The organism is Buttiauxella sp. WJP83, assembly GCF_027594725.1.
Classification (GTDB): Bacteria; Pseudomonadota; Gammaproteobacteria; order Enterobacterales; family Enterobacteriaceae; genus Buttiauxella; species Buttiauxella selenatireducens.
Window position 1 is genome coordinate 1,843,870 of the sequence record NZ_CP110080.1, and the last position, 57,671, is coordinate 1,901,540.

General features: G+C 50.5%; 45 protein-coding genes and 1 pseudogene (2 of these 46 only partly in view). 38 read left to right on the forward strand and 8 right to left on the reverse strand.

Going from position 1 to position 57,671, the window contains the following annotated elements:
* From araH to otsA, 3 genes are all read left to right on the forward strand, one after another.
* A protein-coding gene (gene araH / locus OH773_RS08550) for an L-arabinose ABC transporter permease AraH (protein ID WP_270144829.1) crosses the window boundary here: on the forward strand, positions 1–45 show its final stretch. The gene continues 960 nt to the left of window position 1, outside the view; 45 of the gene's 1,005 nt are visible here — the last part of the coding sequence; its start codon lies off the left edge, out of view; it ends in the stop codon at positions 43–45.
* A 767-nt stretch (positions 46–812) separates the two neighbouring features.
* The gene (gene otsB, locus OH773_RS08555) at positions 813–1,616 is read left to right on the forward strand and encodes a trehalose-phosphatase (protein ID WP_270144831.1); all 804 of its coding nucleotides are present in this window, start codon (positions 813–815) and stop codon (positions 1,614–1,616) included.
* On the forward strand, positions 1,591–3,015 hold the full coding sequence (otsA, locus tag OH773_RS08560; RefSeq protein WP_270144833.1) for an alpha,alpha-trehalose-phosphate synthase: 1,425 nt from the start codon (positions 1,591–1,593) through the stop codon (positions 3,013–3,015). The genes otsB and otsA overlap by 26 nt, the downstream gene beginning before the upstream one ends.
* A gap of 201 nt (positions 3,016–3,216) precedes the next feature.
* Here otsA and uspC read toward each other — a convergent pair whose 3' ends face one another.
* Positions 3,217–3,636, reverse strand: a complete 420-nt coding sequence (uspC, locus tag OH773_RS08565; RefSeq protein WP_270144835.1) for a universal stress protein UspC — start codon at positions 3,634–3,636, stop codon at positions 3,217–3,219.
* An 801-nt stretch (positions 3,637–4,437) separates the two neighbouring features.
* Here uspC and flhD point away from each other — a divergent pair.
* The 10 genes and pseudogenes from flhD to OH773_RS08615 all read left to right on the forward strand — a co-directional run bounded on the left by flhD (position 4,438) and on the right by OH773_RS08615 (position 14,215).
* Entirely contained in the window at positions 4,438–4,788 is a 351-nt protein-coding gene (flhD, locus tag OH773_RS08570; RefSeq protein ID WP_183269614.1) for a flagellar transcriptional regulator FlhD, read from the forward strand.
* A 4-nt stretch (positions 4,789–4,792) separates the two neighbouring features.
* Positions 4,793–5,371, forward strand: coding sequence for a flagellar transcriptional regulator FlhC (gene flhC, locus OH773_RS08575; protein WP_183269613.1), 579 nt, complete (start codon positions 4,793–4,795; stop codon positions 5,369–5,371).
* A gap of 128 nt (positions 5,372–5,499) precedes the next feature.
* Positions 5,500–6,393, forward strand: coding sequence for a flagellar motor stator protein MotA (motA, locus tag OH773_RS08580; protein WP_183269612.1), 894 nt, complete (start codon positions 5,500–5,502; stop codon positions 6,391–6,393).
* The gene (gene motB / locus OH773_RS08585) at positions 6,390–7,319 is read left to right on the forward strand and encodes a flagellar motor protein MotB (protein ID WP_183269611.1); all 930 of its coding nucleotides are present in this window, start codon (positions 6,390–6,392) and stop codon (positions 7,317–7,319) included. Before motA ends, motB begins: the two co-directional genes overlap by 4 nt.
* A 10-nt stretch (positions 7,320–7,329) precedes the next feature.
* Positions 7,330–9,306, forward strand: a complete 1,977-nt coding sequence (gene cheA / locus OH773_RS08590; protein WP_270145759.1) for a chemotaxis protein CheA — start codon at positions 7,330–7,332, stop codon at positions 9,304–9,306.
* 28 nt (positions 9,307–9,334) lie between these two features.
* A complete protein-coding gene (gene cheW / locus OH773_RS08595; RefSeq protein ID WP_183269610.1) occupies positions 9,335–9,835 on the forward strand; it encodes a chemotaxis protein CheW in 501 nt (166 codons plus the stop codon).
* 311 nt (positions 9,836–10,146) lie between these two features.
* Positions 10,147–12,333 (forward strand): annotated as a pseudogene (locus OH773_RS08600) (type VI secretion system Vgr family protein); the annotation flags it as partial.
* A gap of 270 nt (positions 12,334–12,603) precedes the next feature.
* Positions 12,604–13,605, forward strand: coding sequence for an S-type pyocin domain-containing protein (locus tag OH773_RS08605; RefSeq protein ID WP_270145761.1), 1,002 nt, complete (start codon positions 12,604–12,606; stop codon positions 13,603–13,605).
* Entirely contained in the window at positions 13,602–13,868 is a 267-nt protein-coding gene (locus tag OH773_RS08610) for a bacteriocin immunity protein (RefSeq protein ID WP_270144840.1), read from the forward strand. The genes OH773_RS08605 and OH773_RS08610 overlap by 4 nt, the downstream gene beginning before the upstream one ends.
* Positions 13,869–13,951: 83 nt before the next feature.
* Positions 13,952–14,215: a bacteriocin immunity protein gene (locus OH773_RS08615; RefSeq protein ID WP_270144842.1), complete on the forward strand. Its 264-nt coding sequence runs from the start codon at positions 13,952–13,954 to the stop codon at positions 14,213–14,215.
* Positions 14,216–14,327: 112 nt separating this feature from the next.
* Here the strand turns inward: OH773_RS08615 and OH773_RS08620 are convergent, their stop codons facing one another.
* Positions 14,328–15,590, reverse strand: coding sequence for a dicarboxylate/amino acid:cation symporter (locus tag OH773_RS08620; protein ID WP_183269609.1), 1,263 nt, complete (start codon positions 15,588–15,590; stop codon positions 14,328–14,330).
* Positions 15,591–16,124: 534 nt separating this feature from the next.
* Between OH773_RS08620 and OH773_RS08625 the strand changes: the two genes are divergently transcribed.
* From OH773_RS08625 to cheZ, 11 genes are all read left to right on the forward strand, one after another.
* Positions 16,125–16,694 (forward strand): Csu type fimbrial protein, encoded by a 570-nt coding sequence (locus tag OH773_RS08625; protein WP_270144845.1) that lies wholly within the window; start codon positions 16,125–16,127, stop codon positions 16,692–16,694.
* A gap of 89 nt (positions 16,695–16,783) precedes the next feature.
* On the forward strand, positions 16,784–17,254 hold the full coding sequence (locus OH773_RS08630) for a Csu type fimbrial protein (RefSeq protein ID WP_270145763.1): 471 nt from the start codon (positions 16,784–16,786) through the stop codon (positions 17,252–17,254).
* A gap of 18 nt (positions 17,255–17,272) precedes the next feature.
* A complete protein-coding gene (locus OH773_RS08635; protein ID WP_270145765.1) occupies positions 17,273–18,022 on the forward strand; it encodes a fimbrial biogenesis chaperone in 750 nt (249 codons plus the stop codon).
* The gene (locus OH773_RS08640; protein ID WP_270144848.1) at positions 17,998–20,391 is read left to right on the forward strand and encodes a fimbria/pilus outer membrane usher protein; all 2,394 of its coding nucleotides are present in this window, start codon (positions 17,998–18,000) and stop codon (positions 20,389–20,391) included. Before OH773_RS08635 ends, OH773_RS08640 begins: the two co-directional genes overlap by 25 nt.
* A complete protein-coding gene (locus tag OH773_RS08645; protein ID WP_442865660.1) occupies positions 20,388–21,365 on the forward strand; it encodes a Csu type fimbrial protein in 978 nt (325 codons plus the stop codon). Before OH773_RS08640 ends, OH773_RS08645 begins: the two co-directional genes overlap by 4 nt.
* A gap of 191 nt (positions 21,366–21,556) precedes the next feature.
* Entirely contained in the window at positions 21,557–23,218 is a 1,662-nt protein-coding gene (tar, locus tag OH773_RS08650) for a methyl-accepting chemotaxis protein II (protein WP_270144850.1), read from the forward strand.
* Between the two features lie 42 nt (positions 23,219–23,260).
* Positions 23,261–24,865, forward strand: coding sequence for a methyl-accepting chemotaxis protein (locus tag OH773_RS08655; RefSeq protein ID WP_270144853.1), 1,605 nt, complete (start codon positions 23,261–23,263; stop codon positions 24,863–24,865).
* 19 nt (positions 24,866–24,884) lie between these two features.
* The gene (gene cheR / locus OH773_RS08660) at positions 24,885–25,751 is read left to right on the forward strand and encodes a protein-glutamate O-methyltransferase CheR (protein ID WP_270144855.1); all 867 of its coding nucleotides are present in this window, start codon (positions 24,885–24,887) and stop codon (positions 25,749–25,751) included.
* Complete coding sequence (locus tag OH773_RS08665) at positions 25,748–26,797, forward strand: protein-glutamate methylesterase/protein-glutamine glutaminase (protein ID WP_270144857.1); 1,050 nt, start codon at positions 25,748–25,750, stop codon at positions 26,795–26,797. The genes cheR and OH773_RS08665 overlap by 4 nt, the downstream gene beginning before the upstream one ends.
* 154 nt (positions 26,798–26,951) lie before the next feature.
* Positions 26,952–27,341 (forward strand): chemotaxis response regulator CheY, encoded by a 390-nt coding sequence (cheY, locus tag OH773_RS08670; RefSeq protein ID WP_270144859.1) that lies wholly within the window; start codon positions 26,952–26,954, stop codon positions 27,339–27,341.
* A gap of 10 nt (positions 27,342–27,351) precedes the next feature.
* A complete protein-coding gene (gene cheZ, locus OH773_RS08675) occupies positions 27,352–27,996 on the forward strand; it encodes a protein phosphatase CheZ (RefSeq protein WP_270144862.1) in 645 nt (214 codons plus the stop codon).
* A 67-nt stretch (positions 27,997–28,063) separates the two neighbouring features.
* On the opposite strand, the gene OH773_RS08680 is transcribed toward cheZ, so the two are convergent.
* Positions 28,064–28,897, reverse strand: a complete 834-nt coding sequence (locus tag OH773_RS08680) for a LysR family transcriptional regulator (RefSeq protein WP_270144864.1) — start codon at positions 28,895–28,897, stop codon at positions 28,064–28,066.
* A gap of 631 nt (positions 28,898–29,528) precedes the next feature.
* Here OH773_RS08680 and OH773_RS08685 point away from each other — a divergent pair.
* The 6 genes from OH773_RS08685 to flhE all read left to right on the forward strand — a co-directional run bounded on the left by OH773_RS08685 (position 29,529) and on the right by flhE (position 41,586).
* Positions 29,529–29,918 (forward strand): hypothetical protein, encoded by a 390-nt coding sequence (locus tag OH773_RS08685; RefSeq protein ID WP_183269599.1) that lies wholly within the window; start codon positions 29,529–29,531, stop codon positions 29,916–29,918.
* A gap of 205 nt (positions 29,919–30,123) precedes the next feature.
* The gene (locus tag OH773_RS08690; protein ID WP_270144867.1) at positions 30,124–37,200 is read left to right on the forward strand and encodes an autotransporter outer membrane beta-barrel domain-containing protein; all 7,077 of its coding nucleotides are present in this window, start codon (positions 30,124–30,126) and stop codon (positions 37,198–37,200) included.
* Between the two features lie 55 nt (positions 37,201–37,255).
* The gene (locus OH773_RS08695) at positions 37,256–37,828 is read left to right on the forward strand and encodes a helix-turn-helix transcriptional regulator (protein ID WP_270144869.1); all 573 of its coding nucleotides are present in this window, start codon (positions 37,256–37,258) and stop codon (positions 37,826–37,828) included.
* 140 nt (positions 37,829–37,968) lie between these two features.
* Positions 37,969–39,120, forward strand: a complete 1,152-nt coding sequence (flhB, locus tag OH773_RS08700) for a flagellar biosynthesis protein FlhB (RefSeq protein ID WP_183269596.1) — start codon at positions 37,969–37,971, stop codon at positions 39,118–39,120.
* Complete coding sequence (gene flhA, locus OH773_RS08705) at positions 39,113–41,194, forward strand: flagellar biosynthesis protein FlhA (RefSeq protein ID WP_270144873.1); 2,082 nt, start codon at positions 39,113–39,115, stop codon at positions 41,192–41,194. Before flhB ends, flhA begins: the two co-directional genes overlap by 8 nt.
* Complete coding sequence (flhE, locus tag OH773_RS08710) at positions 41,194–41,586, forward strand: flagellar protein FlhE (RefSeq protein ID WP_270144875.1); 393 nt, start codon at positions 41,194–41,196, stop codon at positions 41,584–41,586. Before flhA ends, flhE begins: the two co-directional genes overlap by 1 nt.
* Positions 41,587–41,661: 75 nt before the next feature.
* Here the strand turns inward: flhE and OH773_RS08715 are convergent, their stop codons facing one another.
* The 3 genes from OH773_RS08715 to OH773_RS08725 are packed head-to-tail and all read right to left on the reverse strand — an operon-like array spanning position 41,662 to position 45,703.
* The gene (locus tag OH773_RS08715; RefSeq protein WP_270144877.1) at positions 41,662–43,773 is read right to left on the reverse strand and encodes a DUF4034 domain-containing protein; all 2,112 of its coding nucleotides are present in this window, start codon (positions 43,771–43,773) and stop codon (positions 41,662–41,664) included.
* 11 nt (positions 43,774–43,784) lie between these two features.
* Positions 43,785–44,507: a DUF1266 domain-containing protein gene (locus OH773_RS08720; protein ID WP_442865661.1), complete on the reverse strand. Its 723-nt coding sequence runs from the start codon at positions 44,505–44,507 to the stop codon at positions 43,785–43,787.
* Complete coding sequence (locus OH773_RS08725; protein WP_270145769.1) at positions 44,504–45,703, reverse strand: PcfJ domain-containing protein; 1,200 nt, start codon at positions 45,701–45,703, stop codon at positions 44,504–44,506. Before OH773_RS08725 ends, OH773_RS08720 begins: the two co-directional genes overlap by 4 nt.
* Before the next feature lie 447 nt (positions 45,704–46,150).
* Between OH773_RS08725 and OH773_RS08730 the strand changes: the two genes are divergently transcribed.
* From OH773_RS08730 to lpxA, 3 genes are all read left to right on the forward strand, one after another.
* Positions 46,151–47,740: an MFS transporter gene (locus OH773_RS08730; RefSeq protein WP_270144879.1), complete on the forward strand. Its 1,590-nt coding sequence runs from the start codon at positions 46,151–46,153 to the stop codon at positions 47,738–47,740.
* Positions 47,740–48,879, forward strand: coding sequence for a beta-galactosidase BglB (gene bglB / locus OH773_RS08735; RefSeq protein ID WP_270144881.1), 1,140 nt, complete (start codon positions 47,740–47,742; stop codon positions 48,877–48,879). The genes OH773_RS08730 and bglB overlap by 1 nt, the downstream gene beginning before the upstream one ends.
* A gap of 294 nt (positions 48,880–49,173) precedes the next feature.
* Positions 49,174–49,965 (forward strand): acyl-ACP--UDP-N-acetylglucosamine O-acyltransferase, encoded by a 792-nt coding sequence (gene lpxA / locus OH773_RS08740; RefSeq protein ID WP_270144883.1) that lies wholly within the window; start codon positions 49,174–49,176, stop codon positions 49,963–49,965.
* Positions 49,966–50,039: 74 nt separating this feature from the next.
* On the opposite strand, the gene argS is transcribed toward lpxA, so the two are convergent.
* A complete protein-coding gene (gene argS, locus OH773_RS08745; protein WP_270144885.1) occupies positions 50,040–51,773 on the reverse strand; it encodes an arginine--tRNA ligase in 1,734 nt (577 codons plus the stop codon).
* A 249-nt stretch (positions 51,774–52,022) separates the two neighbouring features.
* Here argS and OH773_RS08750 point away from each other — a divergent pair, with 249 nt between their 5' ends.
* The gene (locus tag OH773_RS08750; RefSeq protein ID WP_270144887.1) at positions 52,023–52,595 is read left to right on the forward strand and encodes a VOC family protein; all 573 of its coding nucleotides are present in this window, start codon (positions 52,023–52,025) and stop codon (positions 52,593–52,595) included.
* An 18-nt stretch (positions 52,596–52,613) separates the two neighbouring features.
* Here the strand turns inward: OH773_RS08750 and OH773_RS08755 are convergent, their stop codons facing one another.
* Positions 52,614–53,762, reverse strand: coding sequence for a MalY/PatB family protein (locus tag OH773_RS08755; RefSeq protein WP_270144890.1), 1,149 nt, complete (start codon positions 53,760–53,762; stop codon positions 52,614–52,616).
* Between the two features lie 89 nt (positions 53,763–53,851).
* Between OH773_RS08755 and cutC the strand changes: the two genes are divergently transcribed.
* The 4 genes from cutC to OH773_RS08775 form a co-directional block, all read left to right on the forward strand.
* On the forward strand, positions 53,852–54,601 hold the full coding sequence (gene cutC, locus OH773_RS08760; RefSeq protein ID WP_270144892.1) for a copper homeostasis protein CutC: 750 nt from the start codon (positions 53,852–53,854) through the stop codon (positions 54,599–54,601).
* 386 nt (positions 54,602–54,987) lie between these two features.
* Entirely contained in the window at positions 54,988–56,127 is a 1,140-nt protein-coding gene (locus OH773_RS08765) for a D-alanyl-lipoteichoic acid biosynthesis protein DltD (protein ID WP_270145771.1), read from the forward strand.
* A 127-nt stretch (positions 56,128–56,254) separates the two neighbouring features.
* Entirely contained in the window at positions 56,255–57,376 is a 1,122-nt protein-coding gene (locus OH773_RS08770) for an MBOAT family O-acyltransferase (protein ID WP_270144894.1), read from the forward strand.
* Positions 57,373–57,671, forward strand: the start of a protein-coding gene (locus OH773_RS08775) for an AMP-binding protein (protein ID WP_270144896.1). It continues 1,138 nt past the right edge of the window; the window shows 299 of its 1,437 coding nt (coding positions 1–299); its start codon is at positions 57,373–57,375; its stop codon lies beyond the right edge, outside the window. The genes OH773_RS08770 and OH773_RS08775 overlap by 4 nt, the downstream gene beginning before the upstream one ends.

A 57,671-nucleotide genomic window follows, 5' to 3' on the forward strand; every position in this document is an offset into this window, starting at 1 on the left:
GTTATTTTTGACCGTTACAAGCAGAAAGCGAAACGGAGTGTATAAGCGTGCTCGCTCATTGCTTGTCAGGGTGAGATCTGTAAGTTTGCTGTTTTTCCGTTCACCCGGACGGCTGACTATCTCTTTAACCGTTGCTAACGGTGAACGTGCCAGGTGGCTCACGCCAGCCCCCTGGCAACCCCGGCGCCCGGTCTTTAAATTGCCGCTTCGCGGTAAACACCGTTTTTTACCCAACATTCGCGGTCGTTCGCGATTCGTTCCCGACGATCGCTCTCTTTCGCCGCTCCCGGCGGCTCAACCCCGACTGAAGGGTAAAAATCGGCGCGATTTAAGCCGGGTCCAAAGTCAACGTCAAAACCTAAGGTCAAATGCCAAATCGGTTTTGACCTTATTCCAGGTATAAATTGCCCCTGCGTTCCCCATTAGTCAGGGGGGCGTGGTCGGGAACCACGCCAGTGAGCGATCGCCGGGAGCGAGTCGCGAACGACCCTGAACGTTGGGGATAAGCTGGGGTTTACCGCGAAGCGGCAATTTAAAACCGGGCGCCGAGGTCGCCAGGAGGGTGGCGTAACCCTCCTGGCACGTTCACCGTTCACAACGGTTGCAGGGATAATCCAACGCGCGGGTGAACGGAAGGCCTGCAAAGCTTGCAGATTTCACCCTGACAGGTCATACCTTCGCCACTGGCGACATCCCCCCGATTATTCCTGGAAAATTGCGACCCCCGTCACCCTGTCTATACTTACATGGCTAATCATCATCACTCGTTACCGTTACGGTGGCGAGATTAACTGTGTAAGGAGGAGCCGCTGGTGGCTGATGTATCTTCTGTACCACCTCTACTTTCAGGAAACCTTGCCTTTTTCTTTGACCTCGATGGCACGCTTGCAGAAATCAAACCGCACCCGGATCAAGTCACCATTCCGGCCGCAGTGCGTACGTTGCTGCAAAAAATCTCGATGATGAACGATGGGGCACTGGCATTGATTTCAGGGCGCTCAATGGCTGAGCTCGATAAACTCGCGACGCCATTTCACTTCCCGCTTGCGGGAGTGCATGGCGCTGAGCGCCGTGACATCAATGATAAAACCCACGTTGTGACCCTGCCTGAGCCTGTTGTGTCTGCACTCCAGCAACAATTAACTGAAGCGCTATTGCAGTTTCCGGGTACGGATTTAGAAGCCAAGGGCATGGCCTTTGCGCTCCATTATCGCCATGCACCCGAGGCGGCAGATGCAATCTTACAATTGGCACAGTCGATGACGTTGCGCTATCCCGAACTGGCGCTGCAGCCGGGGAAATGTGTTGTGGAATTGAAACCGTTGGGAATCGATAAAGGTGCCGCGATCCGTGCCTTTATGCAGGAAGCGCCCTTTGCGGGTAAAACCCCAGTCTTTATAGGGGACGACCTCACGGATGAGGCGGGGTTTAAACAGGTCAATGCGCTGGGCGGGTTGACCATTAAAGTCGGTAGTGGTGAAACCATTGCCCACTATCGACTGGCAAATGTTCGCATGGTTTATCACTGGCTTGGAAAATTAACGCATCACATAGAACAACAAAAGTCAGCCATTTCACGGGGAGAAGATTATGAGTCGCTTAGTGGTAGTCTCTAATCGCATTGCACCACCGGATGATAAAAAAACCAGTGCCGGTGGCCTGGCGGTGGGCATTTTAGGCGCCTTAAAAACGGCGGGTGGATTATGGTTTGGCTGGAGCGGCGAGGTGGGTGACCCCGACGCTGCTTTAAAAAAGACCAAACGCGGCAACATAACCTGGGCATCCTTTAATCTCAGTCAGGAAGATTACGAAAGCTATTATCTGCAATTCTCTAATGCCGTACTTTGGCCTGCGTTTCACTACCGTTTGGACCTGGTCGATTTCCAGCGTGAAGCCTGGGAAGGCTATCGCCGGGTCAACACCTTGTTAGCCAGCAAGTTACAACCACTCCTGGAACAGGATGACATCCTGTGGGTGCATGACTACCACTTGCTGCCTTTTGCTGCGGAATGCCGTAAACAGGGGCTCGATCATCGTATCGGTTTCTTCTTACATATCCCGTTCCCCACGCCTGAAATTTTCAACGCGCTGCCGCCCCATGAAGAGCTTATCGAGGCGCTGTGTGAATACGATTTGCTGGGCTTCCAGACGGAAAACGACAGGCAGGCTTTCCTCGATTGTGTCGCCTCTCAAACGCGCCTCGACCATCAGGGTAAAAACCAATATCAGGCGTTCGGCAACACGTTTTGTGCCGAGGTTTACCCAATAGGTATTGAGCCGCAAGAGATCAAAAAGAATGCTCAAGGGCCGTTACCCCCGAAGCTTGCGCAACTCAAAGCCGAACTGGGCAGCATCAAAAATATCTTCTCGGTGGAGCGACTGGATTATTCCAAAGGGTTGCCAGAACGCTTCCTCGCCTTTGAAGCACTGCTGGAAAACTTCCCGCAGCATCACGGTAAAATTCGTTATACGCAAATCGCACCGACCTCGCGTGGCGATGTGCAAGCCTATCAGGATATTCGTCACCAGCTGGAAACCGAAGCGGGGCGCATCAATGGTAAATACGGCCAGTTGGGTTGGACGCCGCTGTACTATTTAAATCAGCACTTTGACCGCAAACTGGTGATGAAAGTGTTCCGTCACGCTGATGTCGGTTTAGTCACACCGCTGCGCGATGGGATGAATCTGGTGGCGAAAGAGTATGTGGCCGCGCAAGATCCGGCAAATCCAGGTGTACTGGTGTTGTCAAAATTTGCCGGTGCGGCGCATGAATTGTCGTCGGCACTTATCGTTAACCCCTACGACCGTGATGAAGTCGCGGCTGCACTGGATAGGGCGTTAACGATGCCGCTTGCCGAGCGTATTTCACGTCATAGCGAAATGATGGCGGTGATTGAGAAGAACGATATTCATCACTGGCAAAAGAGGTTTATTGGGGATTTAAAGCAGGCGGCGCCACGCAGTGATAAGTCTCATTTGGACAAAAAGGTGGCGACGTTTCCTAAGCTGGCCTGAGCCGTTTTTACTCACGTAAGCCGAGCCCAGGAGAATGTATCAGGGAAGCTACTTTAAGCTCCCTTGATACATTCGTTTATCGCGTGCAGAGGTCTTTGCTCCAGAAATCGAAATATCCGCACAATGTGAAATAGTAATGTGTGTCTAATTTTTTCTTATACATTGCGCTAAAAGAGCATGACTTATCTTAAATCGCCCTTATCACAGCGGGACCAACAGTACATCCACCTTGCTTGACTCCACCACAGCCTTCGCGGAGCAAATTATCTTGCTGAAAAAGGTTTGATTGTGGTTGCCACAAATCACTAAATCCACTGAACCCTTATTACAAATTGCCATTATGTGCTCACTTAATTCGCCCGTAGCAATAACGGTTTGTGCAATAGGGTATTGAGCTTTCTCGATTAATTCATCAATAAAAATTTGTGTCTCTTCAAGCATTAATTCCCGAAGGTCTTCCAGCATTGGCGCGGCGAATTGATTATAGAGCTCGGGCTCTGAAGCGAGCGTAATCAGTGTGATTTGCCCATCAACAGGTTGAGCTATTGATACTGCCCGGGCGACCAATAAATGACTTTCCGGGCTGATGGCGACAGCAACCAGTATATGTTTGTAACTCATTACAATCTCCTGTTGCCTGATAACCAGACGGTTAACATTTTCCTACATCAAACGACGTTGCTTCGCAAGGATAGTAACCATAGAAAATGTGAGCTTGCTCATGAAAAAAGATTAACAACGTTAATGTAAAAGAGTTGTAATCAAAATGTGATGCATCAATTGGTCATTTATCCATCAAACTTTCGTACTGTTTTTTGTGCATTTATGTCTGACTCGCTTTCTATGCGGATTTATTCGTTTTCATCGACAAAACATCGCATTACAAGGTGTTGTGTACTGTAGATGATGATAATGTCAGGATTTTTGTTGGTGAATGGGAAAATGCGATATAAATCACATGGCTAAGACAAGGTCAGGACGCGTTATGAAGAGTAAGTCATTAGATTGTTAGCCAGAAGATAACCAAATACCAGATTATCGTAACGGATATTCCCAATCTGCTCGTAAAACGCTCAATTGAAAAGTCTTTCTGATGTTTTAGGATGATGCATAAAGTAAATATATGTGATCTGCGTCACATAAACTTGAAAATTCGTCGGCACCCGCATTGTATGTCTAAAAGGCTACGAGTAGAGTTTGCGCGGAATTAGGAAAAATCTTAATTTCTTACAAAAAATTTACGCTCAGATAAAACGCACTTACAAGGACGTCTCCACCGCATTTTGTATCGGTGGTTTCAGTGCGTGTTATCGGTTAAATAATGAGCTTTTTTGGTAGGTTTAATTTTAACCGGGATTTCCCGGCGACTCACGGGGTGCGGTAAAGCCGCATGTATAAAAGTAAGTTTTTCAGGATGACAAAATGCATACATCCGAGTTGTTAAAACATATCTACGATATTAATTTGTCGTATTTACTTCTTGCGCAGCGCCTTATTAACGGCGACAAACCCTCCGCAATGTTTCGTTTGGGCGTAACAGAAGAAATGGCAAATACCCTTAGCGAATTAACCTTGCCACAAATGGTGAAATTAGCGGAAACCAATCAACTGATTTGTCAGTTCCGTTTTAGTGATAACCAAACCATCACTCGTTTAACACAAGACTCACGTGTGGATGATTTACAGCAAATTCACACCGGCATTTTGTTATCCACCCGCTTATTAAATGAGGTGTCCCCGATAGACGAGGCATCTCGCAAAAAAAGGGCGTAACAAAATGAGCGAGAAAAGTATTGTTCAGGAAGCCCGCGACATACAACTGGCGATGGAATTAATCACGCTAGGCGCTCGATTGCAGATGCTTGAGAGCGAAACACAATTAAGCCGTGGCAGACTAATCAAACTTTATAAAGAGCTCCGTGGCAGTCCTCCGCCGAAAGGTATGCTGCCTTTTTCTACCGACTGGTTTATGACCTGGGAGCAAAATATCCATGCTTCCATGTTTTGTAACACCTGGCAGTTTTTGTTACGCACCGGATTATGCTCCGGCGTTGACGCGGTCATTAAAGCTTACCGCCTGTATCTCGAACAGTGCCCGGCACAAGAAGGTGGCCCGCTATTAGCACTGACTCGCGCCTGGACACTGGTGCGTTTTGTTGAAAGCCATATGCTTGAATTGAGCAGCTGCAACTGCTGCGGGGGTAACTTTATTACCCATGCACATCAACCCGCAGGTAGCTTTGCTTGCAGTTTGTGCCAGCCTCCATCGAGAGCCGTAAAAAGACGTAAACTTTCTACGAATACTGCCGATATTATTCCACAACTGCTGGATGAACAGGTCAAACAGGCCGTTTAACAGTTCGGTGTGGATAAACACTCCAGCAGCGATAAGCCATTATCGCTGCTTTTTTTTGCCCAGCACCCGGCTGTTATCACCTCTGATTTGTGATTCCTCGTCACATTTAACAGCAGAAGGATGTACTCGTGCTGATTGTAATAGGTTATCTGGTCGTTATTGCGACAGTATTCGGCGGCTATATGATGACCGGGGGTCATCTTGGCGCTCTCTATCAACCAGCTGAATTTATCATCATTGGTGGAGCAGGGGTGGGGGCCTTTATCGTGGGGAATAACGGTAAAGCGATCAAAGCGACGTTAAAAGCGTTGCCATTACTTTTCCGCCGCTCGAAATACACCAAAAGCATGTATATGGATCTCATGGCGCTGCTTTATCGCCTGATGGCAAAATCACGCCAGCAGGGAATGTTCTCGCTGGAACGCGATATTGAAAACCCGAAAGAGAGTGAAATATTTGCCAGCTACCCGCGCATTTTAGCTGACGCACTGATGCTGGATTTTATTATTGATTACCTGCGTCTGATCATCAGCGGGAATATGAATTCATTTGAAATTGAAGCGCTGATGGATGAAGAAATTGAAACCCACGAAAGTGAGGCGGAAATACCCGCGAATAGCCTGGCAATAATGGGTGACTCACTCCCGGCATTCGGTATTGTGGCGGCAGTTATGGGGGTGGTTCACGCCCTGGCTTCTGCGGACCGTCCTGCGGGCGAGCTGGGTTCGTTGATTGCACACGCGATGGTGGGAACCTTTTTGGGTATTTTGCTGGCATACGGTTTTATTTCGCCGCTGGCGACCGTGTTACGTCAAAAAAGCGCCGAAACCACCAAAATGATGCAGTGCGTGAAAGTCACATTACTCTCAAGTCTTAACGGTTACGCGCCGCCTATTGCCGTCGAATTTGGTCGTAAAACACTCTATTCCAGTGAGCGTCCTTCGTTCATTGAACTTGAAGAACATGTGCGTGCTGTTCGTTCGCCGAATGCGCAAGCCCGTGCCACGGAAGAAGAAGTATGAAACACAACGCGCGCCCCATTGTTGTCGTAAAACGACGCAAGCACAAAGGCCACGGCGGCGGCGCGCACGGTTCATGGAAGATTGCCTACGCAGACTTCATGACGGCGATGATGGCCTTTTTTCTGGTGATGTGGCTGATTTCAATCTCCAGCCCTAAAGAACTGGCACAAATTGCCGACTATTTCCGTACGCCACTTTCGGCGGCTATTACCGGTGGACAGCGTATTTCTGATAGCCAAAGCCCGATTCCTGGCGGAGGGGATGACGTAACCCAACAACAGGGCGAAGTGAAAAGACAGCCCAATATTGAAGAACTTAGAAAACGGATGGAAACCAGCCGCCTCAAGCGACTGGGAGACAAACTGGATCAACTGATTGACGCCGACCCTAAGTTGCGCGCACTGCGCCCGCACCTGCAGATAGATCTGGTTCAAGAGGGATTGCGGATACAAATTATCGACAGCCAAAACCGTCCGATGTTTAAGAACGGCAGCGCTGAAGTTGAGCCTTACATGCGCGATATTTTGCGCAGTATCGCGCCATTACTGAATGAGTTTCCTAACAGAATAAGTTTGTCGGGTCACACGGATGATTTGCCCTATGCAATGGGCGAGCGTGGTTATAGCAACTGGGAATTATCAGCTGACCGGGCAAACGCTTCGCGGCGCGAACTGATGTCAGGCGGACTTATTGACGGCAAAGTCTTACGCGTCGTGGGCATGGCATCCACTATGCGCCTGACCAACCGCGGGCCTGACGATGCGATCAACCGACGCATTAGTTTGCTGGTACTGAATAAACAAGCTGAAGAGGCCATCGTGCACGAAAACGCAGAAAGCGATAATCAGCCACTAAGCATTCTCCAACAACCTGCAGCCGTGGAACCGGCGCAGAACACATTACCGCCACAATCCGGTACGAGGTGATAGCGTGAGTATGGATATCAGCGATTTTTACCAGACATTTTTTGACGAGGCCGACGAGTTACTGGCTGATATGGAGCAACATCTGCTGAACCTGGTCCCTGAAGCGCCAGATTCAGAACAGCTGAATGCCATATTTCGTGCTGCTCACTCGATCAAAGGAGGGGCGGGGACGTTCGGCTTCTCCATTTTGCAGGAAACCACGCACCTCATGGAAAACCTGCTTGACGAGGCGCGGCGCGGTGAGATGCAACTCAACACCGATATCATCAACCTGTTTTTGGAAACCAAAGATATTATGCAGGAACAGCTGGACGCTTATAAAAATTCCCAGGAACCGGATGCTGAGAGTTTCGATTATATCTGCAAAGCGTTACGCCAACTGGCTCTGGAAGCCAAAGGTGAAGCACCTGCGCCGGCCACAAAATTAACGGTTGTTGAGAAAGAAACCGTTGATGTGTTGCCTGCCAGTGACGGCCATTTACGCATTGCCATTACCGGTCTGAAAGCCAGCGAACGCAATTTGTTGCTGGAGGAGCTATCCAACCTCGGCACGGTAAGCGATGTCGAACAGGGTGAGGGTTCCGTCACCGCCACGTTAGAAACCACCGTCAGTGCCGATGACATCAGCGCGGTGCTCTGTTTTGTTATCGAACCTGAACAAATCGAGTTTCTGCCATTACCAATAACTCGCCCAGCCGCAGACGTTGAAATCGTAACCGTTCCCGTTGCCGTCAACACGCCGCCGGTAGTGGCTGCACCTGCGAGAGCCGAAAAAGAAAACAAACCGGCACGTGTTAGCGAATCGAGCAGCATCCGTGTCGCTGTTGAAAAGGTCGATCAGCTCATTAACCTGGTGGGCGAACTGGTAATCACGCAGTCGATGTTAGCCCAACGTTCCAACGAACTTGACCCGGTTGAACACGGCGAACTGATTACCAGCATGGGTCAGTTACAACGTAACGCCCGTGATTTACAAGAATCGGTCATGTCTATCCGTATGATGCCAATGGAATATGTCTTCAGCCGCTTCCCGCGTCTGGTGCGTGATCTGGCTGGAAAACTGGGTAAACAGGTCGAACTGACGTTGCAGGGTAGCTCTACTGAGCTGGATAAAAGTTTAATCGAACGCATTATCGATCCGCTGACTCACCTGGTGCGTAACAGCCTCGATCACGGTATCGAATCTCCGGAAAAACGCCTCGCTGCGGGTAAATCGGCAGTGGGTAATTTGATTCTTTCGGCAGAGCACCAGGGCGGGAACATCTGCATTGAAGTGTCCGACGATGGCGCAGGCCTGAACCGTGAACGTATTCTTGCTAAAGCACTGTCGCAAGGCATGGCCGTTCACGAAAACATGTCAGACGACGAAGTGGGCATGTTGATTTTTGCCCCTGGATTCTCGACCGCCGAGCAGGTCACTGACGTGTCCGGACGCGGCGTGGGCATGGACGTGGTGAAGCGTAACATCCAGGAAATGGGTGGCCATGTCGAAATCAAATCTCAGGCCAATGTCGGTACCACTATCCGCATTATGCTGCCGCTAACACTCGCCATTCTTGATGGGATGTCGGTTAAAGTCAGCGACGAAGTCTTTATTCTGCCGCTCAACGCGGTGATGGAGTCGTTGCAGCCGAAGGAAGATGACTTACATCCTCTTGCGGGGGGCGAGCGCGTGCTGGAAGTGCGTGGCGAATACTTGCCGCTGGTTGAGCTGTGGAAAGTCTTTGATGTTGCCGGGGCTAAAACGGAAGCGACGCAAGGCATTGTGGTGATTTTGCAGAGTGCCGGGCGACGTTACGCGCTGCTGGTTGATCAACTGATTGGTCAGCATCAAGTGGTGGTGAAAAACCTCGAAAGCAACTATCGCAAAGTGCCGGGTATTTCGGCCGCTACCATCCTCGGTGATGGCAGCGTGGCGCTGATTGTCGATGTTTCAGCGCTGCAAGGTTTGAATCGTGAACAACGTATGGCCGGCCACGCCGCCTAGTCCTCCGGATTTGAGAAAGGATAAGTAAATGACTGGATTAACCAATGTGACAAAAATGACCGGGGAAACGGTAGGGCAAGAGTTCCTTGTTTTCACCCTCGGTGACGAAGAATACGGTATCGACATTTTAAAAGTGCAGGAAATCCGCGGGTACGATCAAGTCACCCGTATTGCCAACACGCCTGCGTTTATCAAAGGGGTGACTAACCTGCGCGGTGTGATTGTACCCATCCTCGACCTGCGGATTAAGTTTGCGCAAGATGGTGTCGAATATAACGATAACACGGTGGTTATCGTGTTGAACTTCGGCCAACGTGTGGTGGGTATTGTGGTGGATGGCGTGTCTGATGTGTTGTCTTTGACCGCTGAACAAATCCGCCCGGCACCCGAATTTGCCGTGACGCTGTCGACTGAATACCTGACCGGCCTCGGCGCACTGGGCGACCGCATGCTGATTTTGGTAAATATCGAGAAGTTGCTCAATAGCGAAGAGATGGCGCTGATTGATGATGTAAGCCGCGTAGCCTAAAAAGCCTGATCCAGTTTAAGCCCCGGTCATTATTCTTTATGGCCGGGGTTTTTATTTCGTCATTCCTCAAATCCATTTCTCTTTTACCGCACTAGTTAAGATCTCATTTATGTAGTGAATTTGAATGCCTTTCTTATAAATTTCCTTTATTAATCAATTGATTAATAGGTGGTGATTTATAGCTTTTTCTGATTATTTCCTCGCAACGTTGACCCCTGTCACAGAACCCAACCCTGAAACGGCTTATTTCTCTTCCCCGCATTTGTGTTGCTTTTCATTTCATCCGTTTTCACTGCAACAAGGATCGTTTTATGTCACTCAATGGATTACGTTTCACCCTTGAGGTCGACGGCCTGTCGCCCGAGAGCTTAGCGGTTGTGAACTTTAGTCTGGCCCAGCATTATTCTCTGCCGTTTGTCCTGGAGGTTGATGTTGCCAGCGACGTTTTCCGGCTGACTGCCCAGAGAGTGCTGGAGAAGAACGCCACTCTGACCATCTGGCAGGGCGATACGCCTCAACGTTATGTCACGGGTGTAATCACCACCTTCGGGATGAAAGAAAACACCGGCTGGCAGATGTTGTATCGCTTCACGATTCACCCGCCACTGTGGCGTTGCGATCTGCGCCAGAACTTTCGTATTTTCCAGCAGCAGGATATCCAGACCATATCGGCCACACTACTGAATGAGAATGGTGTGACAGCATGGACGCCCCTCTTCTGGGAAGACCATCCGGCGCGGGAATTCTGCGTGCAGTATGGCGAAAGCGACCTGGCATTTTTGTCACGCCTGTGGGCCGAAGAAGGCATTTTCTTTTACGATAAATGCTCTGTGGATGGTCCAGGTCAGACCCTCATTGTATGTGACGACGCCTTCGGGCTTTGTGCCGCCGGTGACCTGCCATTTAACCCGAACACCCGCGAAGTCACCGATGAATGCGTCAGCGTATTTCGTTATGAAGCCTGCATCCGCCCCTCATCGGTATTGAGCCGGGACTACACCTTTAAAATCCCCGACTGGCCGGGTCTCTATGACCACGATGCCAGACATCTCAACGGCCAGCGCTCGCAATATAAAATCTTTAATTATCCGGGGCGTTATAAAGACGAGCAGCACGGCAAAGATTTTACCCGCTACCGGATGGAAGGCCTGCGTAACGATGCTGAAAAAGCCAGCGGTGCGGCCAATTCGCCAAAACTGTGGCCCGGCGTGTGCTTTACGCTGACCAGACATCCGCAGGAAAACATGAACCGCAAATGGCAGGTGGTGCGCAGTCTGCTCAGGGGAGAACAACCGCAGGCGCTGCATGGTAGCCAGCGTCGTGGAACCACACTCAGCAACCAGTTTGAAGTGATACCCGCCGACCGTACCTGGCGCTCTACGCCCCTGCCGAAGCCAAAAGTGGACGGCCCACAGAGCGCGGTGGTCACTGGCCCGCCAGGAGAAGAAATCTTCTGCGACGAATACGGACGTATCCGCGTCAAATTCATCTGGGATCGTTATCACGGCACCACCGAAGACAGCTCCTGCTGGATACGCGTCTCCCAGGCGTGGGCGGGCACCGGATTTGGCAACCTCGCCATTCCCCGCGTCGGCCAGGAAGTGATTGTTGATTTTCTCCATGGTGACCCGGACCAGCCGATTGTGATGGGGCGGGCCTATCACGAAGACAACCGCTCGCCGGGAGATTTGCCGGGCACCAAATTCCAGATGACGATACGGTCGAAAACCTACAAGGGCAGCGGGTTTAACGAACTGAAATTCGATGATGCGACCGGCAAAGAGCAGGTCTATATCCATGTGCAGAAAAACATGGATACGGAAGTACTGAACAATCGTACTACCGATGTGAAGGTTGACCACAGTGAAACCATCGGCAACAACCAGAAGATCACCGTGGGGCTGGGGCAGACAGTGATAGTCGGTAAAGAAAATGCGGGCGGCCATGACCAGAAAATAACAGTGGCCCACGACCGCAACATCACGGTACGCAACGACCAGACCGTGAAAGTGACCCACGACCGCATGGTCAGCATTAGTCACGACGACGGGCTGTACGTGGCGAATGAGCGGAAAGTGACCGTGGAGGGCAATCAGCACCATAAAACGACCGGTAATCACGCCAGTCTGGTGGAAGGGAAACACAGCCTTGAGGTAAAAGGCGACCAGGCTCAGAAAGTCAGCGGTGCGCTGGGCATTAAAGTTAACGGCGCTATCGTGCTGGAAAGCCGCAGTCAGATCAGCCTGAAAGTGGGCGCGTCGTTTCTGGTGATCCATGCAGGTGGTGTGGACATCATGGGGCCGGTGATCAATCTCAATGGGGGCGGCAGTCCGGGGACGCCGGTGCAAACACTGAAGCCTTCGGTGCTGACAGCCCTGACGGATGATGATGACTCAGTTAGGGATAATGGAAACTCAGATAACGGAGATTCTGGGGGTAATGGTGGCGGAGGTGATGGCTCAAATGAGGATGAAGCTGATACAGATGAACCAACAGTGACACCTGTTTTTGCCAAATCCTGCCTTAAGGAAAAAGGCTGCACGGATGCAGGAACGACAATTGAACCTGCTGAAAACTTCGGTGAAATGGCGTTGTTTTCGCAAAATGAAGAGTGCTGCGGTTACGTACATAGTCATAACGAAGAAGAGCCTGAACAACACGCACAGTCTGCGCGGCGCGGATCAGGTTCATCTTCTTATGCCCAGGCGGGAGTGGCGGCGACAGCGGGTGCATCTCGTGCAATGGCAAGTGAAGCTGCAGTTGGTGTGATGACCCGAGTCGGTGGCAGCACTGCGGTGGAGGGTGTACTGGCGGCGAATCCACTCATTCTCTGGGCGGGTGTGCTGTATTCCGCGCTTTATGTTGGGGCTGCGGGCGAGGGCAGCGATAAAGTACCAGGGCGCGATGAATACTGGTATGAAGAAGAACTTCGGAGTAAAGCCGCTAGTGGTGCAAAAGCCACTACGCGGGTGCGCTTCTTCTGGCAGCCGGACATTCACGGGAAAATGCAGGTTTACGGTGTGCATACCGGAGAAGGTACGCAGTACGAAGGTGTACGCGTGGCTAATATGGTATGGAGCACCGAAACCCAACGCTACGAATTCACTCCCGCCAACGGAGTTGATGGTCCGACTATTACCTGGACACCGGGCAAACCGGAAGGCACTGACCTCCCGACGCACACAGGAACAGATGCCCCGACCCTGGATCAGCCGACTATTCTGGTAAACCCGATACCGGAAAATCAGGGTGATATGACCATACCGCCATTCCCGGTGCCAGATGAGAAGGATTTCAACGATTACATTTTGGTCTTCCCGGCAGATTCTGGGATTAAACCAATTTATGTCTATCTTAAATCGGCAAGGGATGAGCCTGGCACCGCAACCGGAAAAGGCGAGATATTATCTGGAGCGGGTAAATGGCTGGAAGAAGAAGCTGGTAAAGGTCTGGGGGCACTAATCCCGATAGAAATTGCGGATAGGTTGCGTGGACAGAATTTTTCCAACTTTGGTGAGTTCAGAAAGGCTTTATGGACAGAGGTTTCTAACTCAACGGAGTTATTAAATCAGTTCAAACTAAGTAATATTGCACAATTGAAGAGTGGTCGTGCACCATTCCCTAGAAAGAAGGATCAGGTTGGTGGGCGTGTTAAATATGAAATTCACCATGTGTCAGAAATCTCTAAAGGTGGGGATGTGTATAATGTTGATAATCTGCGCATAGTAACGCCTAAGCGGCATATTAATATACATAGAGGTGTTAAATGAAAATCAAGTATTCTGCATTGAGTGAATATACAGAGGGTGAGTTTTTAGACTTACTTAAAGACATCTGTTTTATTAATGGGTTAAGTGAGGATGAACATACTCGCTGCGTGATTCATTTTGATAAAATAACGCAGCACCCAGATGGTTCTGATTTGATTTATTACCCAGAGGATGGAGCGGATGACTCCCCAGAAGGTATTTTAGATACGGTTAAAAAATGGCGGCAGTCCCAGGGGCTACCTCTATTCAAAGACTCTAAATAGCATAGATAAGCGCCAATAATTGTTGGCGCTTATCTTATAAAGAACGGTTGATAATTTGATAGTTAATATAAAGAAGTGTGAGTATGACAGTCTTATATGAAAAATCTAATGATTATACTGAATCAGATTTTCTTGAATTTATAAATACTATCTATTTTGCAAAGGCAAGAAATGAAAATGAGCATGATTTCAACATTGAAGAATTTGAGCGAATTACTGAGCACCCGGCTGGCTCAGATCTTTTTTATTTTCCAGAGGAAGGTAAATCTGGCCCTATTGAGATATTTAATGAAATAAAACGTTGGCGTAAATCCCATGGGCTTCCTTTATTCAAAGACTCCAAGTGACATCAATGAGTGCCAGCAATTGCTGGAACTCATTGTATTTCTCTACTTATGCAATTTGTTGTTTAAGGTCTGTCGTGTCGCCTAAGAGCCATCCGACACGACCTCCAGCAAATTACGCTTCTACGCGCTCGCCAGCTTCCACTTCTTCTTCCATCTCACCTTCATTTTTCGACAGCATTGCCGTCGCCACGCCGTTACCCAGCACGTTAATCGCTGAACGGCCCATGTCGAGGAAATGGTCGATACCCATCAGCAGCAAGATACCCGCGACCGGAATATTAAAGCTCGGGATGGTTGCAGCCAGTACCACCAACGCAGAACGCGGCACGCCCGCAATCCCTTTAGACGCCAGCATCAATGTCAGCATCAGCACCACTATCTCGGAAAACGTCAGATGGATGTTGTAGGCCTGCGCGATAAACATGGAGGCAAAAGAGCAGTACACCATCGAACCGACCAGGTTGAACGAATAACCAATCGGCAGCACGAAAGAGGCGATGTTACGAGAACAGCCAAAACGGGTCAATTGATCGAGCGTTTTAGGGTAAGCCGCTTCGGAACTGCTGGTGGTAAATGCCACCAGAACCGGATCTTTCAGCATGGCAATCAGGCGGAATACATCACGCTTGAGCACCATATAACCGACGCCAATCAGTACCATGCAGGTCAGGATAATCGCCAGATAGTATCCGCCGATGAACGATGCGTAGTTGAGTAAAATACCCAATCCTTCGGTAGCGACCACCGAAGAAATTGCGGCGAAAATGGCCAGTGGTGCCACATACATCACGTAGCCCGTCACTTTGAGCATAATATGGGAAACCACATCCAGAGCTGCGACTAATGGCGTGTTGAATTTCTCGCCCAGAGACGCGCCGGCAATACCGAAGAACAGCGAGAACACTACAATTTGCAGGATTTCGTTATTCGACATTGCGCCCGCAATGCTGGTTGGAATGGTATGCGAGATAAAGGCTTTCAGGTTCATCCCGCTGACCGCCAGACCGGTTTGCACATCACCCGCTGGAACCTGGAGATTCATGCCTGCACCCGGCTGCTGAAGGGTGACGATGAACAAGCCCACCAGAATCGAGAGCACAGAAGAGGAGACGAACCACACCATCGCTTTGCCACCTACGCGGCCAATGGTTGAAGTTTCACCCATCTTCATGATACCCACCGTCAGGGTGCTAAACACCAACGGTGCGATGACCATTTTGATCAGTCGTAAAAAAATGTCGGTAAACAGCGTGATGTTTTCAGCATAACTTTTGATGTTGTCTGCTGCAGCGTATTCGTGAATAGCTGCGCCAGAGAGGATCCCGGCGAACATGAAGAGAAGAATAAATAACGTGAGTTTGTTTGAGCTAGACAATTACGTAGTATCCCCATCGATACCCTTCATACTTCAAGCTGCATGTGCGTTGGCTGCACTCACTCACCCCAGTCACTTACTCAAGTAAGCTCCAGGGGATTCCTGAGTTTGCCGCCTTCCTGCAACTCGAATTACTTTGGGTATGTTAATTAACAATTATTTAACTTATTGAACTATATATAATTATTATGTTTGTCCAATTTCTATTCGGCTCATAAATTGAAGCAAACTGCGTTCGGATACAACTTTTTTTTACTTTTTGTCGCATTTGTTAATGCAGCAAAGCTTATGTAACAACGTGACTACAATCACGAAAATAATATTAATATTTCCGCAAAAACAGGAGGGTAATCCTACGGCTTGGTTGTTAATGTATTGATTGTAAAGTTAAATATTTTGCAATAAGACATTAGGCTGATTCGTTGTGGGGTTTCTGGTCATTTCTGAATACCTAATCTAACTTTCAATAAGTTAGTGGATTCAGCACCCTGGCCGTTGAAGGGGATCGGATGCGCAACAACATGAGGCTTAACAATGAAAGCACATGCACTCTTATTGCTTTGTGGAAGTGGTTTGCTTTGCGGCATCAGCGGGGCGCAAGCGGTGACCAGTAACGGCACCATTAATGCGACTCTTACGCTGACCAATGGCTGCCTGATCAACGGCTCACCCGCTCAGAATGGCATCAACTTCGGTACCCTGGATTTTGGTGAGCATCCGGCAACCTTTTCAACGCTGACTACAGAGTTAGCGGGTGCCGCAGGCGGTAACAGCTTCGGCATTCAATGTACCACCGGTTCTACTTACACCGTGCAGGTGACGGGCAGCACCAACGGTGCGCCGGGAACGACGGTCGGCACTCCCGGAACACCCGCCCGCTATCTGGTCAATACCTCTGACGCGACACAAGGTGTGGCGTACAGCATCTATAGCGACAGCGCATTCAATAATGTCATCACCAACAACACCGCGATCCCGAAAGCCTCCACCACTGATGGCGTAGACAATTACATTGTTTACGGGCGGATTCAGGGCGGGGGAGACAGCGTGACGGTGAAACCAGGGACCTACACGGACATTATTAATGTCAGCGTAACCTACTAGCAAACTGACTCTTGTCTGACTTTACGGCAGGTAGCACACCTGCTGAGGGCCGCGCTTTGCATAAAATTCAGCTCTGCTTGTGGGGATTGATGGTTGCACTCCCGGTGAGCGCGGTCACTCAGCAGTCCTTTCAGGTCGGTGCGACCATCACGCCGGGATGTTCTGTCGCCAGCGGCAGCGGTGGCAACTTTGGTAGCCTGAATTTTGGTACGCACAGCGGTGTGGAAAGCGGCATCACCAGTAATGCATTCATACCCAACACCTCGCTGGCACTGGCTTGTACGCCAGGTGTGGCGTTGAGCATGTCCATCGATGGCGGCAAAAATTACACCTCAGTACGCAATATGGTGCGCACCGGTAGCAGTGAAAAAGTGCCGTACCGCCTTTATAGCAGCGGCGCACTTACAGCCAATACCGAAATTCTGGTTAATCAGGCGGTGGCGATTACCTATAGCAACAGCAACAGTATCTCGTTGCCTATTTTTGGCGCGGCGCAATTAACCGGATTCAGTCCGGCAGGGGCTTATACCGACCAACTCACTGTGACGTTGTCATGGTAAAAAAGGGAGAAAACAATGATGCAATGGTGCTCGCGTACCCTGTTATTTGCAGCAGGTCTGTCGGTCAGCGCACAGGTGCTGGCGGCAGGAAACATCCTGATTTGGCCGATAGATCCCTATCTTGATGCCGATGCCAAAGCCGCAGAATTGTGGATCCAAAACCAAAGCGACAACGCGACTACAATGCAGGTGCGGGTGGTTGGCTGGCAACAACAGCAAGGACATGAAAAGTATCAACCGCAACAGGATGTGGTCGCCAGTCCGCCGATTGTGCGCATTGAAGGTGGCGGCAAACAGCTCATCCGCCTGATCAAACAAAATGGGGTGCCTGCGGGACAGGAGCTGGCCTACCGAATTGTGGTAGATGAAATTCCACAACCTGCAGACAGCAGCAAGCCGCAAATGGGGCTCAAGTTGCAGATGCGCTACTCCATCCCGTTGTTTTCTTATGGCGCGGGGATGGAAATCCATAAAACCGCCAGCAACCACGCGAATACCGAATCGGAGAAACTGTCGTGGCGGGTGGTGAATGAAAATGGCCAGCCGGCTTTACAAGTCACTAATCGCGGCAATGTTCATGCGCGATTAAGTCAGGTCACATTACGCCAGGGGAGCCAACAACGTGCATTAACCGACGGACTGATGGGCTATGTATTACCGGGTAGCCAGCGTGAATGGCCGCTGCCCGCATCATTCACTCGCCCTGACCAACTGTCAGCAACGATTAACTCTCGTTCTGGGCAATGGCAATCTTCCCCGGTCAATTGAGTCGATTACCCGTGGCGATACTGTTTTTTTCTTTGCCGCTCGGCAGCCATGCCGCACAGGAAGATGACGTATTGCCCCCGCCGCCGGATGCACAAACGCTTAATCCATCGGCACCGTTCCATTTATCTCTGGTGTTCAACCAGTGGGATAGCGGGGTGGTGGTGCCGGTCACTCAACGCAGCGGGCAATTTTTTGTCAGCCGCGCAGATTTGCAGCGCGCCGGATTGCCGGGGGATAAATTTAGCCATGACGAGGTGAATGTCTCGGCACTCAACGGCGTGAAAACGCAGTACGACAGCGCCGGGCAGCGCCTGTTAATGGAGGTTCCCAACGACTGGCTGCCCAGCCAGGCCATCACTCTTGGCAAACAGGACGCCAGCTTCAAGCCGTTAAGCGGCAGCGGGGCGCTGCTCAATTACGATCTCTATGCCAACCATACGCAAAACAGCGGCGCTCAGGCTTCGGTTTGGCACGAGTTGCGGGTGTTTAGCGGCAATCTCAGCCTTTCTTCAACCGGAACCTTACGTCAGGATTTTTCCGGCTACGATGCCGGAGGCACCGAAGGGTATCTGCGTTACGACACCACCTTAACCGGGACGGATGAAGACGCGATCATTAGCTGGTCAGCAGGGGATGTGGTGAGCGACGCATTAAGCTGGAGCAACAGCGTGCGCATGGGCGGGATTTCAATTGGACGTGATTTCTCGTTGCGCCCGGACCTCATCACCTATCCGCTACCCGCATTTTCCGGTGAAGCGGCGGTGCCTTCCACCGTCGATGTGTTTATCAATGGCTATCGCAGCGGCAGTACGCAGCTGCAACCTGGCCCGTTTACCCTGACCAATCTGCCTTACATCAATGGTTCCGGCGATGCCGTGCTGGTCACCACCGATGCGTTGGGTCGTCAGGTTTCCACCACGCTGCCATTTTATGTTGCAAGCCAACTGCTAAAACCAGGTTTAAGCGACGGAGCGTTCACGCTCGGCAGCTTGCGGCGTGACTATGGCATCGAAAACTTCTCCTATGGCCCCGCGGCAGCCAGCGGATCTTATCGCTACGGGGTGAACGATTTCTGGACACTGGAAAGTCATGCGGAAGGCGCGCAATCGCTGGTGCTGGGTGGCGTCGGAACGCTGGTGAAACTGGGGCGTTTTGGAGTGGTGAACGGGGCTTATTCGCGCAGCGAAATGCGGGGGCAAGGCGGGCAGCAGATAAACTGGGGTTATCAATACAATACCGACTGGTTCAACATCGGCACGCAGCATAGCCACCGCGATCGGGGGTTTGGCAACCTCGCGCTCTACGACTCTCCAGATATGTATGACGAAAACAACCAACCGATCGCCAGTCTTAGCCGCAGCACCGACCAATACTCACTCTCTGTTAATCTCGGAAGCTATGGCAACCTCGGTGCGGCGTGGATTGACATCCGCAGTTTCGATGATGAAAAAACGCAGTTACTGAATCTGTCATGGAGCAAAAATCTGTGGGGAAACAGCAGCTTTTATCTCGCAGCCAGCCACGATCCCGCACAAAACGGCTGGAGTCTGGCGCTCTCATTACAAGTGCCGTTTGGCTCGCAAGACAGTGCCGCATTCAGTGTCGAAAGCACCCCAGATGCGGGCAGTACGCAACGCGTGAATTACAACCACGCGATGCCAAGCAACGGCGGTTTTAGCTGGAACCTGGCATACGCACATCAGAGCGACGCTGACGATTACCAGCAGGCTACGCTCGGCTGGCGCAACAATAAAGTCGAGTTGCAGGGCGGCGTTTACGGGCAGCGCGATAACGTGACCCAATGGGGCGAAATGTCCGGCTCGTTGGTGATGATGGATAACACGTTGCTGGCGGCGAACCGGATTAACGATGCCTTTATGGTAGTCAGCACCGACGGTTATCGCGATGTGACGGTGAATTTTGAAAACCAGCCAGCCGGTACGACTGACGATGACGGCTATCTGCTGATAAGCGGTGTTTCGTCTTATTATCCGGCTAACTACAGCATTAATACGCTGAATCTGCCCGCGGATACACGGATTAAAGAGACTGAACGCCGTGTCGCTTTACGCCGTCACAGCGGGTATTTCCTCACTTTCCCGATGGAGCAGCAGCGCGCCGCCAGCGTGATTTTGCAAGACAGCAACGGCAACGATTTACCCGTATCAAGCCAGGTGTATCGCGCTTTGCAACCCCCAGCGCCGGTGGGGTATGACGGAATTGTTTATCTTGAAAACCTGAGTGACGTAAACCCGCTTACGGTGACACTGCCGGATGGTCAGCGTTGCAGCACCCTGTTAACGCTGGATAAAAACCCCGATCGTAAGTTGAAAACCTACGGCCCGCTGATATGCCGGAGCGGCGCATGATGCTCGGGCGCGGGTTAGGGGTTTTGCTGGCCATGGTGCTGCTGCACATCACGATGTCTGCGTATGCTGACTGCCGCTTGAGTGGTGTAAATGGTTCGTTTGGCAGCCAAAGCTCGTTTGTCGTGGGCTCCACGGTGCAAAACACCAGCGCATCCATTTCCGTCGATTGCGACAAGGTGCTGAGCTTACTCACCGCCGATTCGATAAAACTCACTTATCTTGGGGCAACGCCTGCGGTCACGGGGGCGCGTGGTTTGCTCAGGCGAACCGACGATACCAGTAATCCCGATAACGTCCCGGTGGTGGTCTGCGTCCAGTCGGGATGTGCGGGGAGCAGTGAAGTTCAGGTTGGGGGAAGTTACACCTGGAGTGGCACTATCTTGCTGGGTTTACTGACCAGCCAGCGCTATACCTTGCCGATTTATTTGCGCACAGTGGCCGGGCAAAACGTCAGCGCGGGGCCATACAGCGTCGTGCTAAATTTCCGCATTGACTGGAATGTGTGCAATGTCGGCGTCGCGGTTTGTCTGGCGTACCAGACCGGCAGCGGCTCGCCCGGCACCACCGTATCACTGACGGTCTCCAACGATTGCAGCACGATAACCGCCCCGGCAGTCAACTTCGATAGCGCACCGCTGGTGCAAAACTTTAAAAGCGTCTCGCAAAGCATTGCCGTGACCTGCACCAAAGGCAGCACTTACACCGTGGGCGTGAGCAATGGCGCAAATGTCTCTGGCAATGTACGACGGATGAAAAGTGGCAATAACTATATGAGTTATGAAATCTATAAATCCAATGGGACCGACCGCTGGGGCAGTCTCGGCGCAGAACGCTGGGCCAGTTCTTTATCATCTGGCTTGAGCAGCGATGGTTTACTGCGTAACTACAACTACGTGGCAAAGGTGTTGACGACGCAAACGACACCCCCTGCCGGGAGTTATACCGATACGCTGGTGGTGGATGTCGCCTTTTAGGTTTTACCACCCTCACCCCAGCCCTCTCCCTGAGGGAGAGGGAGAAACCGGATAGTCCCCTCTCCTGGGGGAGAGGGTTAGGGTGAGGGGAGTAAGCGAAGCGCCATCCACCCCTTGCGCCTGCAATTTCCGTTAAAGTTCCTTATCCGCACGCCGATAACACCGATAAGAAATCATTAAAAGGGTGTTATATGTTGAACCGTATTCGCGTTGTCACCATGCTAATGATGGTGCTGGTGGTGTTCGCGCTCCTCCAACTCATCTCTGGCGGAATGTTTTTTAACTCACTCAAACAAAATAACGACAGTTTTAAAGTCTCCAGAGAGTTACGCGTTCAGCAATCCGAACTGGCGAATGCCTGGGAATTGATGCTGCAAACACGCATTAACCTTAGCCGCTCCGCTGCCCGTATGATGATGGATGCCAGCAATGGCCAAAGTACGGCAAAAACCGAGCTATTAAATAACGCCAAAAAAACGCTGGCAGAAGCGAATACCCATTACGAAGCCTTCAAAAAAATCCCTGCGATTAATCCAGATCTCGAATCCCTGGTAAAAGGCATTGATGACGACTACCAGAACTACAACCAGGCGTTGAGCGAACTGGTGGGTTATCTGGAAAGCGGCAACATGGATGCCTATTTTGCGCAGTCCACACAAAGCCTGCAAAACGCCCTCCAGACCGAATATGGCAACTACATTGCCATGAACGACCGCATGTACGAGCAGTCGTTTATCGCCAGCACCCATGATTACAACTTTGCCAAATGGCAAATTGCCGCACTGGCGTTAGCGCTGTTCTCGGTAATTGTGCTGGTCTGGCTTGGCATGCGCCGCATCCTGCTCCAGCCGCTATCGGTGGTTATCGGCCATATTCGTGAAATCGCCAATGGCAACCTGACCGAAAACATCATTTCCACCGGCCGTAATGAAATGAGCGAACTGACCGCAAGCGTTCGCCATATGCAGCAAGAGCTGATTATTACCGTCGGCAGCGTGCGTGATGGATCTGACGCGATTTATAGTGGAGCCACTGAAATCGCTGCCGGAAATAACGACCTCTCATCCCGTACCGAGCAGCAGGCCGCCTCTCTTGAAGAAACCGCTGCCAGCATGGAACAACTCACCGCGACGGTGAAACAAAATGCTGAAAACGCCCGTCAGGCTTCACAACTTGCATTAAGCGCCTCCGAAACCGCGCAGCGCGGCGGAAAAGTGGTGGATGGTGTGGTGAAAACCATGCACGACATTGCGGGCTCCTCGAAAAAAATTGCTGACATTACCGGCGTGATTGACGGTATCGCCTTCCAGACCAACATCCTGGCGCTGAACGCCGCCGTTGAAGCAGCAAGGGCGGGTGAGCAGGGGCGCGGATTCGCGGTAGTTGCAGGCGAAGTGCGTAATCTTGCACAACGCAGCGCGCAGGCGGCCAAAGAGATCAAATTACTGATTGAAGACTCTGTCTCCCGCGTCGATACCGGCTCGGTATTGGTGGAAAGCGCCGGGGAAACCATGAGCGACATCGTCAATGCGGTCACGCGTGTGACCGACATCATGGGGGAAATCGCTTCGGCTTCCGATGAACAAAGCCGCGGTATCGATCAAGTTGCGTTGGCGGTTTCTGAAATGGACCGCGTGACACAACAAAACGCCTCTTTAGTGGAGGAGTCCGCGTCTGCGGCCGCCGCCCTTGAAGAACAAGCCAGCATGCTCAACCAACTGGTTGCAGCCTTCCATTTACAGGCTGAACCTGCGGCTACACCTCCTGTTATTGCCTCCACGTCAACGGCTCCGGTACGCAAGACCAGCAAGCCGGCAGTCAGTGGGCATGACGATAATTGGGAAACTTTCTAAGCATCATTAATGGCTGTCAGACGTGCAAACTGAGGGGAATTGATGTTCAACCGTATCCGAATTTCGACCACGCTGTTGTTAATCTTGATCGTCTGCGGCGTATTGCAGATTGGGAGTAATGGACTCTCCTTTTGGGCATTCAGGGATGACTTTCAGAATTTAAAAATGGTTGAAGTCGGAAACCAGCAGCGCGACACCTTAACGCAAAGCCGTGCAGCATTATTGCAAGCCAGTACCGCTTTAAGCCGTGCCGGTACGCTGACAGCATTGAGTTACCCGCAAGAAGATATTAAACGCCTGATGGCGAATACCCGTAGCAGCCTGAAACAGGCCGACATGCTGTTTAACCAGTTTTTGGAGATCCCACCTTTAAATAAAGAGGGTGAAGATATGGTGGCGTCGACGAAACAAAGTTACGCCGCCTGGCGGGATGACTTGCAGCATCAGGCCACCTGGCTTGAAAGCAATCAGTTGTCTGATTTCCTCAGCGCGCCAACCCAGAAGTCACAGGATATTTTTGACGCCTACTTTAACGCCTGGCAGCAAAGCATCAATGACACCGTGGCGGCATCGAGTGCGGACAGCAAGCTGAACTATCAGACCTCGGCAATTATTTTTGCCGTCGTGACGGTGATTGCGATTCTGATGCTGATTGGCTCCATCGTCTGGTCACGCAAAATGCTGGTGCAGCCGTTGAACATTGTGCGCAACCATTTTGAGCATATTGCAGCAGGGGATTTGGCGCGCCCTATACATGTATTTGGGCGAAACGAAATCTCCGAGATTTTCCTCAGCCTGAAAAACATGCAGCTCGCGTTGAAAGAGACCGTCTTGCAAGTGCGTCAGGGCAGCAGCGCGATGCATACCGGCATCGCAGAAATTGCCGCAGGCAACAATGACCTGTCTTCACGTACCGAACAGCAGGCTGCGTCGCTGGCAGAAACCGCCGCCAGCATGGAGCAACTGACCGCGACAGTCAGCCAGAACGCCGATAACGCACGCCAGGCAGCTCAACTTTCCCGCACGGCGGCGGACACCGCCCAGCAAGGCGGCCAACAGGCAGCAAATGTCGCTCGCACTATGCACGACATCGCAGGCAGCTCGAAGAAAATTGGCGATATCACAAGCGTAATTGATGGCATTGCCTTCCAGACCAACATCCTCGCGCTGAACGCCGCCGTTGAAGCGGCTCGAGCAGGTGAGCAGGGGCGCGGATTTGCCGTTGTCGCAGGCGAAGTACGCAACCTGGCAAGCCGCAGTGCGCAGGCGGCAAAAGAGATCAAGGTATTGATCGAAGAGTCGGTTAACCGCGTACAGCAGGGCTCGCAGCTGGTGGATACCGCTGCCTCAACAATGGCGGAGATCGTCCGTTCCGTCACGCAGGTTAACGACATTATGGGCGAAATTGCCTCTGCCTCTGACGAACAACGTCGCGGCATCGAACAGGTGGCGCAGGCCGTGAGCCAGATGGATCAGGTCACACAACAAAACGCCGCACTGGTTGAAGAAGCGGCAGCAGCTACCGATGCGCTGGCAAACCAGGCCGAACACCTGAGCGGTGTCGTTTCGGTGTTTAATCTGGATGGTGTTGCTACAGAGAGCATCAACAGAGATTTACAGGCCACTGGGGTGCTTGCCACCTCCTGATTGTGAGTAAGAAGGCGCTATGACATCACCACTGTCCACCGGACAATCGTCATTACTGTTACAGATGACACAGCGTCTACCGCTGTCCGACACGCACTTTCGTCGGATATGCCAGTTGATTTACCAGCGTGCAGGTATCGTGCTGGCCGATCATAAACGCGACATGGTTTACAACCGCCTGGTGCGCCGTTTGCGCACGTTGGGATTGGAGGATTTCGGGCACTATTTGAGCATGCTGGAAGCCAATGGCAGTAACGCCGAATGGCAGGCGTTCATTAATTCCCTGACCACCAACCTGACCGCGTTTTTTCGCGAGGGTCACCACTTCCCGATCCTCGCAGAACATGCGCGTAAACGAAGCGGCGAATACCGAGTATGGAGTGCGGCGGCGTCCACGGGCGAAGAGCCGTATTCCATCGCGATTACCCTCGCCGATGTCGTCGGCATGGCTCCGGGTCGCTGGAAAGTTTTTGCCAGTGATATTGACACTCAGGTACTGGAGAAAGCCCAAAGTGGGGTTTATCGCCAGGATGAGCTGAAAACGCTGGCACCGCTCCAGATGCAGCGCTATTTCATGCGCGGCACCGGGCCACATGAAGGACTGGTGCGCGTACGCAGCGACCTGGTCAGTCACATGGAGTTTGCGCCGATAAATCTACTGGATAAGCAAGCGCCAATTCCAGGGCCGTTTGACGCCATTTTTTGTCGTAATGTGATGATTTATTTTGACAAAACGACACAGCAGCAAATTTTGCAGCGCTTTGTGCCGCTGCTTAAACCGGGCGGATTGCTGTTTGCCGGGCATTCGGAGAATTTCAGTAATCTCAGCCGTGAATTTTTGCTGCGAGGGCAAACGGTATACGGGCTGAGTAAGGAAAGATCATGACAAAAATAACCGTGCTTTGTGTCGATGATTCCGCCCTGATGCGCCAAATCATGACAGAAATAGTGAACAGCCACGATGACATGGAAATGGTGGCAACCGCGCCAGATCCGCTGGTGGCGCGGGATTTGATTAAGAAATTTAATCCCGACGTGCTGACGTTAGATGTCGAAATGCCGCGCATGGACGGGTTGGACTTCCTCGAAAAACTGATGCGCTTACGCCCCATGCCAGTGGTGATGGTGTCATCGCTGACCGGCAAAGGCTCGGAAGTTACGTTACGGGCGCTGGAGCTGGGGGCGATTGATTTTGTCACCAAGCCGCAGTTGGGCATCCGTGAAGGGATGTTGGCGTACAGCGAAACCATTGCTGAAAAAATACGGACTGCGGCAAAAGCTAAACTCGCGGCTCGCGCACCGGTTACCGCACCCGCTGCACTGAAAGCCGGGCCGTTGTTGAGCTCAGAAAAGCTGATCGCTATTGGTGCGTCAACCGGTGGAACCGAGGCGATTCGCCATGTGCTCCAGCCTCTGCCGCTGACAAGCCCAGCGGTGTTAATTACCCAGCACATGCCGCCTGGTTTTACGCGCTCGTTTGCCGACAGGCTCAATAAGCTGTGCCAAATCGCCGTGAAAGAAGCTGAAGACGGCGAACGTGTATTGCCTGGGCACGCCTACATTGCCCCAGGTGATAAACACATGGAGCTTGCTCGCAGTGGGGCGAACTACCAAATCAAGATTCATGATGGCCTGCCCGTGAACCGGCATCGCCCGGCCGTGGATGTGCTGTTCCATTCTGTAGCGAAATTCGCCGGGCGAAATGCCGTGGGCGTGATCCTTACCGGAATGGGGAATGACGGTGCCGCCGGGATGCTGGCAATGCATAAAGCCGGGGCATGGACCATCGCCCAAAACGAAGCAAGTTGTGTGGTGTTCGGCATGCCGCGTGAAGCCATTAACAGTGGTGGCGTCAGCGAAGTGGTCGATTTAAGCCAGATTAGCCAGCAGATGCTAGTCAAAATTAGTGCCGGACAGGCAATACGTATCTGAGATAAGGCTATTTTATTTGCCATTTTGAACCCGGGCAGTACTCAGAATCCTCACGTACTTCAAGTACGCTCCGGTTCTTGCGTGCTGGCCGTGTCCAAACTGGCTGCAACAATTACGCCTCCTTGAATAGGCAATAACCGAAGGAACCCAATAAATGGCAGATAAAGAACTTAAATTTCTGGTGGTGGACGATTTTTCTACCATGCGTCGTATCGTACGTAACCTGCTAAAAGAGCTGGGTTTCAATAACGTAGAAGAAGCAGAAGACGGTGTCGATGCATTGAATAAACTGAATAGCGGCGGTTATGGTTTCGTGATTTCTGACTGGAACATGCCGAACATGGATGGCCTGGAATTGCTGAAAACCATTCGTGCCGATGGCGCAATGGCGGCAATGCCGGTGCTGATGGTGACGGCTGAGGCAAAGAAAGAGAACATTATTGCTGCAGCGCAAGCCGGGGCGAGTGGCTACGTGGTGAAACCCTTCACCGCAGCCACTCTGGAAGAGAAGTTGAACAAAATCTTCGAAAAGCTCGGCATGTAAGGAGAGGCACATGCACTCATCTACAAATCCCGCGTCAGAGTTAAACTCAACCGGCGATATTATCGTTCGGATTGGTAGCCTGACGCGTATGCTGCGTGACAGCTTGCGCGAGTTGGGCCTTGATCAGGCGATTGCTGAAGCGGCAGAAGCCATTCCTGATGCCCGCGACCGTCTGGACTACGTGGTGCAAATGACCGCGCAAGCTGCCGAACGCGCACTGAACTGTGTGGAGTTGGCTCAGCCTCACCAGAACAAACTGGAAAGTGATGCCAAAGCGTTAAATGGCCGCTGGGACGCATGGTTTGAAAACCCTATTGAGTTGGGTGATGCACGTGAACTGGTGACCGATACGCGCAATTATCTTTCAGGTGTCCCGTCGCATACCAGTTTCACCAACGCCCAGCTTCTGGAAATTATGATGGCGCAAGATTTCCAGGATTTAACCGGGCAGGTTATCAAGCGAATGATGGATGTTATCCAGGAAATTGAACGCCAGTTATTGATGGTGTTGATGGAGAACATGCCTGAACTGGATGCTCGGGCAAAACGTCCTGCTGACAGCCTGCTCAATGGCCCACAAATGAACGCCAGCGCTGCAGGTGTGGTGGCAAGCCAGGATCAGGTTGATGATTTGTTGGACAGTTTAGGGTTTTAATAGTGGGCGCTGTGTTCTCGTTGGGGCACAGCGCTTCTTCGTTTTGATTTCTGCCTATAGGGCAAAATTAGTCCCCCTCCTGACATAACCTAATGATTCTTTCAATCAGTTGGTCCCCAACATTTTGCTTATGGATATGCGCCAGGTACTTCACATTTCCTTGATTCAGAAAATCACATTTCACTTCTCGAATAGCGATGGTTTTTTTTAAAATTTGCACATAGCAGGAAGGGAATATGAGTAATAAATCCCCAAGAAGAGTCGCCAAAACGATATTGAAATGTGAATCGCTCACGATTACAGGGGCGGTTTCTCTTAATGCAATGGCGTCCGCCGTATCCGTTCGCAAATGAGTACTATAGAAAGGAGAACCAAACGCAATATATTTCTCCTTTGCAAATTGCTCCCTGGTGATGCTGTCACCGACTGTTTTGTGGTCGTTTCGGCATATTAGCGTGAAGTCCAGATCAAACAGAGGACGTGCCACGATGCGCATGTCACCCTGAATCGGCAGGCCAATATCAATATCAATTTCTTTAGTGCGCAGTTTAGCGGCGCGCTGTTCACCCTCCATCGAGACATAACGGAATTCGACCCTGCACACGTCGGGAATTATATGCTCTTTAAGAAGCTTCTCGGTTAGCCATAGTTCTGTAATGGGATCGCAGCGGATATAGATACATCGCTTACTGTTCTGAGAAACTGATGTCAGGTTAAGGGTGCTGGTGATATCTGCATCAATAGCCTTGAATTTGTTGTAAAGATTCATCGCCAACGCAGTGGGAATCACACCATTATGAGTGCGTGTAAACAGCGGGTCTTGATAGTGATCACGCATTTTTTTTACCGCATAGCTTATTGCTGATGGTGCGATATCCAGCCGTTCTGCCGCATTGGTCATACTACGAGTTTCCACAATAGTGACCAGATAACGTATTAAATTATAATCAAATTTTTTCGTGTCCATTGCGTGTTAAGGGGGCTTTTATTGTGGAGACTTAATCCTGAGTATAGTTCAGCGAATTTTTACATGAGTGCAATTCTGTTCATTCATTTTTGCGATGAATCAAATTGTGGTTCAATGACCTTGTTCCGAAATGTTGAAAACGTCCCGCTGTTTTCATTAACATGATTTTAACTTTTAGGGCGCCAGGTCGCTAATTTAAATAAGTCGTCAATAACATTTCAGAATGTACGTATAAATTATCCTTTTTTGGACTTTCTTTTTTTATAGATAAATCATGATGGTTTCGTACTAATCAGCATTTGTCACTGCCAGTAAACAAAAAAACAAGATTATCCGTTGAGTCGGTGGCGCAAGTATCTCTGATGAAAAATTCTGATATTGTGTTGTTTATCAGAGTTAAAATCTTCATACACGTGCTTTATGGATACCAACATCTATATTTAACATTATTTAAACATCATCCATCTCGCAGGTTCATTGGATTACTGATTCATGGCGTTTATATAAAATACGAGTAATTGCACGATTGCTTTAAAACGAAGCTCAATCAAATCAGGGCAAAATTATGTTCAGGACGACTTTTGGATTCTTGATCAACGACAATATTCAAATCGATATACATAACCGGAGAATTATAAAGCTCGACATAGAAGAAGATCGCAAACCCTATGTTCTTAATGTCAGCGTCATCTCCATTAAGGATCTGCAAATGATGCTGCTGGCGTATTTACTGGCTAATGGAATAAGCCACCCGGTTAAACGGGACGATATCTTAAAAAATGTATGGGATAACAGAGATCTGAAATCATCCAGCCAGATTCTGTGGGCAACCTTAAAAGATCTTAAATCTAATCTCTCACGTGTCGGGTTGGGGGAGGATTTTATTGTTAGCGATAAAGGGTCAAAGTACAGCATTAACGCTATGAAGGTGCAGGCGCTATATATGGGAATCTGAAGAAGTAGATACGTAGCACATTAAAATAATTCGTGTTGCTGCTTGTTACGTTATAAACAAAATCAGTCATATGTATTCATTGTTTATCCACTCAAATGTGGAGGCCTGACTATACATTAAATTCACTGATTTTGTCTAACGGGTTAAATAAATAACTTATTTAACCTCGCAAAGTTAATTATATTTAAGCATGATCGGGTGTCATATGAACAAGTTTTACAAAGTGATTTGGAATGCCACACTTGGCAGATATGTTGTCGCCTCCGAACTTTCTCAGGGCCGGAAGAAAAGTAAATCATCTTGCGCTGGCGCGATATTAGCCGATGTGATTTTCTCAAGGAAAATGCTGCTGACCTGCATTTTATCAGCATTGGCGACTGAAAAGACCTTCGCGACGGACAGTGAAGTGGGCTTCTTTACGCCACAGGATAGCGCCTATTCAATTATTAGCGGGCAGGTTAATCTGATTACTGGCGGCAGTAATGGTTTTGCTAATATTAGCAAAGGTGACCCCGGTTATAAAAACTTCACGCTGCAACAAGCACTTGATGCAGGTATAGTGACTTCAGGATCTGAATATATTTCCGGTGATATATTTAAAATTGGTAAAAAAAGCCAGACTATTTCATATACGGATAAGCAAACTCAGAATCAGGTAACCGTTTCCGTTTACGATAATGCAAACATGGCCGTCAGCTCTGCGGCTTCATTTATGTTCCCTAACTCTTATGCTGTGGGCGAGCATGGTCAGTATGTTGACACAAACCTTTTCTCTGTCAAATCAGGGGGAGATCTGACGGTTAATGTCGGTTCTACCGCGGCAAACTGGGTGAACAATGCCGCAAATAACCTTTCAGTAATAATGAAGGGAAGCCAAAAGGATATTCCTACTGCCAGCGTATTTGATGTCAGTGGAACGGGCGCGCTTGATTACAATTCTAAAACTGTCGCCACGTTGGGTAACACCAATAATAATAACTCGGGTGCTAAGTCGGTCGCCTCTTTTGTCGGTGGTTTCAACAATGCGGTAACTAGCAAAATTGGCAACTTTGTAGTTAACGATCTGGCAGGTTTCCAGGCTTACAATATTGCACTGCAAAATGCGATTAAAACCGGTGCGCTAGCCGCTACGGATTACGATGCCGAAATCGCTAAAGCTTATGATACAACGCTGAAACAGGTTTATGTCAGTGCGAATATTCCAGCCAATGACGCAACCAATATGAATGTTGACCGCGACCGTGTGTCCTTTATTAAGGCTGATGGTGCCGATACAAGGGTTAATATTAGCAAGGATGCCAATATACAATTATATAACTCGGATGCTTCGCTGGTCAGGCTGTTAAATGGTGCGGTGCTAAATAACCTGGGTGTTCTGGGTACAGCGTATAACTCTTTGCGTGGAGCCTATGTTGTCTATGCAAATAATAGTGTGGTCAATAACCAGGGGGTTATTGATGCGGGTACCAATCCTGAAATGCAGGCGTACACCCCGGCCAAAAGCAAAGGGAGCAATACCGGCATCGGTATGCAGGTGGGTATTAATGCCAATGGCAACAGTAGGGTATTAAACGACGGCATTATTAACGTGGCACCTGTCCAGGATTATGCTTTGAGCACGGGTGTTTCACTCAATGATACCGCGACGTTTGTCAACAACGGCGCTATAAATGTTGCTGCACTTCCGCCTCCGGCCTCGGTTAATGGTGGGTATGTTGCAACCGGTGTGATTGTGCAAAACCAGGCTAAATTCGACAATAATGGTCAACTCTATATTGGGCGTCAGGCACAGCGATCGTTAACCGATATGACCAGCGATGTATTGGTTAATCAGTTCGGGACTGTAGGAGTCAACGTAATTAAAGGCGGTGTATTTAATAACAATGCCACTGCCAATATTACTTTGGGTTCACAAACTCAGGGTGCAACGGCTATTTCCGCCTCAGACGCGGCTTCAGTGGTTAATCAAAAAGGCACGATTGATATTAATGGACGTGTTGCCCAGAACGGGGATTCCAGCGGCCTTAATACCGGGATAAGTTCTTCTGGCGGCGCTAAACAGGTGACAAACAGCGGAACCATTAATCTTAACGGTATTAACGCCAAAGGGCTGATGGTCAATGCCGGGAGTACGGCAACGAACAGCGGTACGATTAATGTTAATCAGGGCGTTGACCCGGTCAGTAAAACTGCCAACTACGGTATTCAGGCTGAAGGTGCAGGTGCGGTTGCGACACAATCAGGCACGGTTGCGCTAAAAGGCGATCGCGCAATTGGGATTTATGCAAAAAATAAAGGCGTAGTGAAACTCGAGGGGGCGGGCCAGGTTGCCTTCGACTCCGGTGAAAACCAGCTTGGCTACTTTGTCTACGGTGCGGGTTCCGCCATCGTAGATAACAGCGCGGGTGAGCAGAATGTCTCAACCAAAGGTTCAACACTTTATCGCATTGATGGCGGTTCGACGTTTGCGGGTAGTGATAGCAGCACCTCTGTGATGAAAGCCAGCGGTGAGAACAGCACGATTCTGTTGGTTACCGGGAAAAGTGATGACGGTAAAACCATCAGTAAATTGAACACCGGGAAGATGGTGCTCAACGTTAATGCTAAAGGTGCCACCGCAGTTAAAGTTGAAGGTGGCGCGCAGGGCGTTTTGGATCAGGGTGTCATACTGGCTCTGACGGCTGAAAATGCGACTGCCGGGATTGTGGATGGTAATTCAACATCCATCATGGGAGCCGCGGGCGCAACGGGTGCTTCACAGCTTACGTCTTACGCGAAAATTGATAACACCAACGCAGCCACGGGGGCGATGGGGTATATCGCGCGTAACAATGGCACATTGATTCACAAGGGATCGTTGTCATTTACGGCAGCTGACAGCACTGGCGTTTTGGTTGATGGCGGCAAGCTGGAAAACAGCAGTGATATCTCGGTAAATGGGATTGCCGTTGATATCGTGGGTGGCTCGTCGAAAGTGTTAAACACCGGAACCGTGACGGCTACAGGCGGAACGGCGGCTTATCGTCTGAAAGACGGGGCTTCGCTTGCGTTAAGTGGGCAGGGAACGACTATTGCCAAAAACGGCGCACACGGTGTTTTGTTGGATGTTCCAACAAACCCTACGCTTTTACGTGCATCGCCAGATCCTGAATTGACGGTCACCGATGCGACCATTTCTGTGACCGAAACGGGCAACGCTATTGAGAACGCCGCTGAAGTTGCTGGTATTCGTATCGTTAATGCGAAGCTGAACGTGGAACAGGGCGCAGCTATTCGGACTGGAGCTGAATTGGGTCTGTCCAACAGCGGTGTGATCACGGTTAACGGGTCGGGTAAAGGTATTGCATTAATGCATGCTGATGGTTCTGCGACCACGGCGGATTTAAATCTGCTGGATTCCGATGGTTTGACGATCAACGTCACTGGGGAGAATGGTTCAGGCATTGTCACTAACACCAGCGGTTCAGTGAAAAACGGGACGACGGTTAACGTCCAGGCTGATAACGGTGGTGCTGCGCTTGCGGTGGGGGGGACAACCACCAATGTATTGCAGGCAGGCCAGTTAAATTCGACTTCACTGACCACAGAAGTCGTCAATCTGGATAACGGTAAAGTCAATAGCTTTACTAACAGCGGTGCTATCAAAGCTAAAGATGCCAGCCAGATTGCCGTATTAAGCAATTCAGGCAACGGAATGGCTTTCAACAACAATAGCGGCGCTGAAATTATCGGCAAAGTGAATCTGCTGAAGGGTGATAATACCGTTAATCTGCAAAGCGGCAGTAAAGGCACTGACTTCTTTACGGGCAACGGTGTTGATATTTTCAATCTGGTGAATATTGGCGAACAGGAAACTTCACTCTTCACTTCACTGAACGGTGGAGAGGGGAAAGACACCCTGAATCTGGACAACTCGCAATATATTCTCAAGGATGCGAATGCGATTACCGGAATGGAAACCGTTAATCTTAAAAATGGTTCCCGCTTAACAGAAGCGAATGTGTTGTTAGCATTAGGGGATGATAAAGCCGACCGTACCGACACGACATTTAACATTGATGAGAGCAGTAGTCTGGTGCTCAACAATACCAGTGATGTGGAATTTAAAAACCACCTGGCAGGCAGCGGGACAGTAAAAGCCGATTTAACAAATAAAGCCTTTACCTTTACCAATAATAATAAAGCCGATGGATTTAACGGCACGCTGGATCTGGCAAACAGCACTTTTGCACTGGCAGATGTGAATACTCAGGCTCTGAGCGCGGCACGTTTAAAATTAAGTTCTGGCAGTATTGCGACCGTAGGTCAAGGGCAGCAAAACATCGGAGGGCTGACCTTTAATGGTGGTACGGCTGACTTTGGTGCGCTAAACCCAGGGATGACAATCGCTGACAACTTGATTCATACGGCGAACAACCTCGATATCAGTGGGCAGGGCGTCATTAAAGTCGCGCTGACGAATGTGATTAACGACAACCCGTTACCGGATAATCATCTACCGCTGATGGCGCAGGACGACGCGCAAACACTGGTAAAAATGGCAGATAGCAGCGGCACAGTGACCGGCAGCGGCGGCAACCTCAAGCTTGTCGATCAGGACGGCAACGAAATCACCGATGCTGCCACCGTCGATATCACCCAGGCGGGGGAAACCGTCGCCAAAGGAACGTGGGATTACCGCATGACCAGCGGCGAAAACGCCGACGGCTTGTATATCAACTATGGCCTGAAGCAAGTTGAATTACTGGGCGTAGGAGTCAACTCGCTGGTGCTCGACAGTAACGGTGCAAGCGGTGTGGCCAGTGACCTGAGTGCGAAAGTGACAGGTAACGGCGACTTACATATTGACACCGGAACCGGCAACGTTTCCCTGTCTAACCTTGATAACGATTATCTGGGTGAAACGCTCATTAGCAGTGGCACGTTGGATTTTGCTAATGACAACGTGCTGGGGAAAACCCGTCGCCTGACGATTGAAGAACTGGCTTTTGTTGACACTCACGGTTTCAGCCAAAGTATCGGCGCACTGAACACCGCAGCAGGCAGCCTTTTGGATTTGTCCGAAGGCAGTGAGTTGACCATCACCGATGCCCAACGCAGCGCGGGTGATGTCAACGGCGGTTTTATCAATGCGGATACACTGGCGGGTGCCGGTAAGTTAGTCATCGACCCGAGCGTGGTGACGGTGAATGGCGCAAATACCGGTTTTACCGGCGATGTGGTGCTACAAGGCGGCTCACAGGTATTGCTGAACAATGTTTCTGGCCTCGGGGATTCGGGACGGGTCACGCTGACCGGCGAAAATGACCGCTTAACGTTTGCGAAGCAACTGGCGACGGATGCCGCAACGGTGGGTAATCTGGCTAAACAACTGGCTGGTGTTGGCAGTGTTGAGCTGAAAGACAACGCAGATATCAACCTTGTTGCGGATAACCGCGCGTTTGCAGGTGATTTCTCCCTGGATTCAGGCACGCATCTACGTGCGACTGATGCAAAAAACCTGGGGGATGCGAGCATCAGTAACAACGGTAGCCTGCATCTTACTGCCGATAACGACTGGGAGCTGGCTAATGCAGTGACGGGTTCTGGTGAACTTGAGAAGCTGGGTAGTGCGGCGCTAATCGTGAACCGTGATTTGGCCTACACCGGCGAAACCAATCTGCGTGCGGGCAGCCTGATCCTGGGTGATGACACGGCGGCCAACGGTAAACTTTCTGGTAACGGGCAGGTGAATATCACCGAGGGTGCCACGCTGGGTGGTAATGGCGAAGTGACCGGAAGCGTGACTAACCAAGGCACGATTGCGGCTCTGAACGCCATGAGTGGTTATGAAGACCGTGCCGTGGGTGATTTTAAAGTTGGTAGCCTGAACAACAGTGGAACGGTGAATCTTGCAGGGTCTTCTGTGGGTAACACGCTGACGGTGAACGGAAACTATGCCGGCAACAACGGGCTGTTGAAACTGAACACTGCGCTGGGTGATGACAACTCGGTAACGGATAAACTGGTGGTGAAGGGGGATACCTCAGGCAATACACGTGTCCAGGTGAACAACCTTGGCGGACAGGGCGCGCAGACCATCAAAGGGATTGAAGTTGTTCATGTGGATGGCGCATCAGAGGGGAATTTTGCCCTACAAGGCCGCGCTGTTGCAGGTGCATACGACTACTTCCTGAACAAGGGTAATGCGGGTGACGGTAACTGGTATTTGCAGTCGCAGACACCAGCCCCGGCACCAGATCCGGCCAATATTGTTGGCCCAGTCGATCCGGTAGACCCAGCTAACCCGACAGATCCGATTGTGCGTCCGGAAGCTGGTGCCTACACCGCAAACATTGCGGCAGCGAATACTATGTTTGTCACCACGTTGCACGACAGGCTGGGTGAGACAAATTATGTGGATATGCTGACTGGCGAAACAAAAGTCACCAGTATGTGGATGCGTAATATCGGCGGGCACACAGCCTTCCGCGATAACAGCGGCCAGCTTAAAACCCAAAGCAACCGTTATGTCTTGCAGATGGGCGGTGATATTGCGCAGTGGGGCAGTGAAGCTGAAAATCGCACGCATCTCGGTGTGATGGCGGGTTACGGCAATAACCAAAGCAATACGCGTTCTTCAGTCACGCATTACAGCGCAGACGGCGCGGTGAATGGCTATAGCGTCGGGGTTTACGGCACCTGGTTTGCAAACGAAGCGGAACATACTGGCGCATATGTGGATACTTGGGCGCAGTACAACTGGTTTAACAACAGTGTGAAAGGGGATGAATTAGACAGCGAGTCTTACAAATCCAAAGGTATCACTGCATCCGCGGAAACGGGTTATACCTTCAAAGCGGGCGAATATAGCGGTAGTAAGGGGTCGACCAACGCCTGGTATGTTCAACCACAAGCACAGGCTATATGGATGGGAGTTAAGGCTGACGATCATACCGAGAGCAATGGCACTCACGTTTCCTCTCAAGGCGACGGTAACCTGATGACCCGCCTGGGTGTCAGAACTTACCTGAAAGGTCATAACAAAATGGACGATGGCAAAGATCGCGAGTTCCAGCCATTTGTTGAGGCTAACTGGATCCATAACACCAATAACTTTGGTGCAACGATGAACGGGGTTTCATCTTCTATGGATGGGGCGAAAAATATTGCTGAACTAAAAGTTGGCGTTGAAGGGCAACTCAACAAAAACCTGAACGTTTGGGGCAATGTTGCTTCCCAGGTTGGCGATAAAGGTTATAACGATAACGCGGCGATGATCGGCGTTAAATATAATTTCTAATAATTCTATACTCACACCAGGGGAGGGTAACCTCCCCATAACTCATGTAGATAATATGGATAATATCTTTGTTTACAGTGATGATATCTTTGCACGAAAAGCCATTGTAGCGCTGCTTGCTGATATCGGTTCTGCCCCGGGTTCCCTGAAGGATGTCGCTATTTTTAGTTTTGGCAATAACAATATTAGCCAGCAGGCGATGATGTTGTTATTGGAGTGTAAGGCAGAACGGATATTGATTTTAGCGAAGCCCTCAATACTTCAGTTTTTCGCCACATTATTACCTGGGGTGAATATTGTTTTTGAACGTTATGACACAGCCATTAATATCATCAGAAAAGTGATTTTGTCATTTATACAACCAGTCAGAAAAAGTACGTACGGTGAGAAAGATAAAATGTTTGCCCTTAAAAAGTTGAGTGCTAGCGAACATCGAATTACCAACCTTTATATACAAGGATTACCGCTTTCTAATATCGCACTACTCTTAAATAAAAGTATCAAGACAATCAGTGCCCATCGCAGGAGTGCCATGAAAAAAATGGGCGTATCCAGTAATATTGAATTAATTCAGAAAGGACATCTTATGCGTCTGTTGGAGAAAAACACCCTATCAAGCTTTGCCTGACCGCATAAAATCTATTTTCACCGGGTTCAGTTTGCAAGCTGAACCCGCAAACAAACGCAAAAACTCCCCCGTTTTCCCCCCATTAGCTTTATCCCCCTCTGGCATGCTGTGCTGGTAATTGCGGCCATGAGATTGTTGCGGTGTCAGAAGAAAGCGACGACGATAAAACAGAAGCCCCCACACCCCACCGACTTGAAAAGGCGCGTGAAGACGGGCAAATCCCACGTTCCCGTGAATTAACCTCGCTGCTGATGTTGCTGGCGGGGTTAAGCATTATCTGGATGGGCGGCGAACCGCTGGCGCGGCAACTGGCGGCGATGTTGTCGGCGGGTTTGCACTTTGACCACAGTATTATTAACGACCCACGTCTTATCATCAGCCAAATCAGCCAACTGGGTAAACAAGCCGTTTGGGCGCTGCTGCCGCTGATTTTTGGCCTTGTGATTGTGGCGATTGCCGCACCGATGATGCTCGGCGGGCTGTTATTTAGTGGTAAATCTATCGCGTTTAAGTTCAGCAAAATGAACCCCATTGCGGGATTAGGGCGCATGTTTTCGGCGCAGGCTGGGTCCGAATTACTTAAAGCGTTTTTGAAAGCTATTTTGGTGGGCAGCGTCACGACCTGGTATCTGTTGCACAAATGGCCAGAGATGATGCGCCTGATGAGTGAACCGCCGTTGGCGGCATTAGGTCATGCACTCAATATGGTGGCGGTGTGTGGCTTGTTGATTGTGCTGGGGCTGACGCCGATGGTCGGCTTTGATGTGTTTTTCCAGATTTTCAGCAACCTGAAAAAGCTACGCATGAGTCGCCAGGATATTCGTGACGAATTTAAGCAGCAAGAAGGTGACCCGCACGTTAAAGGTCGTATTCGTCAGCAACAACGAGCCATGGCGCGCCGACGCATGATGGCGGATGTCCCACAGGCCGATGTGATTGTCACCAACCCGACGCACTATTCGGTGGCGTTGCAGTATGACGAAAACAAAATGAGCGCCCCCAAAGTTTTGGCGAAAGGCGCGGGTTTGGTCGCGCTGCGTATCCGTGAAATCGGTAACGAGCATCGCATTCCGATGCTGGAAGCGCCTCCGCTGGCTCGTGCGTTATATCGCCATGCAGAAATTGGCCAACAAATTCCTGGGCAGTTGTATTCCGCGGTGGCAGAAGTGCTGGCGTGGGTATGGCAACTGCGTCGCTGGCGTGTCGCTGGCGGTTTAATCCCGAAAAAACCTGAAAATCTTCCGGTGCCTGAGGCGCTGGACTTTGCAAACGAGAAGGACTCTGATGGCTAATCTGCTCGCTACGTTGCGTCTGCCTGCCAGTATGAAATCTGGGCAATGGCAAATCCTTGCCGGGCCGATACTTATCCTGTTGATCTTGTCGATGATGGTACTGCCGCTGCCGGCGTTTGTACTGGATCTGCTGTTCACGTTTAACATCGCGCTGTCGATTATGGTGCTGCTGGTGGCGATGTTCACCCAGAAAACCCTGGAATTTGCCGCGTTCCCCACCATTTTGCTGTTTACCACATTGCTGCGCCTGGCGCTAAACGTGGCCTCAACACGTATCATTTTGATGGACGGCCATACCGGTGGTGCAGCTGCCGGTAAAGTGGTTGAAGCTTTCGGCCACTTCCTGGTCGGTGGCAACTTTGCCATCGGTATCGTGGTGTTCATCATCCTCGTTATCATCAACTTTATGGTTATCACCAAAGGTGCCGGGCGTATTGCCGAAGTTGGGGCGCGTTTTGTCCTGGATGGGATGCCGGGTAAACAGATGGCCATTGATGCCGATCTGAATGCCGGGTTGATCGGCGAAGAAGAGGCAAAAAAACGCCGTTCTGAAGTCACCCAGGAGGCGGATTTCTACGGCTCGATGGACGGTGCCAGTAAATTTGTGCGTGGCGATGCCGTAGCCGGTCTGATGATCATGGTGATTAACGTGGTCGGCGGCCTGTTAGTCGGTGTTCTGCAACATGATATGGCCGTGGGGGCTGCGGCTGAAAGCTATACGCTGTTGACCATCGGTGATGGCCTGGTCGCACAGATTCCGGCACTGGTGATTTCAACGGCGGCAGGCGTGATTGTCACCCGCGTGGCAACCGATCAAGACGTCGGCGAACAGATGGTGACTCAGCTGTTCAACAACCCGCGAGTGATGATGCTCAGTGCGGCCGTGTTAGGTTTGCTCGGCCTGGTGCCGGGGATGCCAAACTTTGTCTTCTTACTGTTCACCGCCGCATTGCTGGGTCTTGCCTGGTGGATGCGGGGCCGTCAACTGGAGGCTCCGGCCAAACCGGCGGCACCGGTGAAACCCCAGGAAAATCCGCAGGCGGTCGAAGCGACGTGGAACGATGTTCAACTGGAAGATTCCCTCGGTATGGAAGTGGGTTATCGCTTGATCCCCATGGTTGATTTCCAGCAAGACGGCGAGCTGTTAGGGCGAATCCGCAGTATTCGTAAGAAATTCGCGCAAGAGATGGGGTTCCTGCCACCGGTGGTGCATATCCGTGACAACATGGATTTGCCGCCCGCGCGTTATCGCATTCTGATGAAAGGGGTCGAGATTGGTAGCGGTGAAGCCTATCCTGGCCGTTGGCTGGCCATTAACCCAGGCACTGCCGCAGGCACGCTGCCCGGTGAAACGACCACTGATCCAGCCTTTGGGCTCGCCGCCACCTGGATTGAAAGCGCGTTAAAAGAGCAGGCGCAAATTCAGGGCTTTACGGTAGTGGAAGCCAGTACCGTCGTTGCAACGCACCTTAACCATCTGATTGGTCAGTTTGCGCCAGAATTATTTGGCCGTCAGGAGGCGCAGCAATTGCTCGACCGTGTCTCGCAGGAGATGCCAAAACTGACCGAAGATCTGGTCCCTGGTGTGGTCACACTCACCACGCTGCATAAAGTGTTGCAAAACCTGCTGGCTGAAAAAGTGCCGATTCGCGATATGCGGACTATTCTGGAAACCCTGGCCGAACACGCGCCGGTGCAGAATGATCCACATGAATTAACGGCGGTGGTGCGCGTAGCATTGGGCCGTGCGATCACCCAGCAGTGGTTCCCAGGTAATGGTGAAGTGCAGGTTATTGGCCTTGATGCCGCACTGGAACGTCTGTTGTTGCAGGCCTTGCAGGGTGGGGGCGGGCTTGAACCGGGGCTGGCAGATCGTTTGCTTGAGCAGGCTCAGGATGCCCTGAAACGCCAGGAGATGCTCGGTGCGCCTCCGGTGTTGCTGGTGAACCACGCGCTGCGCCCACTTTTGGCTCGTTTCTTACGCCGCAGTTTGCCGCAATTAATGGTGCTTTCAAGCCTTGAGCTTTCGGAGAATCGCAATATCCGAATGACCGCGACTATCGGAGCGAAATAATGATCCGCTTGTTAGTGCTGATTTTTTTCCCTTTTGTTGTTCATGCCGCTGGAGAAGGGGCATGGCAGGCAACGGGCGTGGGTACCACGCTCAGCCACCGTGGTGTTGCCGCATCTTCACGCGCTTTGTCCCCCTCACAACCGGTTGAAGGGGGAATGACGCTGGTCGCCTGGCGCTATGAGTTGATTGGGCCGACACCCGCAGGATTGTTGGTAAGATTATGCTCGGTGACACGTTGCGTTGAGATCGAAGGGCAGAGTGGTACGACGCGCGGGCTAACCCATGTTGCAGCCAACGAGCCGTTGCGTTTTGTCTGGGAAGTCCCTGGTGGCGGTTCCCTTTTCCCCCCCTTAAAAGTACGTAGTAATCAGGTTATCGTTAACTACCAATAATCAAAAAGCCGCATTTAGTGCGCAATGCCGTTCACTTTAGTGGAGCGGCATTGCACTTCATCTGTGAGTAAACGGCTATACCATCGGGTTGACCTGACCTGGCAATTCCGAGGCCGGGATACGCACGGTGTGCCAGGTATAACGCATGCGTTTCCAGCGCGTATCGAAATGCACCCGGTAAAGACAATCTCTGACTAGCTCATTATCGGGGTACAGCGTATCGGCAAAGTGAGTCCATTTGGCGCTTTGTTTTATATTAAACAATAGCTTGTCATTTTTGTTGCCGTGTAATCGCGCGAGCGTCACCATCGCCTGAAGTGTGCCTTTTTGAGCCTCTTCCTGGACCCGCGCTAAATGAGAATGCGCGAGCGTCAGATCGGTAACTTCATAAATATTGAGTAAGAATAGACCCTTGGCCTGTTCGTGACCCAGTTGATGCGCCTGCCAGAGACAATCGAGGATGTTTTTTTCATAGCCTGCCCAGTTTGCGGGATCGCCTTCTTCCCCGCACAGTCGCTGGTTGCAGATAGCAAGACTGAAATAAATATCGCGTAAATCCGCTTCGTAATCGCTATAGCCGCCATTGGCGATCAGACGCCAGGGTGTGTTGTCGCGTTGGGCGATGTGGTCACGCAGAATCTGTGCGGCGTGCTTATAATAGTTCAGCGCGGTGGAGGTTTGATAAGGCACAAGGGTGCCATTGTCCCGATTGTTATATTCATCCGCCAGCCAGTGTAGTGCGCCGGGAATATTAAGCTCTGCGCCAACCTCCGCCAGCGGCACGCAATACTCAGGACGGTTGAGCCAGCCGAAGGAGCGAATGGTCCATTTCCAGGTCGCGCTGTGTTGTATGGATGAAACGCGGTCCAGCCATGCAGCGCCCAACTCTGTATTTTTCTCAAAACCAAACAGTCCCGCATACTGGAAATAACCACGATAAATCACCGCAGCCCAGCCTTCAGCGTTCTGTGAATTCTGACAAATAAAATTATAAATCCAGTGGCTGTTGGGGAAATCGCGTAACGCAAACTGCAGTGCCTTAAAGGTGAAGTAATTGTCTAAATTCTTTTTCTCCATGACCGCCCGTTGAATGCAGTCCCAGAGTGCGTCTTCATCGTCTAAATCGTCATAACAGGCCAGCAGCCACCCTAGTGCATTGTGGCGATCTTCCTGATTCCGGGCATGGCTGGCAACGGCTTGCGCTTTCGCGATGATCTTGGTTCTGCTCTCAGGCTCGTCAATCTCTTTGATACTCAGGTCACGATACTCATCCCACCAGATCAGTAGCTCCAGGTGTTCGCGTTCGCTATCAGAGAGATGAGCACAGGTCTCGGACGCCAGAAACGCATTAATCTCTTGATGGGTGCCGTTCCAGCGCGGCATGCGAAAAGGAAGATACTCGCCCAATGCAGCGTATGCCGTTGGGAAAATCTTCAGACATACAGTGAGCCAGTAATTGAGGCTGAAGTCATCATCGTTGGTCTGCAGCACAGACGGTCGCGGCAGGGAAGGGCAAATGGCGTTGTCCAGCGACAAACCGGAATGGGCTATCAGTGCATCGATTTCCTGCGGCGATCGCTGATGGTAAGCGGCGAGTTTCGGAACGCCCGGGGTGCCGACGGTCTCGTTGCCTTTAAGAAAATCCTCCATCCAGTCGGGAAACCCAAATACCTGCACGTTGGTGTTAGCAAGTGAAGCGGCCATCCACTGGCGTGGATCGCAGTCGATGGCGTTGATGGCGGCGATCATCATCTGTTCATTGCAGGCGCTGGCGCAAATCCACATGGCGTTCGAGGTGTCGCGCGCCCAGCCGTAGCTACGGTACAACCATGCTCGATGGTTCCAGTATTGCGTTTCCGCAAGCCAGGCGTGTGTTGAACGCGGACGCGCGTTTTGCCAGGCTTTAATAAGCGCCAGGCCTTCTGGTCCGGCTTCAACGAGCGGGTCCAGATCATAGAGAGGGTTACACATCTGCGTCCAGGCGAGGAAATAGCGTTTTTCCGCTTCGCGGCAGGTGAAACTTTCCGTCAGCGCATGGTTAAACAAGTCATCCAGCTCGTCATAGCGCGCCTGGCGCAGGAAACTGGCGATATCGGCGATGAACCACTCCCGTTGACCGCTGTTTTCCGCCATTTTGCTGTTGCACATTGTCGCGGTAGCATTGAGTACGCGATCGTTCAATTCCATATGTTCGTCTCTCAATTGAGTTCAAAAATTTTAAAGTCATTCCACGGCAATTCTCGCCAGTGGCTGAGCGGATCTTCCAGATATTGCATGACTTCCTGGTGATCGCGCCCCGCCACTGTCGCCGGGGTTTGGTGCAGCTCCAGCCATACCTGCCGAGCGCGAATGTAAGCGGTAGCGTAATCTTCCCAACTGTGAAAGCAGTCCTGGGCACGCTGGGCGTTGAGGAGTAAAACCAGCCATGCCTGCTCGTCGCGACACCAGCCTAATCCGGCGATGCAACGCGTTAAAAAGGCGGTGCGCGCGCAGTCGAACGCTAGTGCGTCACGGACCTGTCCCTGGGCGGCTAACTGCTCATAAAACCCCTGTGGCGTCTTACCGACGCCAGCAGGCCAGCGCTGCAAAATATCAGCGACCTGCTGATGGAGTGTGCCGTCGCGAGGATCGTCTGAGAGCCCCAGCTCTTTTTTCACCTGTTGCGCCAGATGTTGACGTTTACTCTCATCAATCGGTAACGCCAGCGTGACGTCTTTCGTTTTCAGACCATTGCGTAAAATGAGAATATCCGCCAGCGCCAGCGCCCATTTGCGGCGACGGGTGTCGCGGCGTCGCTCTGCCAGTCGCTCTTGTTCTTGCTCCTGCGCCGTTGGCATTTTGCTTCGCGCCGCTTTTCTTTTGCATTTCCAGACAATAAAGATGATGGCGACCAGTAGTGAAAGGAGTAGATGCAACGTCATTTCCTCTCGTCAGCGGTTAAATAGCGCGTGGTTTGCAGCGTGACATTTTCAATTTCGAACGGTTCGCAGTCGGTGTTTTTTCCGGCAATGGTGGGATGCCATAGTTGTTGTGGGTACAACATTTCGGCCGCCGTTGCGACCGTGGGGTCGATCGTTTGTAGCTGGTGCAGTTCGCCCGGCGAGCTGTGTAGCAGCAACCATTGTAACGCGACGGGCGGGTCTGTAACGTGCCGCAGCAGATGGAAATTGTTGTGCAGCACGCTCAGCAGAAAACTTTCATCGTGGATATCGCTAATGAATTTCCAGCCCTCGTAGTCCGGCGTCTTTTCATAAACAATACCCATACCTTCGCAGTCAGCATGACGTACCGATTGTGCTGCGATATGGCGCAGTAAATGCAAAACATCGGCGGCGTATTTTTTCACCGGATGGCGGTTTTGTTTGCCTTTGATCTGCTCGATTTCCAGCCCTTCAGGCTTTATCCTCATGCTAATGGTGACGTGAGGAATATTATTTTCGTCGCGCAGGCTGAACAGGCGCATTGCCCCATGTTCAATTTGTTTGGCGTAGTAGTCACCGTAGCCGCCTGCAAGCGAGTTGTTATCCTGAAATTGCCCCACGCAGTGCTGCATGTGCCAGGACTCATAGGCCATTTCGCAGCGTAACGCAGGATGCGTGGCGTCAAATTCAACCAGCGTTCCGCAGGTAACGCTGAGCACTCTTTTTAGTACCTCCTGGGTGGCGGGATGCCAGCCTTGTTGACGGCGGCGTTGCATTTTTTTATGTTCCGCTTCGCGCATTTCCAGTGCGATAAAGCAGTTAATACGCTGCAGTTTCCCCGCCAGTCGGGTGTCATTTTGACGGCTGAGAAACTCCACCAAATTACGCTCTGTGGCGTGTAACTCCGGGTGCTGTGGGTCGAGATAGTAGAATGTTGCGCCGCCGGTGAGCTTTGGCGGCAACCATTCGGGCATGTCAGTCTGTGCGCCGAGCCAGGTGGCATAATCAAGCGCGTTTCGAATTGGGGAAACAAAGGGAAAACTGCCGATAGCCCAGCGATAAAAGTGGTTGGCTAACCAGCGGCGAATGTCTTCGCTGTCGCCGCGCTGTTCACTGCGCGAGGTGATGGTTGCCATGACCTCAGTGGAATTGATGATATTGCGGGGCTGGTATGTCTTAACGATATCTTCACTCATTGCTTTCCCTGCCTGGTAAACGCCAGTCATTGCTTAGATAACGCCTTTCGGCGCAAATGGTTGCACCAAAGCCTGAAGTGGTCAACAAAAACTGGCCACCTGAATAGAGGAGATATCACCGCTTCATACGAGGACGTCATAGTGTCGCAGTTTAAGGATCGTTCAACTTATCCTTAGCTGATCGGCATTAGCATTCCGTGCGGCTTTTTCCTTTCTGCATCTCATTTTTAATTCCTGATTTTGATAAAAATAAACCATTGTTTTATAAATCAGTGACGCTGATGGTGGGACTCTTTGTGATTTTGCCAGCATCGGCCGAGCCGTGGCAAAAATGGAAAGGTATCAGTTGCCCTGTCATTTTACCTTAGCCTTGTAAGATTCTCGCAGGCGCCGAAAGACGCCAGGACGTGCAATCTCCTATAACAATAGAATCGGGGTTTGACGGCAATGAAAACACGTAAGATTGGATTGGCAAATTATCTTGCCTACGGGTCTGGGGACTTTCTGGGTGCCGGGACAACGGCGCTGACCGCCGCATGGTTGCTCTATTTTTATACCACCTTTTGTGGTTTAACGCCGATTGAGGCGACATTCATTTTCGCCATGGCCAGGGTACTTGATGCGGTCGTGAGTCCGCTAATGGGCTTCCTGACTGATAACTTCGGCTCGACCTGGCTTGGTAAGCGTTTCGGTCGTCGTAAGTTCTTTATTTTGCTGGGTATCCCACTCGTATTTAGCTACAGCTTCATGTGGGTTGGCGAGATGAGTTACTGGTACTACCTGGTGACCTATCTGATTTTTGACGTGGTTTACACCATGATTCTGGTGCCTTACGAAACATTAGTGCCGGAAATGACGGATGACTTCAAACAGAAGACGAAATTCTCTGGTGCGCGTATTTCCATGGCGCAGCTCTCGGCCATTCTTGCGGCATTCCTGCCGGGTATTCTGTTAAACCACTTCGGTAAAGACAACGCGATCTCCTTCTTCTATTCAAGCCTGGTCTTCGCCACGCTTTGCGCGATTGTACTGACGCTGGTCTGGTTCTTTACCTGGGAACGTCCTCGTAGCGAATGGACGGAAGCTGCACTACGTGCAGAAGAAGAGAAGAAAAACCTGACATTTGCTCAGAGCATGAAACGTCTGAACGTTGAGCTCACTTCAACGCTGCGCGTGAAGATTTTCCGTCAGCACCTGGGTATGTATCTGGGCGGCTACATCGCACAGGACGTGTTCAACGCGGTGTTTACCTACTACGTCGTGTTTGTGCTGATGCAAAGTGCCTCCGTGGCATCGAGCCTGATGGGCACCATGGCGATTCTGCAATTTATCGCGGTTATCGGCATGATCCCGCTGTGTATTAAATACGGCCCAGCACCGTCTTACCGCTTAGTGGTCGTGCTGTTTGGTTTGAGTTCGATGTCCTACGCCGTGCTGTATTACGCCGGGTTGAGCGACGTCTTCTCCTTACTGTTGCTGGTTTCAGCGCTGGCAGGTTTGGGTCGTGGCGGCATCAACTATGTACCGTGGAATATTTACACCTACATCGCTGACGTGGATGAAGTGATTACCGGCCAACGCCGTGAAGGTATCTTCGCCGGAATTATGACCCTGACGCGTAAAGCTTCTCAGGCGGGTGCGATTATGCTGGTGGGTATCGTGATGCAGCTTTCCGGCTTTGTTTCCGGGCAGGCTACGCAGCCACCTGCGGTGAGCCATACTATTTTGATGATTCTCAGTTTCGGTACCGTCGCGGTACTGGCCTGCGGTTTCCTGATTTCCCTGCGCTTTAAATTGAACCTGCACACTCACAGCGTGTTACGTGAAGAAACGGCGAAGATGCGTGAGGCTGGCCGCGCGGTGCCAGAAGCTATAACGCCTGAAGCGCGTGCCACTGTCGAACTGCTGGCGGGTATGCCTTACGACTCGCTGTGGGGCAACAACAACATTGGTTATCTCAATCGTAATAAGCCTGCGGCTCCATCGTTAAAACAGGCTGCAACAATGAATTCGAATACATCACAGAGGTTAAGTTAATGATCATTTATCCCGTCAAACACAGCCCATTATTGCGCCAGCCGGAGCACTTTATTGCCCGGGATGAGCTTAATACCCTGATCCACAAGGTGACGGACAATCTGGTTAATATTAAGGATGAAACGGGGCAATTCTTGCTGCGTCTGGATGACGGACGAGTCATTGATACTAAAGGTTGGGCGGGCTGGGAGTGGACTCACGGCGTCGGTTTGTACGGCATTTATCAATATTATCGTCAGACTGGCGATAAGAAGATGTGTGAAATTATTGATAGCTGGTTCGCAGACCGTTTTGCCGAAGGGGCGACCACTAAAAACGTCAATACGATGGCGCCATTTTTGACACTGGCCTACCGTTACGAAGAAACGCGTGACCCTGCTTATCTGCCGTGGCTAGAAAGCTGGGCTGAGTGGGCGATGTATGAAATGCCGCGTACCGAACACGGTGGCATGCAGCATATTACGCTTGCGGAAGAGAACCATCAGCAAATGTGGGACGACACGCTCATGATGACCGTGTTGCCGCTGGCGAAAATTGGCAAACTGCTCAATCGTCCGGAATACGTCGAAGAAGCGATTTATCAGTTCCTGCTGCATGTGCAGAATTTGATGGATAGGGAAACGGGGCTGTGGTTCCACGGCTGGAATTACGAAGGCAATCATAACTTTGCCCAGGCGCGTTGGGCGCGTGGTAACAGCTGGTTGACTATTGTGATCCCTGACTTCCTTGAGCTGGTGGATTTACCGGAAAATAACGCAGTACGCCGTTATCTGGTACAGGTTCTGGAAAGCCAGGTTGCTGCGTTGGCGAAATGCCAGGACGACAGCGGTTTGTGGCACACGCTGCTTGATGACCCTGATTCCTACCTCGAAGCTTCGGCAACGGCAGGCTTTGCCTACGGCATTCTGAAAGGTATCCGTAAACGCTATATTGGCAAACAGTATGCTTGCGTGGCGGAAAAAGCGATGAAGGGCATCGTGAAGAACATCTCGCCAGAAGGGGAGTTGTTGCAAGTTTCATTCGGTACCGGCATGGGCAGCAATCTGGAGTTTTATCGCCAGATCCCACTGACTTCGATGCCATACGGCCAGGCCATGGCGATTCTGTGCCTGGGCGAATATCTGCGCATTTATCTGTAAGCGTTGCATGCAGACCTGGGGAACCAGGTCTGCAAACTGTCATTAAATCAAACGGGCTCTTAAATAATGCAAAGTTCCGCCAATTAAATAATAAATAAATGGCGTAATGTGCCGTGCATTTCATTATCATTCCCGCAGTCGATAAGCCTTCCACTCGCTTTACCCTCCTTAACGATATTCGAATGGCGAAGCCGTGCTTCCCTTTCATCCCCTCTTGCTTGTTGATCCACGCTCTGGATTAATCATTACCGATGTCGGCGTTGTTTTTGTTGTGCCTCCATCAGGAAACATTTGATGTCAATTTCCCCGTTAGCTCGGGTTGCCAGTAACAGTGTGGTTGAACCTGGCGTTGTGCTGGGCGCTCATGTGAACATTGGCCCATTTTGTGTTATTTCCACAGGCGTTGTTATTGGTGAGGGAACGATTGTCGGTTCGCATTCGGTCATTAATGGCCTCACAACGATTGGGCGCGATAATACGATTGGTCAGTTTGCCTCAATAGGTGAAGTTAATCAGGATCTTAAATATGCGAATGAACCCACGACGCTGGTGATTGGCGATCGTAACCAGATTGGCAATAAATCCACTATTCATCGCGGGACAATCCAGGGGCATTCCACCACCCGGATTGGTGATGACAATCGATTCCTGAATGGTGTGCACATCGGTCACGATTGCGTGGTGGGTAACGCGACGTTCATGGGCGATAACAGTGGGTTGGCTGGGCATGTGGTGCTTGATGATGGGGCACAGGTTGGATTCATGTGTGCCATTCACCAGTTTTGTGTGCTGGGTGCGCATTCAAGGGTTGCCGACCAGGGCGGCGTGGTGCAAGACATTCCCCCCTTCGTGATGGCTGACGGAAACCATGCAAGACCCACCGGTATCGATGTCAATGCGCGAACTTTTATGGCCTTAGATACCCGGCAGCAGGATTTTGTGCATTCGCTTTACAGCATGCTGTATCAGCAATCTTTACCGATTGATGAGGTGAAGATAGCGGTAAAAGCCTCGCTAAGCGATTTTGCTCTGGCTGCGGTGTTTGAACGATTTTTTGCGCAATCAACGCGTGGAATTATTCGTTAACGTGCCTAAAAAAAAGACTCGCCGCATAAAGCGGCGAGTCTTGAATTAAACGATGGTCTAATAACGATCGACTGTTACATACGTTCTACGGTTTCAATACCCAGCGTATCCAGACCCAGTTTCAGGGTTTTCGCAGTCAGCAACGCCAGTTTCAGACGGCTGTTACGCGCTTCATCGGTATCAGCTGCCAGAATTGGGCAGTGCTCGTAGAAGCCAGAGAACAGACCAGCAAGGTCGTACAGGTAAGAACACATCACGTGCGGTGTGCCATCGCGAGCCACGACGTTCAGCGTTTCTTCAAATTGCAGCAGACGAGCCGCCAGCTGTGCTTCGCGATCTTCACGAATCACGACAGGTGCTTTCAGCAGTTCAGCTTCGTCGATGTCTGCCTTACGGAACACAGAAAGCACACGCGTGTAGGCATACTGCATATATGGCGCGGTATTGCCTTCAAAGGCCAGCATGTTGTCCCAGTCGAAGATGTAGTCAGTGGTACGGCTTTTGGACAAATCAGCGTATTTCACCGCGCCGATACCGACCACTTTTGCCAGCGCTTCCAGCTCGTCAGCAGACATATCGGGATTTTTCTCGCTCACCAGAGCACGTGCGCGCTCCATGGCTTCATCCAGCAGATCGGTCAGTTTTACCGTGCCGCCAGAACGGGTTTTGAACGGCTTGCCATCTTTACCCAGCATCATGCCGAACATCTGGTGCTCAAGCGTGACGGACTCAGGGACGTAACCGGCTTTACGCACGATAGTCCACGCCTGCATCAGGTGCTGGTGCTGGCGGGAGTCGATGAAGTACAACACGCGGTCAGCATGCAGAGTTTCGTAACGGTATTTTGCACAGGCGATGTCGGTGGTGGTGTACAGGTAACCGCCATCCTTTTTCTGGATGATAACGCCCATCGGTTCGCCATCTTTGTTCTTGTATTCATCAAGGAACACGACGGTTGCGCCTTCGCTTTCGACCGCCAGGCCTTTAGCTTTAAGATCGCTCACAATGCCCGGCAGCATTGAGTTATAGAGGCTTTCGCCCATCACGTCGTCGCGGGTCAATGTGACGTTAAGACGATCATAAGTTTTCTGGTTCTGCGTCATGGTCACATCGACCAGTTTGCGCCACATCTCACGGCAATATTCGTCGCCGCCTTGCAGTTTCACCACATATGCGCGCGCGCGCTCAGCAAAAGCTTCGTCTTCGTCGTAATGCTTTTTCGCTGCGCGATAAAATTCTTCGAGGTCAGCCAGTGCCATTTCACCGGCATTTTCTTGCTGCTGCTTTTCGAGAAAAGCAATCAGCATCCCGAATTGGGTGCCCCAGTCGCCAACGTGGTTGGCGCGAATCACTTTATGGCCGAGGAATTCCAGGGTACGTACTGCCGCATCGCCAATAATGGTTGAGCGGATGTGCCCTACGTGCATCTCTTTCGCCACGTTAGGCGCGGAGTAATCGACCACAATGGTTTGTGGCGCAACAGTATTCACACCAACGCGCTCGGAGGCTACCGCCGCATCGACATGTTTCGCCAGGAACTCAGGGTCGAGGAAAATGTTGATAAAACCAGGGCCGGCGATTTCAACTTTGCTGGCAATGCCGGTCAAATCCAGATTCGCAATCACGCTCTCTGCGACTTGTCGTGGTGGCTTGCCCAGTGATTTCGCAACTGACATCACGCCATTGGCCTGATAGTCGCCGAACTGAACTTTTGCTGACTGACGAACTTGTGGTTCGCAATCCGCAGGAGCACCTGCGGCAATCAGTGCCTGACTGACTTTATCTGAGAGAAGTGCCTGAATATTCACCGGGATACCTTACATTTTGCTAAGGGCTGCCGTGACTTTACAGCAGCCGTATCGTTGGGGATAAAATAAGGGCGTAAGTATAACTGTATTTAACCTCTGTAGTCAGCAAAAGCCTTGCCCCGCGCGCCTTCTACTACTATTAACGGTACAGGGATTAACCATTCGCAGCACGGGCCTCTTGATGGGGGTTGGTGATGGTGGATGAAAAAGGTAGATTAGCCCCCATTCGTGACATGAGAGGATAGGGCGATGGCCAACTGGCAAACAATTGCAGAACTTAATGATATTTCAGCGGATCTCCCGCGTTTTACCGAAGCGTTAGCCCACCTTGCCGCTCGGCTTGATCTGGAAATAACCCCACTCAACGCTGATCATATTTCATTGCGTTGCCATCAGAATACGACCGCCCAACGCTGGCGCGAAGGTTTGGAAAAGTGTGGCACGCTGCTGTCAGAAAATATCATCAACGATCGTCCGATTTGCCTGTTTAAACTCGATGAACCGGTTTGCGTCGCGCACTGGAAATTTACCGTGGTGGAACTGCCGTGGCCGGGAGAAAAGCGCTATCCGCACGAAGGCTGGGAACATGTTGAAATTGTGCTGCCGGGTGAGCCTGAAACATTGAATGCGCGGGCGCTGGATTTAATGTCCGACGCAGGTCTGCGTCAGACGGGGATTTCGGTAAAAACCAGCTCGCCAAAAGGGGAGCGGGAACGTCTGCCAAACCCAACGCTTGCGGTCACTGACGGCAAAGTCACCATCAAATTCCATCCCTGGAGTATTGAAGAGATTGTCGCCAGCGAACTCGAATCCCCGGTTTAAACACGGATTTCGAAAGAGTCAGGCTGCGTTAACGGATTGAACCGCAGCCGCCATTCGTTTGATGGCTTCTTCAAGATTTGCCGATGTGCAACCGAAGTTAATACGCACGAATTTTGCCTCGCCAAAATCGGCACCTGGCGAGAAGCCTAATCCGGCTTGCTGGAAGAACAGCGTGGGGTTGTCGACCGGTAAAGCCGTGGCATCGACCCATCCCAGATAAGTCGCTTGCGGAGCCGTCATGGTTAAACCTGGCATGTTGTTGATAGCACCGACAAGACGATCGCGATTGCGACGTAAATAGGGCAGTAGCGCTTGCAACCAGGCGTCACCCTCTTGCCAGGCGGCGGTGGCGGCGGTAAGTGCCAGCACATCAACACCTGGCACGATTCCCTCACGCGTCGCATTGAATCGCTGGCGTAAAAGCGGATCAGGAATAATCGCAAAGGATGCGCCAAGACCGGCAATGTTAAAGGTTTTGGATGGCGATAGCAGGGTAATCGAACGCTGTTCGGCGTCTGCACTTAGCGTGGCAAAAGGAATATGCTGCGCATCCCGGTCGAGCAACAAATCACAATGAATCTCATCAGAACAAACAACTAAATCGTGACGTTGCGCGAATGCGAGCTGTTGCTGCAACTCTTCGCGGCTATAAACGGTGCCGCCAGGGTTTTGCGGGTTGCACAGCATCAGCAATTTTTCTTTGCCGGTGAGCTGTGCTTCGAGTGATGGCAAATCCATGATCCAGCGGCCATTTTCAAGACGTAATGGTGCATTAAGTTGTGAGCGCGTGGCAAACGCTGACGATTTTCTGAAGGGAGGATAAATGGGGGTTGGTGCAATCGTTGATTCGTCCGGGGAGGTGAAGGCTCGAACACTGATGTTCAGACCGGCGACCACTCCTGGTAAAATGACAATCCATTCAGGTTTAACCTGCCACTGATAGAGGTTTGCCATGCGTTGAATAATCACCTCGATCAACGCTTTTGGCCGGACACCATAGCCAAATACACCGTGCTCGACGCGCTGGCGCAGCGCATCAATAATGCAGGGCGGCGAGCGAAAATCCATATCCGCAACCCACATCGGCAAAACCTCATCACTGTATTTATTCCACTTCGAGCTGTCGCTGTGACGGCGGTCGATGCCTTCATCAAAATTGAATGCCATGATTACATACCTTTTTGTGATCCTGATTTCAGATTATCATTCTGAACCCGTGGCACAACCGCCAGGCTGAAGATTTTAAGGAGTAATCAATGCCTTTGCTTGAGATATGTTGTTATGGAATTGACTGTGCAGTCACAGCGCAACAAGCCGGAGCGGACAGAATTGAATTGTGTGCAGCTCCAAAAGAGGGCGGCTTGACCCCGTCAGCGGGAGTGCTGCGTCAGGTTAAGCGGCGAGTGTCGATCCCCGTGCATCCGATTATTCGCCCGCGTGGCGGCGATTTTTGCTACACCGATGCCGAGTTTGAAACCATGCTCGAAGATATCGCGTTCGTGCGTGAATTGGGATACCCGGGCTTGGTCATCGGTATGCTCGACGGCGAAGGCCATATTGATGTGGCTCGCATGAAGCAGGTCATGGAACACGCGCAGGGGATGGCCGTGACGTTCCATCGCGCATTCGATATGTGCCATAACCCTCATCAAGCGCTGGAGCAATTAACCGATTTGGGTGTGGCGCGGATCCTGACTTCAGGCCAACAACAAAATGCTGAACTCGGACTTTCATTGCTTAGGGAACTAAAACAACATTCCCGTGCTCCAATCATTATGGCGGGTGCAGGCGTCAGGCTCAGCAATTTGGAAAAATTTGTCGAGCACGGAATTGATGAAATGCACAGTTCCGCCGGTCAGACTGTGGCGTCACCGATGCGTTATCGCAAAGCCGGTGTCTCAATGAGTGCTGATGCTGAGGCCGATGAGTTTAACCGCTACTGCGTTGATGGCGACGTGGTAGCCGCAATGAAAGCCATGTTGGTTGCAAGCCAATCTGCAACGTGAAGTATGAAGGCTAAGAGTTTTTGACCGTGCATCATGTCGCCCATGTGATGCTCGCTCGTACCAGGCCCCGGTGTTTTGCCGGGGCTTTTTTTATCCCGCAGTCTCGTTGCCGCAAATGGTTACGCGCTGACGTATCAAATATCTCTCTTTCGCCATAATTTCTTCAACATTGCGTGGCAGAGTATTCCTTCTCTCTGGCAATTCCTCTGTGGTTAAATTGTTATATCATTGTTATGTAATTATTATTCTGTACATAGCGTTACATACCGATACCAATCACTCAATGACCCCTGCGGTCCATTTCCTTATGATCAAAATCCTTTAAAAATAGGTTGATAGAGCAATATTTTCTATTTTTATTTAATGCCGACAAAGTTGTGTTAATGATGAAAATAAATAAAGCTATTTTGTTGCATATTTCTATGGCGATCCTTGCCACTTTATTGTTAACCCTGCCACCTTTTATCAATAGTTTGCATACGCCGTTAAATTTTCAGCCGTTAATTAAAACAATGGAAGGAACACGTAAAGTTCAGGCTGAGAAAATAGCTACTATTTCGCATGCATTGAAGGGCAATGCGATCTTTTTCCTCGGGGCGTCTGAAGTGGCAACGTCTGAAAATGAGCATTTTGCGGTTTATAATTTTTTTAATACAAAGCTGCATCACCCGACGGTTGCCTATGGTGATAGCTATGTTGACAACATGACGCAGCTCGCTTTGTTGACGCGCTTTAAACAAGACCTTTCACTAAAAACGAAACTTGTGCTGCTGATTGCACCGGATAGCTTCTATTTTGAGGGGGTCCCACCGACTATTTTTGCTGACCATTTTCCAGACGCCATATTCAAACCTCTGATGTCTGATAAAACCATGCGGCCGATACTGTCGAATTATTTAACGCATATCGATCCACAGGATGTTGACCATTTAACCTTTAGTCAGATGCATATATTTGGCTGGCATTACCATATTGTCTGGCGTGAAATCAAATACCAGTTTTCTTCATTCTGTGAATTAGTCAGAGATTATTATTTGTCATTGGCTCATATTCGTCACGCTGAGTCACAACCATGGCCGGTATTAAATAATAGCTGGCAATACATTGACTGGAATGCACAGCTTCAGCAGGCACAGCAACTTAACCGTGCGCGGCATGAAAGTGCGGCAACGCTGTGGATGGATAAAGAAGTCTTTGATGATGTGAAAACGGCGGATGAGTGGTATCCCACACCGCCATCACAGCAAGAAATGCAGGCATTTACAGCCATGATAAAACTGCTGAATGAGCGCCAGGTTAACGTGGTGGTTATCATCGATCCGCTTAATCCGTGGGCATTAAAACACACCGAAAAATTTAAAACGACTGACCGTTATATTCAGGCGACATTGAAAAAATATAACACTCCCTATTTTGATATGTACAACCACAGCTATCAAGAGGGATGGAACTGGGATCGCCTCCACCCTACGGAGTTAGCCTGGGTTGCAATGGACCATTTTATCGCAGAGGCGTTTAATAAATGAAAAAAGCCATCCGTCTCTTTTTCCTTTATCTCTTTTTGCTGACAACGGTAGTCGCCTGGTCATCAATTGATAACAGCATGAATTTAAAGCTGCACTTTGAATATCAACAGTTTTAAGGAATAAGAAAATGTATACAAGCGCGCCTTTTTACGCTGTGTTATTTGCCAGTTCGCTGCTGTTTTCTGGGGCAAACCGTGTGCTGGGTAACCGGTTAAGTTATGCCTCACTGTTTTCTGCTTTTGCGATGTTTGCAGTCTGGGGATACATTTTTAAAAGCCAGATAACCATTCCGCTGCTGATGTTTATCTATTTATATGGTATCGCCACGTTAAAAGACAAATTGTGGCTTAAAACCTGGCAGTCGGTCATCCTCAGTTTGTTGCCACTGATTTTGGTTAAATTGCATCTGAATAACCATTGGGGGATGTTAGGTCTTTCCTTTATGACTTTCAGGGCGGTGGATGTTTTACTCTATCGCAATAAGAAAGATTCCCGGGATTTCTTCCAGTATTTCAGCTATCTCTTTTTGCCCTTTATTATCCTGGCGGGACCGATGTATCGCTGGAGAAGTTGGGTTCAGGATATTACCCAAGCCAACTTTCGCTTAACAACGAACGTGTTCCTGCAATCCATGGAACAGATTTTTTATGGGATTGTGCAGAAGTTTCTGTTTGCCATGCTGATTGATAACTTCGTTATTAGCCATTGGAGCCATCGCCCTTTTACGTTGACGGTTGGCATCGTGATGTCACTGGCCTACAGCTTTTATCTTTATTTTGATTTTGCCGGTTACAGTAACATGGCAATAGGCGCAGGGCGTTTATTTGGTCTGAATCTACCCGCCAATTTTAACTTGCCTATATTGGCAAAAAATCCCCAGGATTTCTGGCGCAGATTTCATATTAGCCTCTCAGAGTGGCTGCGTGATGTAGTGTTCATGCCAATTTATATGAATTTGATGAAGGTAGAGTTCTTCAGAAATCATAAAGCGACGGCGCAAAATATCGGTATTTTTTGCACACTATTTTGCATGGGGGCATGGAATGGGCTGGAGCTTAATTACGTCGTCAGTGGCGCGCTGTTTGGCGGGATTTCGGTTATCCATAATATGATTCTTTGGTTTGCGAAGCGCAGCCAAAAAATGGACGCATGGTTAAAAAAACCTTTTATTGTATTCCTGGGGCGGATTTTGACACTGGCAAGTGCAGCTGCCTCTTTATATATCTTTAGCGGAATGTCTCCTGTATGAAGAACAGCGATGAATTACAGCAGTTAAGTGATTATCTGCGCACGGTGTTACTTAACCCGGAAAATCCTCAACAACTGGCGATAAGTGGCAGTGATAATAGCCTGACCTGGCGTGAGCTGAGTTTCGCTGTGGTTGACTGGGCGGAACGTTTTGCCGCGCTAAATTTATCACAGAACATTCCTGTGGTGCTTTATGGCCATCAACAGGCCGAATTCGCTTGCGCCATTTACAGCTGCCTGTTGCACAATATCCCATATATCCCCGTGGATAATATTTATCCGGCAGAGCGCCTGAA

Excerpts from the sequence above, each read along its gene's own strand:
- cheZ (WP_270144862.1), top strand. The coding sequence starts at position 27,352 with ATGCACTCATCTACAAATCCCGCGTCAGAGTTAAACTCAACCGGCGAT.
- flhE (WP_270144875.1), top strand. The coding sequence starts at position 41,194 with ATGATCCGCTTGTTAGTGCTGATTTTTTTCCCTTTTGTTGTTCATGCC.
- OH773_RS08720 (WP_442865661.1), bottom strand. The coding sequence starts at position 44,507 with ATGACGTTGCATCTACTCCTTTCACTACTGGTCGCCATCATCTTTATT.
- OH773_RS08695 (WP_270144869.1), top strand. The coding sequence starts at position 37,256 with ATGGATAATATCTTTGTTTACAGTGATGATATCTTTGCACGAAAAGCC.
- motB (WP_183269611.1), top strand. The coding sequence starts at position 6,390 with ATGAAACACAACGCGCGCCCCATTGTTGTCGTAAAACGACGCAAGCAC.
- bglB (WP_270144881.1), top strand. The coding sequence starts at position 47,740 with ATGATCATTTATCCCGTCAAACACAGCCCATTATTGCGCCAGCCGGAG.
- flhA (WP_270144873.1), top strand. The coding sequence starts at position 39,113 with ATGGCTAATCTGCTCGCTACGTTGCGTCTGCCTGCCAGTATGAAATCT.
- OH773_RS08715 (WP_270144877.1), bottom strand. The coding sequence starts at position 43,773 with ATGGAATTGAACGATCGCGTACTCAATGCTACCGCGACAATGTGCAAC.
- OH773_RS08770 (WP_270144894.1), top strand. The coding sequence starts at position 56,255 with ATGTATACAAGCGCGCCTTTTTACGCTGTGTTATTTGCCAGTTCGCTG.
- OH773_RS08640 (WP_270144848.1), top strand. The coding sequence starts at position 17,998 with ATGGCAATCTTCCCCGGTCAATTGAGTCGATTACCCGTGGCGATACTG.
- cheY (WP_270144859.1), top strand. The coding sequence starts at position 26,952 with ATGGCAGATAAAGAACTTAAATTTCTGGTGGTGGACGATTTTTCTACC.
- OH773_RS08750 (WP_270144887.1), top strand. The coding sequence starts at position 52,023 with ATGGCCAACTGGCAAACAATTGCAGAACTTAATGATATTTCAGCGGAT.
- OH773_RS08765 (WP_270145771.1), top strand. The coding sequence starts at position 54,988 with ATGAAAATAAATAAAGCTATTTTGTTGCATATTTCTATGGCGATCCTT.
- flhC (WP_183269613.1), top strand. The coding sequence starts at position 4,793 with ATGAGCGAGAAAAGTATTGTTCAGGAAGCCCGCGACATACAACTGGCG.
- tar (WP_270144850.1), top strand. The coding sequence starts at position 21,557 with ATGTTGAACCGTATTCGCGTTGTCACCATGCTAATGATGGTGCTGGTG.
- OH773_RS08635 (WP_270145765.1), top strand. The coding sequence starts at position 17,273 with ATGCAATGGTGCTCGCGTACCCTGTTATTTGCAGCAGGTCTGTCGGTC.
- OH773_RS08725 (WP_270145769.1), bottom strand. The coding sequence starts at position 45,703 with ATGAGTGAAGATATCGTTAAGACATACCAGCCCCGCAATATCATCAAT.
- OH773_RS08685 (WP_183269599.1), top strand. The coding sequence starts at position 29,529 with ATGTTCAGGACGACTTTTGGATTCTTGATCAACGACAATATTCAAATC.
- cheW (WP_183269610.1), top strand. The coding sequence starts at position 9,335 with ATGACTGGATTAACCAATGTGACAAAAATGACCGGGGAAACGGTAGGG.
- OH773_RS08665 (WP_270144857.1), top strand. The coding sequence starts at position 25,748 with ATGACAAAAATAACCGTGCTTTGTGTCGATGATTCCGCCCTGATGCGC.
- OH773_RS08625 (WP_270144845.1), top strand. The coding sequence starts at position 16,125 with ATGAAAGCACATGCACTCTTATTGCTTTGTGGAAGTGGTTTGCTTTGC.
- OH773_RS08630 (WP_270145763.1), top strand. The coding sequence starts at position 16,784 with ATGGTTGCACTCCCGGTGAGCGCGGTCACTCAGCAGTCCTTTCAGGTC.
- uspC (WP_270144835.1), bottom strand. The coding sequence starts at position 3,636 with ATGAGTTACAAACATATACTGGTTGCTGTCGCCATCAGCCCGGAAAGT.
- flhD (WP_183269614.1), top strand. The coding sequence starts at position 4,438 with ATGCATACATCCGAGTTGTTAAAACATATCTACGATATTAATTTGTCG.
- OH773_RS08655 (WP_270144853.1), top strand. The coding sequence starts at position 23,261 with ATGTTCAACCGTATCCGAATTTCGACCACGCTGTTGTTAATCTTGATC.
- OH773_RS08690 (WP_270144867.1), top strand. The coding sequence starts at position 30,124 with ATGAACAAGTTTTACAAAGTGATTTGGAATGCCACACTTGGCAGATAT.
- OH773_RS08610 (WP_270144840.1), top strand. The coding sequence starts at position 13,602 with ATGAAAATCAAGTATTCTGCATTGAGTGAATATACAGAGGGTGAGTTT.
- lpxA (WP_270144883.1), top strand. The coding sequence starts at position 49,174 with ATGTCAATTTCCCCGTTAGCTCGGGTTGCCAGTAACAGTGTGGTTGAA.
- OH773_RS08615 (WP_270144842.1), top strand. The coding sequence starts at position 13,952 with ATGACAGTCTTATATGAAAAATCTAATGATTATACTGAATCAGATTTT.
- cheA (WP_270145759.1), top strand. The coding sequence starts at position 7,330 with ATGGATATCAGCGATTTTTACCAGACATTTTTTGACGAGGCCGACGAG.
- OH773_RS08605 (WP_270145761.1), top strand. The coding sequence starts at position 12,604 with ATGACCCGAGTCGGTGGCAGCACTGCGGTGGAGGGTGTACTGGCGGCG.
- cutC (WP_270144892.1), top strand. The coding sequence starts at position 53,852 with ATGCCTTTGCTTGAGATATGTTGTTATGGAATTGACTGTGCAGTCACA.
- otsA (WP_270144833.1), top strand. The coding sequence starts at position 1,591 with ATGAGTCGCTTAGTGGTAGTCTCTAATCGCATTGCACCACCGGATGAT.
- cheR (WP_270144855.1), top strand. The coding sequence starts at position 24,885 with ATGACATCACCACTGTCCACCGGACAATCGTCATTACTGTTACAGATG.
- OH773_RS08645 (WP_442865660.1), top strand. The coding sequence starts at position 20,388 with ATGATGCTCGGGCGCGGGTTAGGGGTTTTGCTGGCCATGGTGCTGCTG.
- OH773_RS08730 (WP_270144879.1), top strand. The coding sequence starts at position 46,151 with ATGAAAACACGTAAGATTGGATTGGCAAATTATCTTGCCTACGGGTCT.
- OH773_RS08680 (WP_270144864.1), bottom strand. The coding sequence starts at position 28,897 with ATGACCAATGCGGCAGAACGGCTGGATATCGCACCATCAGCAATAAGC.
- OH773_RS08755 (WP_270144890.1), bottom strand. The coding sequence starts at position 53,762 with ATGGCATTCAATTTTGATGAAGGCATCGACCGCCGTCACAGCGACAGC.